Consider the following 55,278-nt stretch of genomic DNA (forward strand, 5'->3'; position numbering starts at 1 on the left):
GGCGCCTTACATTGGTTCGCCAAGGAACTTGTAGGTATCCAACAGCAGCGCGGCGGTCCTCTGCGCGTTGCCCACCGGGTCTTCGCGTTCCCAACGCGAGATTTGGAACGACGCCTCCCATACGCGTTTGACGCGCGGGATGCGGCGGTTGCTATAGGCCTCGAGCGCCTGCGCGGCTGTGCCGGGGGCGGCCAGGCACTCAGCCAGCACCACAGCATCCTCAATAGCCATGCCGCCGCCAGAGGTCAGCTGAGGCGTCGGTGCGTGCGCGGCGTCGCCCATTAGGACCACACGGCCCTTATGCCACCAGGGGCCAGGCATCAGGCGGGCGTCGAAGGGGCGGAACAGCACCTGCTTGGGATTGGTCAGCTGCTCGACCGCTCGGCGGATGAGCGGCGCGGTGTAGGCGGCCAGGCGTTCCTTCAGCAACACGTCCAGCTTGTCGGACGGCATGTTCAGCGGCTTGTCGCTGTTTTCCAGGATGAACAGGTAGCAACCGTCCTTTGAGGTAGGAATCGCACCGACGCCAGCGCCCTTGTGACGGAACAGCCAGAAGCCGTCGTGCTCGGGCAGGCGGGGCGCCGAGAAGCGCCAGCAGCTCTGGCCGACGAACTCAGCGTCGTACTCAACGCCGAACACCTTGTGGCGGATCTTGGAATAGACGCCATCGGCGCCCACGACGACGTCGTATTCAGCGACGTTGCCGTTGCTGAAGGAGACCCTGACTCGGTCGCCCAGGTCTTCCAGTTCGGTGACGGTGGTGTTGTATTCGATTTTCGCGCCGGCTTCGACGGCGGCGGTTTCAAGCACGTGTGCCAAGTCGGGCCGCTTAATGCCGATGCCGGGCGGGGTAGGGTTCTCACTGATCTGGTTGCCCACGGCGTCAAACTGGCGGAAATGATCGATCTGCTGCCCGTACTCCAGGCAGGGCTCCGCCAGTTCAACCTGGTGCATCGCCCGCATGGTGTTGTGGAGAAGGCAGATGCCGGTGCCGGCAGCCGAGCTTCTCGGCGCGATTTCCACGCAGTGTGTGCTGATCCCGGCGCGGGCTAGAGAATAGGCGGCCATGGCGCCGCCGATGCCGGCGCCCACGATCAGGACGCTTTTCACGTCTGACATGACTTTCGTCTCCTGTTGTTTGTTTTGTTTGGAAGGTGGCTTAGAAGGCGACTTCGTTCTTGCCTTTCAACTGCAAGAGCTCTCGCACTTCGTCAGGCTTGGCGATCTCCAACCCCAGTTCCGTGAGAATGGTGCGGATCTTGCGCACCTGCTCGGCGTTGGATTGCGCCAGCTCACCGCGGCCGATGTAGAGACTGTCCTCCAGGCCGACGCGCACGTTGCCGCCGAGAATTGCCGACATGGTGGCCAGCGGCATCTGATTCTTGCCGGCGGCCAGGATGGACCAGTGGTAGTCGTTGCCAAACAGGCGGTCAGCTGTGCGCTTCTGGTGCATCAGGTCTTCGGGGTGGGCGCCTTGCGCGCCGCGCAGGCCGAACACGCTCTGCACGAACAGCGGCGGTTTCACCAGACCGCGCTCCAGGAAATAGGCCAGTGTGTACAGATGGCTGATGTCGTAGCACTCGAACTCGAAGCGGGTGCCGCCGGCACGACCCACGTTTTCGAGGATCCATTCGATGTCTTCGTAGGTGTTGCGGAAGATCATCCCGTTGGTGGATTGCAGGAAGGGCTTCTCCCAATCGTGTTTCCATGCGCGGTCCTTCTGCGCCATTTCGGAAAGGACCAGGTTGATTGAGCCCATGTTCAGCGAGCACATCTCGGGTTTGAGCGCGCGGCCAGCCTCGGCGCGTTCAGCAATGGGCATGCTTGGGCCGCCGCCGCCGGTGGAAATGTTGATGACTGCGTCGGTGGAATCCTTAATCGTGCCGACGAACTGGCGGAAGACATCGGGGCTGCCAGTGGGCTTGCCGGTGAGGGGGTCGCGTGCATGCAGGTGCACGATGGCGGCGCCGGCCTCGACGGCTTCGACGGAGTGCCGGGCGATTTCCTCGGGCGTCACCGGCAGGTGCGGGGACATCGACGGCGTATGTGCGCCCCCCGTGACTGCGCACGTGATGATGACTTTCTTCATCGTTGTCTCCTGTACGTTATTAACGGATCGAGCCGTATCGTTTCACAAACAAGTGAGTTGGTCAATCGGATTTCAAGCTACTGCTTGTAGGGGATTTCTCGGGTAGGTGTCAGCGCTGGCCGAATAGCCGGGTGCGCACCGAGCGCAGATGCTCACGCATGGCTTGCTCGGCGCGGTCGGGATTGTGTGCTCGGATGGCGTCCACCAACTGGTGATGCTCGTCGTCAGTGTCCTTGCGTGGCCCGATCATCGGCGAGTAGACCGCCTCAATACGCGAGTCCAGGTTGACGCGTACATGGGTGCGCATGGTGTCGTACATCAACAGCAGCAGGGCGTTGTGCGTGGCTTCTGCGACGGTGCGGTGCAGGCGCTCGTCCAAGCGCTTCCAGTGCATGAATGGTCCAGAGGCTTCCATCTCGGACAGGCATTGCTCCAGGGCAGCGATGTCTGCAGGGGTGGCGTGGATGGCTGCTTGGGCAGCTAGTTGGGGTTCCAACACTAGGCGCGCGTCCAGTAGGTCGTCCATGCTGATTGCGGCAGAGAGGCTGGCGTCATCGGCTTGAATCTGGCGCGGGCCGATGAATGTGCCCTTGCCGACGTGGCGCCAGATCAAGCCTTCGCTTTCCAATCGCTTGAGCACCGTGCGCAGGCGTCCGCGGGACATGCCTAGCGTTTCGCACAGCTTGGGTTCCGGCGGCAGACGCAGGTTGGCCTCTGTGCCTGCGCGGGCTTGGATGTAGTCACGGAGGTGGGTGACATCATCATCAATCAAGTTCATGTTTGTAAATCAATTTGGTAATTGGTGTGCATCATATGTGTCATATGATACGTCCTTTACCTCAGTAGTTTACCCGCCATAGGAGCAATCAAATGATGAATTCCACCGACTGGGTAGTCGATCAAGCACATGCGCATATCGGATTTTCGGTCCGTCACCTCGGGCTGACCAGCACGCCTGGAGTGTTCAAGCGGTTTTCCGCGCACTTGCAGTTCGATGATCAACGCATCGAGGCATCCAGCGTGTCGCTCGAAATCGATGTGGCCTCCATCGACACTGCGCTTGAAATGCGCGACGAGCACCTGCGCGGCGCGGACTGGTTCAACACTCAAGTGCACCCAAGGGCTGTATTCGTCTCCCGCGCGGTACGACGAGGCGAGCGCGCGAACTATGTAATTGAAGGTGACTTGACCCTGCGCGGCGTCACTCTGCCGGTCGCTTTCGACGCCGCGCTGACGGGGCGCGCGGTCAATCCCTGGACCCAGGCGCCGGTGGTCGGATTCGAGGCGGTCGCTACCATCAGTCGTGGGGGCATATGGCATGGGCGCCTTTCCCGGGGCATTGTCGGATGAGGTGCGCTTGAAGGTTGAGATCGAGCTAACGTCACAAAATGATGCGCATCAATAAAACTAATTGACACGTTATTTGTTGCAAATTAAGCTGTCCTGACTTACCCCGGCGATGACCATCATGAGCATATCCCATTCCCCCGTTTTCGTCTCTAGTGATACGGCACGGACCGTATTTAATTGGAGGGAAGCTATCCAGGCCCTGCAGGCCGCCTACTCACAGCCCATTCCGCCCCAGTCGACGCCGGCCCGCAGCGTGGCCGCCGTCGGCAAGACGTGGTTGCGCACGCTGTCGGCCGTGCCGGTGGGCGGACGCTACTACGGTGCCAAGGTCATGGGCGCGGCGATGGGTAGCGCCAAGCCTGGCGTGGAATACGCGATTGTTCTGTTTGACCGTGAAACTAGCCGCATCGCGGGTCTGGTCGATGGCGCGCTGGTGACCGGCTTTCGTACCGCGGCCACCTCGGCCGCCGCGCTCGATCGTCTGGCGCCACCGACTCCGGCGCGCCTGGCCGTGTTGGGCAGCGGGCTTGAGGCCTCGATGCACGTGCGCGCTATCGCCAGCGTGCGTGAACTGACCGAGGTGGTCGTGTTCAGCCCGACGCCCGAGAAACGCGCCGCGTTCGCCGAAGCGGTGACGCGCGACTTGGGCGTGTCAGGCGCGCGGCGTCGCCTCCGGCCAGGAGGCAGTGGACGGCGCGGACATCGTGCTGTGCGCGGCCCGTTCGCGCGGAGAGCTTCCCATCTTATACAGCGACTGGCTGACGCCCGAGGCGACCATTGTTTCCATCGGTTCAACCGTGCCCTCGCAGCGCGAGATTGACGCCTCGGTCGTGGCCCGCAGCGACATCATCGTGTGCGACATGCTGGAAGAAGTGCTGGAGGAAACCGGCGACATGCTCGCCGCCAAAGAGGCGGCCATCAGCTTTCACGATAAGTCTTTCAGCATGGTCGAGCTGATGAGCGGCAAGCTCGAAGACAAACTGGCGCGCGCGCGGACGCGCATGTTCAAGTCGGTTGGCGGCGGTCTGCAGGACATCGTGGTGGCCGAACTGATCCTGACTCGCGCGCTGGAGAGGGGCCTGGTGACGCTACCTGCCCATCGAATTCGAAAACAAGAGCATCTGAACAACAATCACGGAGAACACGCATCATGGCCAGTTACACCAAGAAGGAAGCCCGTGAGTGGGCAAAGCAAGCCCTTGTCGGCGTCGCCAACGTCACGATCCCGACGATGACCAATGACTTCACGCGCATCAACGAAAAGGCGATCCGCCACGACGTGCGCCTGACTATCGAGCACGGCTTCATCGGCTCCCTGGCGGTGTCCGAAGTGCCGCTGTCGCTGGAAGAGCACGATCAGTTCCAACAAATCATGGTCGACGAAGCCAAGGGCAAGCTCCTCGTCGTGCACCACGCCATCTTCAACACGCTGGAAGACAACATCGCGGCGGTAAAGCGCGCCGAAGCCAATGGTGCTGACCTGGTGCTGCTCGGCTACCCGCCGCACTTCTATCCGAAATCGCTGGACGACGTGTATGAGTACACGCAAGGCAGTTTGCGATGCGACCAATCTCGGCGTAATCGTTTTCCCGGTGCCGACTTGGGGATTTGGTCGCCTACATCCGGCCGACATTCCGGTGGCCGTGCTGCGCAAGCTGGTCGACAACTGCCCGAACGTCGTGGCAATCAAGGCCGAGGGCGGCATGCCGTACTTCATGTCTGCCATTGAGGTGCATCGCCATTTCCACAAGGAGGTAGTGATTGCCTCGCCGCTGGAATACGAATACATCCCGCTGGCGCAAGTTGTCGACATCCCGTTCTGCGGCACCAATTACAGTGCCTTCTTCGGTCCATGGATTCCCCGTGCGCACAAGCTGATCCGCGAAGGCAAATACGATGAGGCTACCGACCTGTACTACAAGCTCGAGCCAATGCGCCGCGCGGTGTCCACACTTGGCTTCGGTGGTCAGGGCCTGTCCAACCGCCTTCTGTGGAAGTACCAAAGCTGGCTGCAGGGCTACAACGGCGGCCCGGTCCGCCATCCGACCGCGCGCGTGCACGGCAAGGACATGGCGCTGCTGCGAAACGCTACTCAAGCGGCCGGCCTGAACCCGACCAGTTCGCCGGACGAAGAATTCTTCATCGGTCGCAACCCGGTCTGAGGTATAGCCATGAGTGACGTGAAGAAACTACCGCTGAAGGATCCGGACCTGCTGCGCCAGGCCATGCTTATCGACGGCAAGTGGGTGCAAGCCGACAGTGGCCAGACCATTGATGTCGTCAACCCAGCTACCGGCGAACTGGTGGCGTGCGTGCCCTAATGGCGGCGCGGCAGAGACCAGGCGTGCCATCGAGGCGGCTGAGCGCGCCATGAGCGGCTGGCGCAAGACTTTGCCCAAGGAACGTGCCAAGGTGCTGCGCAAGCTGTACGACCTGATGCTCGAGAACATCGAGGACCTGGCCGTCATCATGACCGCTGAGCAGGGTAAGCCGCTGGTCGAGTCGCGCGGCGAAATCCTCTACGCTGCCGGCTTCATCGAGTGGTTCTCGGAAGAGGCACGCCGCATTTACGGCGACATTATTCCGCAGAACGTGCACGGCCGCCGCATCTTGGCACAGAAGGCGCCCATCGGCGTGTTTGCGGCAATCACGCCGTGGAACTTCCCCTCGGCGATGATCACCCGCAAGGCTGGCCCGGGCTGGGCCGTGGGCTGCGCTGGCGTCATTAAGCCGGCCAGCCAGACGCCGCTGTCGGCTCTGGCGTTGGCCGTTCTGGCTGAGAGAGCGGGCCTGCCACCGGGCGTGTGCAATGTAGTCACCGGCTCGGCCCGAGCCATCGGCGGCGAGCTGACGGCCAATTCCATCGTGCGCAAGCTGTCGTTCACCGGCTCTACTGAAGTGGGAGCGCAGTTGTTGGCCCAATGTGCGCCGACCATCAAAAAGACCAGTATGGAGTTGGGCGGCAACGCACCCTTCATCGTGTTTGACGATGCGGACGTGGACGCCGCGGTGAAGGGCGCGCTGGCGGCCAAATACCGTAACACTGGCCAGGCCTGTGTTGCGGCCAACCGCTTGTTGGTGCAATCCGGCATCTACGACGCGTTCGCGAAGAAGCTGGCCGAAGCCACGGCCGCACTGAAGGTTGGCAACGGTATGGAAGAGGGCGTGGTGCAGGGGCCGCTGATCAACGAGGACGCGGTGCTCAAAGTCGAGGAACACATCACCGACGCCGTGTCTAAGGGCGCTCGCGTGGTCGCCGGCGGCAAGCGGCACAAGCTGGGTGGATTCTTCTTCGAGCCCACCGTGCTGGCCGACGTGCCGCACGACGCGCTCATCTTCAACGAAGAGACCTTCGGCCCGGTAGCGCCGCTGTTCCGTTTCGAGACCGAGGCGGAAGCAATCTCCTTGGCCAACGACACGCCGTTTGGCCTGGCTGCGTACGTCTACGCACGCGACGTGGGTCGCATCTTCCGCATCGTGGAAGAGCTCGAATTCGGCATGGTCGGCGTCAACGAGGGCATGATCTCGACCGAGGTTGCGCCGTTCGGCGGCGTCAAGACTTCCGGTCTGGGACGCGAGGGCTCCAAGTATGGCGTCGACGACTACCTGGAGATCAAGTATGTGGCTCTTGGGGGTCTTTAATATACGATACGGATCGTATATTATCTGCGAAATAAAAAGCCAGTAAGCAGCTGGAGGAGACAGAACTATGTACAGGGCCTTAAGCCTAGAGGGCAAGGTCGCCATCGCGACGGGCGGGGCTGGCGGTATCGGCCAAGCCACCGTCGAACTGATGATAGGCCGTGGCGCGCGCGTCGCCATTGCCGACATCGCGCTGGATCGCGCGCAAGCGGTCGCTGCGAAGTACGGCGATGCCGCGATTGCTATTGGCGTGGATCTCTCCGACGAGGCCTCGATCAAGGCCATGGTCGCCCGTGCGGTCGAGCATTTCGGCCGCCTCGACATCTTGCACAACAATGCAACCGCCGTCGGCCAGCAACTGGTCGCCGCCGATAACGGCATCGGTGAGATGGCGACCGAAACCTGGGACACCTTCTTCAACACCAATTGCCGCGGCACCATGATCGTGACCCGTGAAGCGCTGCCGCACTTGGTCAAGAGCGGTGATGGAGCCATTGTCAACACCGTGTCCGGCATGGCGTTGCAGGGCAACATCCGTTTCCATGCCTACAGTGCGACCAAGGCCGCAATGATGCAGATGACGCGCGCCGTGGCCACGGCCTACGGGCGCAAGGGCGTACGTTGCAATGCGGTCGCGCCGGGTCTGGTACTGACCGAAACGGTGGCCAAGGATTTCCCCTCAGCGATGCTTAAGCTGGTGATGGATGAAACCCCACGTGATCGCGTCGGCGCACCGGAGGACATTGCCGAAGCCGTGGCGTTCCTGGCTTCGGACGCAGCACGAAACATCACTGGGCAGACGCTCGTTGCCGATGGTGGCGTGTCGATCCACATCCCGGGATTCTCTGCATACCGCGAATTTTTCGGAGACTGAGGATGGGTTTTGAAGACATCCGGATGAGCCGCCGCTCGTTGCTCATCGCCACCGGCAGCGCCGCGGCGTTGGCCGCGGTTGCGCATCCTTCGCTGTTTGCTGCTTCCGCTGCAATTTCCGCTTCGGTGGAAGTGCCGAGTCCTTCCGACATCCGCTACATCGTCATGGATCGTCGTTATCCGCAAAGCCTGGCGTATGCCAAGGCGCAGGCAGAGAAGAGCGGCAAGCCGCTTGAAGTTACCGACGGCCTGACCCGCCTGTGGCAGGAACACCTGCATCCGCTGTGGCAACAGGGCGAAGGCGCCGTTGCCGGCCTGACCACGCTCGCGGTGTGGCAGTGCCTCGCCGAGCAGGCGCGCAGTCACGCATTTCGCACCCGTGTGCTGACGCCGTTGGCTGACAACGACAGTCACCCCGACAACCTCGTTTCCTGGATCATCGCGTGACACCATGAGAACCCCACCGAACGTAGCTCCCAAAGTCTTCGCCAACGCCCTCCAGGAATTCGCCAAGGTCGTCGGCAAGGATTGGGTACTCACCACCGACGAAGAACTGTTCCCGTACAAGGACGCCTATGCGCCGACGCGCGACACGCCGGAAGACCGCAGCGCCGCTGCCGCCGTGGCGCCGGCATCGGTCGAGGACGTGCAGGCCGTGGTGCGCATCGCCAACAAGTACGCTATTCCGCTGTACACGATTTCCACCGGCAAAAACCTTGGCTACGGCGGCTCCGCGCCGAATCAATCCGGCAGCGTGGTACTCGACCTGAAGCGGATGAACCGCATCATCGAGGTCAGCGAGAGCAATGCCTACGCCATCGTCGAGCCGGGTGTCAGTTACTTCGACCTGTACAACTACATCCAGGAGAAGGGCCTGAAGCTGTGGATCGACACCGCCGATCCGGGCTGGGGCAGCGTGCTGGGCAATGCGGTCGACCACGGCGTGGGCCACACCCTGTCGCGCTTCCGCGATCACTTCGGTTCGCATTGCGGCATGGAAGTGGTGCTGGCCAATGGTGAAGTGGTGCGCACCGGCATGGGCGCGCTGCCCGGCGCGAAGACCTGGGGCCAGTACAAATACGGCATGGGCCCAAGCGTCGATGGCATTTTCTCGCAGTCCAACTTCGGCATCGTCACCAAAATGGGCATCTGGCTGATGCCGGCGCCGGAAGCCTTCCTCGAAGGCACGATCTACGTTCCGCGCTACGAAGACCTGCATCCCCTGGTCGAACTGCTCAAGTACGCCGAGAACACCGGTCTGGCGCCTGGCACGCCAGAACTGCTCAGCCCGCTACTGGGCGTGAGCAACAAGACCCAGCATCTGGTGGAAGCCTTCTACAAGGGCCCGCCGCAGTTGCCGAAGGGGCAGGCGGACCTGGTCGCCAAGGCCAAGGTCGGTTATTCGGCAGAACTGGCCAAGTACGGCGCCGACAACAAGATCCCGTACTGGGGCCTGAGCCTGAAATTCTACGGCCCGCGGAAGGTGGTCGCCGCGCAGTGGGAAGCAGTGCAGGAACTGGCAAGCAAGGCGATCAAGAACGCCGCCTTCCAGTCCGGCCCGATCCAGACCGACCCGCGCAAGGCCGCCGCCGAGTGGACTTTCTACCCGCAGGACGCAGGCGTGCCGAACATGGATTTCTTCGGCATGGGCACGCGCGCCGGCGGCAATCCGAACCCGATGCGCGGGCACATGTGGTTCTCGCCTGTCATTCCGCAGAGCGCCGAAGGCATCCTCGATGCCAACCGCGTGTTCGACGAGGCCGCGCGCACCGTTCCCGCCCTGCAGAACGTCCCGATCTGGAACCTGCGTCCGTTTGCGCTGCCGGCGCCGTTCTACGAACGTACCTTCCTGTTCATCGTCGGCTTTCCGATTACCGATGACCTGGCCCTGAACAAGTCGATCATCAGCGCCTACCGCACCTTGCTCGACATCGGTGCTAAGCATGGCTGGGGCGAATACCGCTGCCATACGGAATTCCAGGACCAGGCGATGGGCCTGTACTCGTACAACAACAACAGCCTGCTGCGCCTGCACGAAGCCATCAAGGACGCCGTTGATCCCAAGGGCATCCTGTCTCCGGGCCGTTATGGCATCTGGCCGAAAAACCAGCGGAAGAACGCCAAATGAAGAACATTAAAACGATATTGCTGGCGGCGATGGTGTGCTGGGCCAGCTCCGCCACGGCTGGCGGCAACGCTCCCAGTGGCGCGGTGAGTGGCCAGGGCAAGGCTATTTTCGACAAGTGGTGCGCGATGTGCCACGCGGTGGGCGAACATATGCCCGGCACGGCGTCGCTGCAGGCCAAGTACGGCGGCAGCATTCCCGCCGTGCTGGAAGAGCGCAAGGACATGAACCCGGACTTCATTCGCCATTTCGTGCGCAATGGCGTGCTGATCATGCCGGCTTTCCGCAAGACTGAAATCACCGACGCCGATCTCGACGCGCTGTCGACCTATCTGAGTTACAAAAAATGAAATACGCGGACAAAATCAGCCGTGATTTGCGTGTGGGCCGCCTGCATGACAAGGTGGTGCTTCTCACCGGCATCGGCAGCGGAATGGGTCGCGTGACGGCGCGGCTGTTCGCGAGCGAGGGCGCGATCGTCGTGGGCTGCGACATCAACCCAGAAACGACCGCTGAAACAGCGCGGCTGGTGGAGTCCGATGGCCATTCGATTGACGCTGTCGCCCCGGTCGATCTCAGCAGCCGCGATGCTGTGTCGCGTTGGGTGGACGCCGCCGTCGCTAAGCATGGCCGCATCGATGTGCTCTACAACAACGCCAGCATGCCCCGTTTCGCGCCGTTCGCGGCGCAGAGCGATGAGGACTATGTCTTCACGATCCAGAACGAGTTGGATCTGGTCTGGCGCGCCTGCCAGGTCGCATGGCCGCATCTGGTGAAGTCGCGCGGCGCGATCGTCAATATTGGCTCGGGCGCGGGTATCCAGGGCGCGCGTGCGCTTCCACAGGCGGCGCACGCCGCCGCGAAGGGAGCCGTGCTTGCGCTGACGCGCCAACTCGCGGCAGAGGGGATCGCGGTCGGCGTGCGCGTCAACTCGGTGAGTCCCGGCGTCATGAACACGCCGCCGGTCCAGGCGATGTTCCGTGACATGGGTGACAAGGCGCCGGTGGCCGAGATCGTGGAGCGCACGATCTCGGGGCAGCCCGGTGATCCGGTCGCCGTCGCCTACGCGGGCCTTTACCTTGCCTCCGACGAGGCGCAGTGGGTTACCGGAACCAATATCTTGGTGGACGGCGGCGCGAGCGCAATCATGTAGCGCGTGGGCGGAGTGCAGCGATTGCCAACTCCCAATCCTCATTCACAGACAAGATTTTCGATGACGACGACAACGACCGCGGTGCTCGCAAGCCCTCTCAAGATCAACAAGCTCGAAATCAAGAATCGCATCATCCTCGGGCCGATGGCGGTGCTGCGTCCGACCGATGACGGCCGGCCGAGCGAGCAGACCATCGCTTTCCTGACGCGGCGCGCCAAGGGCGGAGTGGGGCTCATCATCGTCGGCGGCTCGGTGGCGAGCGAGCGGGCGTGGAACGAGTCGCCGTTCTCCCCGAACGTGCGTTTCGACAAGGACGAGTTCGTTCCCGACCTCAAGCGGCTGACGGACGCTGTGCATGCATACGGCACGCCAGTCTTCGCGCAGTTGTTCCCGAGTTTCGGTCGGATGGGTGTGCCGCGCAACGGCAACTGGATATCGTCTGCCAGCCCGACACCGGTCGACTTGGGGGCGGGCAGCCTGCCAGAGAACCTCTACATTCCGGGCGGACGCGTCACGCCGGTACCCAAAGAGGCCACGATCGGTGAGATCAAGGAACTGGAAGCTGCAGTCGTCTCCGCGGCGCGGCGCGCCAAGGCGGCGGGCTTCGACGGTGTGGAGATCGGCGCGCATATGTGCTATTTCTACTCATCGTTCCTTTCGCCGCTCGCAAACCAACGCACGGACGAGTACGGTGGTTCGGCCGAGAACCGTGCCCGGGCGCTGCACGACGTGGTCGCCGCGGTGCGCGCCGAGGTAGGCTCCGATTACCCGGTCGGCATCCGCATGAGCGTCAACGACCACATGCCAAATGGTCAGGGGCCAGAAGGCTTCGCCGAGGTGGCCGCGCACATTGTCAAGGCCGGCGTGGATTTCATTTCGCTCAGCGAAGGCAACTACGAGTCCATGGGTGAGAACGTCACGAGCATCTCCGGCAACATGCTCGCGCACGGCGAGCCACAGGCTTTCCGCAAGGCGGTGGGCAGCGATGTTAGGCTGTTCCTTTCCAGCACGCCCGATCCGAAGCAGGCCGCCGAGGCTATCGAGGCCGGGCATGTCGACGCAAGCATGCTCGCCCGGCAGATGCTGGCTGACCCGGATTACGCCGCGAAAGTTACCGAGGGGCGCGAGCGGGAAATCGTGTGGTGCGACCATGCGAACTCCTGCCTACGCCGGCTGATCCTTAACGTGCCGGTGGCTTGCCATAAGAATCCTGAGATGGGCCGCGAGGATACGGGCGCCACGCAATCCAGCCTCGTCCAGAACGCCATCGTGTGGGCCACCGGCAATCGGACGCTGATGACATTGGCCGACAAGCTGGCTCGCATGAATCAAAAATAAGTCAATGCAGACGAAGTGGACCTGCAGATGTTCGCCAAGCGGGCCTGGGTGCTCGACGCTGCGCGGGGCGGCCGACAAGGCCGGCATCAGTACCGTGCTGCTTGCCGAGGAGCGCCGCTCGGTTTCACTGCGCTTGTGGCATAACACGGGGATCGACTAATGGCGAGGCGGACAGCGCTGGAGGCGGATCAGACCCGTCTGACGATTATGTGCGCCGCCGTGCAACTGTTCTGCTCCGCAGGTTATGCACGTACCACGCTGGAGGAGATCGCCCGCCTTGCAGGCGTTACCCGAGGCGCTGTGTACTGGCACTTCGAGAGCAAGCAAAGGTTGCTGGAGAGCGTGTGCCACGATGCCGTGGAGGCTTTAGAGGAAGCCTTTTCGACCGAGTCACCATCCTCGCCGCTCCAGGCCATGGTGGCTACTGCCGAGGCCCTCTTCCGCACCGTGGTCGGGCAGGGCGACGCGCTGAATATCAGCGCGCTGCTTTTCAAATGGGGCCGGCAGGGCGGTTCCGATATCATCCGCGACCAACGCATCGCGCTCAGCGTCCGGTTGCGCAGCCATGCCGGCGGATGCCTCGAGCACGCCGTGGCTGCGCGGCTGTTACCGGCGCGCACCAATATACTGACGGCGGCGTTCGCCTATGAGGCCTATGTGTTCGGTATTGTCGAAAGCTGGCTGTTCGAGCCGAGCTTCGACTTGGCCGCGCAAGCGGGCGAACTGGCGGGCAAGGCAGTTGGCTTGGTCGGGGCGTTACAGTGGCACGTAGCAAATCAGTAAGGCGACGCATGGCTAGCGCGTTCAATTGGGTGCTCTCCAGTTAATCCAGCCACTGCTGCTGCCACCTAAGCCTCCAGGTACGACCGGGTATACGACGGGTCGTGGAACAAGTCATAGACCACGTGGGCTTGCGGGCAATGCATGCGCACCTCCAGGTCGTGGGCGGTGTTCATGTCCATAACCGCCGCGCGCAGCCGAGCGCATCCGTCTGGGCCGAGCAGGACGAATGTCCTCGCGCGAACGCCCACGCCCTACCCACAGCACCCGCGCGCGCGACGGCTCGACGATGACCGTGGCATAGCGGTGGCCTTTCTGAATGGCAAACTCGTCCATGGCGATGACCGTGACCCCGCTCAGGTCCTCCGGCCCCAGTTCCTGCTCCAGGTGGTGCTGGTCGATTCGCTTGACCGCCGTCTAGGACGGCCGGTAGAACTTGGCAACATGGCGCAGTGACATTACCTTGCACAGCGGTGCCACGCTGGCGGCCAGCCGCGTCGTTACCCGTGCATAGGGAGTCAGCCAGTCGAGGCGCTCTAGCTTCCGCCACATCGCCGGCAGGCCAGGCGCAGCCTCGGGATGATCAGTTCGACCGGCAGCGCGAACACCGGCTGATCACGCACACGCTGCTCGCCCCGGTCATGCACGGCGCTGACGCCACGGCCACAGCCACTGCAGTACTGCCGCCGCGCTTTCGGCTCAAGCCGCATGGCGCACCAGCGCTATCCATTGGGGTTGATCGCAACACGCACCCATCGTGTCGGACCCCATCGCAGCAAACCTCGACCGCCTCGTCACAAGCCTCTATCCACATGCCGCCTACAAGGCTTGCTCAGGCCTAAATTGGGTTGGGGGGCTGGGGTTGGTCCAGCCAATCTCGAACACCATCTCGTCCAGGGATTGCCGTCTGGCCCAGCACGAATGACGTTCTTCAACATCAAGTGTAGAGGAACGAGGTTCGTGGGAGTGGAAAGAAATTGGGGGAGGGTGCCACGTTGCGACTAAGGTGATGATGTTTCCCAGATGAGTATCGGAGGCCACCATGTCACTACGCTGGACTCTTTGCCTACAATCCCATGCGGACGATGGGTGCGTCGAAACTATCCAACTCGGGACAGTAGAGCGACCAACGTGTAACGCGGAGCCTGCAGACTTCGGTCTTTCGCTGCGAGAACTGCGGCCGCTGGCTCTCGCCCTTCAACAGACTGTGGCACAGCAGCAGATCTACGCTTACGATCGTGCCAAGAGAAGGTGTCCGCATTGCGGAGCGTATCGCCGCATCAAAGATTGGCGACCACGCACGTTCGATACTGCACTAGGCACAATTCACGTTCGCGTTCCACGGGTTGTGGCTTGCACGTGCCTGCCGGAGCCGCTTGATGAGAGCGGCGATATAGAAGACTACAGGGAAACGTTGTGCCCCATCCAACGGCTTCTTCCCTCACGAACTACCCCCGAGCTGGCCTACCTGTGTGCGCGTCACGGAGTGGATTTGCCCCCGTGTCCCCGGACACGGTCACACCCTTAGGTTGATAAGACCATCGCACGTCTGAACTCCCGCGGCGAGCGGTAATTCAGGGCGCTATGGGGGTGCTGCTCGTTGTAATGCTCAAAGGCGATGGCCAGATTGCGAACCGCCGTCTCGGCATCAGGCTTGGGCATGAAGGCGACGTAGTCGCGCTTCATGGTCTTCACGAAGCTCTCGGCCATCCCGTTGCTCTGCGGGCTGCAGACCGGCGTGGTCAGCGGCTTCAAGCCGATGGCCGACGCAAACGCCCTGGTCTTGTCGGCCGTGTAGCCCGAGCCGTTATCGGTCAGCCATTCAATTTCCGTCGGCGTCTTCAGCGCGTTTCCAAAGCGATTCTCGACGGCGGCCAACATCACGTCGCGGACCACGTCACCGCTATGCCCGCCGGTGGTCGCCACCCAGCTCATCGCCTCGCGGTCGCAGCAGTCCAGGGCGAACGTCACGCGCAATGGCTCGCCGTTGTCGCAGCGGAACTCAAAGCCGTCAGAGCACCAGCGCTGATTGGTTTTCTCTACAGCAACCTTGCCGTCATGCCGGCGCTGAGGCCTCGGCGGAACCGCTCTGCGTTGCAACAGCAGGCCGTGCTCACGCATGACCCGGTAGATACTATGGAAGGGCTGGCCCAAGTAAGCCCCTGGAGTAAAACGAGGATTCGGATAACCCGCTTTTCGAAAGGAGCATGCAAATGAATGCGCCTGAAACAGCCCTTCAAGGACAGGATACGGCAGTCATCGGTCGGCTGTACATAGCCTTTGAATTGGGCGAGAAGAGCTGGAAGCTGTCGTTGGGTGACGGCGTGCACGCGCCGAGCCGGTGCACGGTCGCGGCAAGTGATATGGCGTCGGTGCTAACAGCGATCTCGAAGGCCAAGGCACGTTGCGGCCTGGCCGGGCAAGCGCCGGTGCGCAGTTGCTACGAGGCCGGCCGTGACGGCTTCTGGTTGCACCGCTGGCTCACGGAGCAAGGTACCCATAACCTGGTGGTCGATTCGGCCAGTATTGAAGTCAACCGCCGTGCACGGCGCGCCAAGACGGACCGACTCGACGGTGACAAGCTGCTGTCGATGTTGATGCGTTACCACGCTGGCGAGCGGCGGGTCTGGGCAGTCGCGCGGGTCCCAACACCAGAGCAGGAAGATGAGCGGCGTTTGCACCGCGAGCTCGGGCGGCTCAAACAGGAACGCACGGCCCACAGCAACCGGGTTCGTTCGCTGCTGATATTGCATAACCTGCGGGTCGCCCACATCGGTGACCGCCTTTGGAAGCCATGGTGGAACGAACATGGCCCGCAACTGCCCCCTGGCTTGCGTGCCGAGATCGAGCGCGAAGTCGTGCGACTGGCGCTGGTGAAAACGCAGATCAAGACAATCGAAGCCCAGCAGCGCGAGGCGGTGAAGCTCAGCGCGCAGCCAGCCATCGCGCTGCTCGCGCGGCTCAGCGGGATCGGCGTGGGCAGCTCCTGGCTCCTGGTCAAGGAGCTGTTTGGCTGGCGGCGCTTTCACAACCGGCGCGAAGTCGCAGGTTGCCTCGGACTGGCGCCGACGCCCTACAGCAGCGGCGAAAGCCAGGTCGAGCAAGGCATCAGCAAGGCGGGCAACAAACGAGCGCGCTGGCTGATGATTGAACTGGCCTGGAGCTGGTTACGCTACCAGCCAACGAGTCATCTCACGCAATGGTTCAATGAGCGCTTTGCGCCAGGCGGCAAGCGCACGCGGCGCGTCGGTATCGTTGCACTCGCCCGCCGACTGGCGATTGCCCTGTGGCGCTATCTCGAGTACGGCGAGATTCCCTCCGGGGCAAGCCTCAAACCAGTAGCGAAGGGATGCCGGCCTTGAGCGTGTCAGGGCTAAGCGGGTAACGATAGCAGGTCAGCGCGCCCGTAAACGGGTCGGGCTACCTCTGCCGGGTAGCCGTCGTTTTAGATGGGGCGCGCAGGTAACAGGGGCAGTTCCAGCGCTTTGCGCATGTGGTATGTGGTGCCCGGCCCTGCGCCGGCACGGATAGAAGATAGTCCGGGCAGTAGCCCGGCCATTGAGCACCCCGACCTCCGGCTTCGTGCCGCGTCAGTTCGCGAACGAAAATTAATGGCTTGCAAGGAGGAAGAGTATCGCGCCCCCAGATATGCCTGCGACTGAAATCCAATACTGAAGGGGCTTGACAACCTCGCCCCCATAGAAGACCCGTTTCACGTTGACTGGCGGGGCACTTTGGCGCTCGCGCTCCCTACGCAGTACACCCCAGACCCGGCGATAGCCGTAGCTGGGCAGATGCGCGACCGCATTGCGAATCTCCTCGACCAACCCTGCATCGTCGGTTTGCCTGGCGCCGCGCCCATCCTGCCAATCTGCAGGACGAGTCAGCTTCTCTGCCACATTCGAGCGCGCTACACCGAGAACTTCGCAGACCCGCTTCACAGGTCGTCCCCCGGCAATGAGGGTGAGCGCGCAATCCATTTTCGCGACTTCATCACCTCCACTGCCTCGCGCAGAATCTCATTCTCCATGGTCTTCTTACCCAGCAGGCGTTGCAGCTCACGAACTTGCTTGAGCGCATCGCTCAACTCGGAGGCGGGCACCACCTCCTCCCCAGCACTGACGGCAGACAGGCTGCCGTCCTGGTACAGCTTGCGCCAATGAAAGAGCTGGTTCGGATTTACGCCATGCTGGCGCGCCACCATCGACACTGTCTTACCCGGCTCGCAGCTCTCGCGCACCATCGCGAGCTTCTCTTCCGGCGACCACCGCCGCCGGCGCTCCGGTCCCGTCAACACTTCCACCAATTCCTGCTTCGTTTTAGTCATAAACACAGTCGTATGCCTACCCGCTATTGTAAGTGGGGGACTGTGTCCGGCGATTCAGGGGGCCGCTCCACGGAGCAACAGAATCATACAGGTCTGCTGCGGCCGTCGTTTCTGCGCTGACATCGGTCTCTTGCCTGTCTCATATGCGCGTCCGACGCGAGACGATCAAGATCGGTGAGTACATTGAAGACCGCCAGTTCGCATTGGGTTGGGGCTCGGATCCTCAGTGCGAGGAACGGGCGAAATCGCTTTCGATGGCTATTGACAGTACTGTGGTTACAGCCTATCCATTCGAGGAGATCTCTAAGTTTGAGGTGCTCGCAGGCCGAATTGAACGAGAGGGTAGGATGACAAGGCGATTCGCCTGCGCAATTCCTCGTCGAACCCTGGCGCGTGTTTTAGTGAGCGCAGCCTTGAAGCAGTGCGGTTGGTCTCCGTCGACGTTCGTGGACGTCGTTAACGACGGTGCAAGCGGGATGCGAAGCCTGGTGACCCAAATCGCGCCTCGAGTAGCGTCGCCAATGCTCGACTGGTTCCACCTTGCGATGAAACTTCACGCGATACGATCACCGCTGTTCTCGCGCCACTACTTTCTACCGCGCCCAGAAATCTTCTCACGGTGCGAAAAGATATGGCGCAAAATACGTGATGCACTGTGGAGAGGCCGAGCGGCAATAGGTATAGAGTTGACCAGGACGTTGGCTGCCTCCATGAAAGAGGAGGCGTTGAAGCGTGAAAGCTTCTATGGCCCTGCCGCAGCGACTACCTTCGGTGCTGCCAATCGGCTCCTCAGTTTTCTCCAGCACAACGCAGCCATCCTTGTTGACTATGCGCGCGCAAGGCGGGCGGGGAGGCGAATCTCTACCGCTCCGGCAGAATCAGTGATGAATCATTTGATCAACCGCCGCCTGTCCAAACGACAGCAGATGCGGTGGTCTATCAACGGTGCCCACTACCTTCTCCAGGCGCGAGTCGAACTGCTGGATGGCAAGCTGGAGGAGCAATTCATCTGTAAGTACCCACACTTTCGGTCGCCGTAGATCCAACTGAGCACGTAGACGGGCGCATCCCCCAACTTCGTTCCACTCCCACGAATCACGATCTTCAACACTTCAACATGAGCGTTGCCCTATACGCCAAAATTAAAATGCAATTAATCGCCAAGCTTCGCCTGCAACCGTCAATCGCCGGCGGGGTCATGAGGAAAACGGCGATCAGCTACCGGAGGGCACTGCACGCGCCAATGCGCCTGGGCCTCCTGGATGGGCGGAACGACGCCAAGCTTCTCCGCCAACATCCGCTCATACACGCCAAAGTGCCTGTCCACTTCCGCCTGACTGACCACCACCACCTCCATGTTGACCTGCTCGACCCTCAGTCCAAATATCGTGGCCAAAGCCAATTCAAGATGAGGTGCCGCTTCCCTGTCTTTTTCGAAAGTCGTACCGACGCTGATCGTATAGGCTTTCTCGCCTTGTCCAGTGACCTCGACAAGGCGGGCGCCCGCGCTCAAGTTATTCTCGATGGCAATCCTGGCCAGTTCCGCCACACTCCGCGTTCTCTCGGTCGGGAATCCGCGCGCGCATCTGAGCCGCACCCGATGGGTGCCCAGCGTCAGCCATTCAGAATCGAACTCCATCGAAATCTCCCTTTGGAAGCAAATGTAAGGATTCATACCAGTGTGGGAGCGTCAAGCAATCGCTTTGTTCCTTCCTTCGCCGCTACGCTAGTTCACCCATCGTTGCAGGCTGGCGCCGCGCAAGCGGACCGCCCCACTAGATTGCCGGCCAGCTCACTTGACTTCGATCTTCCTGACGGCTGACGGCGGCGAACCCGACTTGGGTAGATGCAATGTCAATAGGCCTCGTTCAAATTTCGCATCGACGTGATCCAGGTCGAGACCATCCGGCAGGGGAATACTACGCATGAACGCGCCATACGCTCGCTCCAAGCGGTAACAGCCGTTTTCCTCGCTCCGAATATCCTGCTTCTTCTCACCTCGCGGCACCAGCGCTCCGTCCTCGATGGAAGTCTGCACGTCTTAGCGGTCCATACCCGGCAACTCGGCGGTGATCCTCAGCGCCGCGCCATCGTCGACCACGTCGATCCGGGGCTGGAAGCGAGAGGAACTGAAGTCTCCGAACCATCGATCCAGGCCACTGAAGCCCGCGAACGGTTCATGCAGGAATTCGCTCATCGCTCGCCAGGGGTCGCCGGAAAAAAACCGCGAAACGTCCGACCAGTCCGGAGACCCGTGCCTGGGCACTGGGACGTTAGATGACTCGTCCCCGGATGCTCTGGACGGCTTTTCGGCGGTCGTCCTGCGCAGGAACTTGAACGGTTTCCACTTGCCCAGTTCCGTTTTCATCTTGTCCTCCTATCGACGCAAGATATTGATCCGTCCGCACACGCCCTGCCGCGCCGGCTGGCCGGCGCGGCAGGATGTGGCGATGGACTGTCCAACACAATCCGCCAGGGCACGGCGGCGCCCACGCAGGCGCCACCGTTGGCGGCCCGCAGACGTGCTAAGCCACGGTGACTGCAATGCGGCGCGGACGGGCCTCATCGCGACGCGGGATCGTCAGCTTCAGCACGCCGTCCTGCAAATTGGCCTCGATCTTCGACGCGTCAAGATCGGGGCTCAGCGAGAAGGCGCGCGCAAAGTGGGGCTGGCGAATTTCAGCGTGTTGCACCCGCAGCCCGGGAGGTGTGGGCACGACCGCTTCCGCTTCGATATGGAGGTTGCCGTCGTGGACATTCACCTCGAGCTTGTCCTTGGTCACACCCGGAAGGTCAGCCCAGAGGGTGACGCCATCGCTGTCCTCGACAATGTCGACCGCGGGGAGCAGGGTCATCGTCGGCGTCGACCTGTCCTCCTGGCTTCTTGTCACCGCGTTCTGGTCCCGCTCAACCACTTGGGTAGTCTCGTTCATGGCATTCTCCTGGCGTTATTGGACCGTGATCGCCCGAGGCTTTGAGGCTTCCCGCTTGCCAACACTGACGGACAGACAGCCGTTGGCATAGCGCGCCTGGACTTTGTCGGGGTCGGCGCTCTGCGGCAACTCGACGACGCGCCGGAACGTGCCGACAAATCGCTCTTGCGCATACACCCGAACCTCCGGATCGTCCTCCGAGTGCGCCGCTTCACGCTCGCCGCTGATGGACAGCAAGCCCTTGTCGATCGACACCTCGAACTTGTCCTGCTTGATGCCCGGTGCGAAGGCGACGATTTCTATGGAGTCGTCCGTGGTACCGATATTGACGGGCGGAAATGCCCCGAAGCGGCCGGAGCGGATGCTGGATGGGAAGCCGCCGAACAAACTCGCAATCTGCCCTTGCATGCGATCGAGTTCGTTGAAGAGGTCGGTTCCAAAGAAGAGATTACTCATGGTCGTATCCTCCTTAGGCACAGCAAGGAGGCGAAGGGGCATACGCGCTCCCACCCGCCTGCCAAGCTGCTGGCAAACAAACAGAAACACGCAGCGCGCAACGTCGCGACTGCCTGAGCGAAAATAAAATAGTAAGTGCGCAGCCAAATTTCAAGGGGAAGACCTGCGAATTTCCTCTGAAAGATGCCGGCCGAGCCTACGTGGCATGCACGGCCTTTTGGCCTGTTTCGGTGCAGGGGCTCTGCGGGGGGCTTCGTTGCTCGTCGAAGTCTTGAAGTGCAGTTTTGGGCCAGCACATGGAGAGCAAAGAGTTGTGCGGATTTCGGATTGACGGCCATGTCTGACCACGATGCAACCCTTCGGAACGGCGCTTCGCAATTGGTGCCGGAGTCATTGCCCCGGGCCCCGAGCCGTGCAAGGCAGCGGTGCCCGTATTGCGTCCCTCCGGGCACACTTGTCCCACTTCCTGTCCGGTCCAATTCACCTGGGATGCGCCTTGGACCAGGCAAATCCTGCCTAGATTGCACGTATGTCAGGCCGCATCGCGGCTATAGGGGGCTGCTTTGACTCGAGCACAGCCTGCGGCGCGGCTGTCACGGCAGCGGTCCTACTCTCGGAATGCTCATTGCAGTGAAATAGCGCAGGAAACAAGCGGTCTACGCCCGTCGTCGACGTTCTCTGTCGCCGTTGCAGGCCGGGCCGATGCTCAACGAGAGGGAAGGATGCAAGCGATATTCGCCAGAGGCTAAACACAGCGGCCAGTGATGGTCGTAGCCCGTCAATACGTCGTTGACGGTACCCAAGTTGAAGTGGGAGACCTGGTAACCGTTTCGCGTACCGGGTCAGGATGTGACGTTTGGTACCCGCCTATCCGGTCCTGGGGAAGGGCTGGGCAGCTCGCCCCATCGCCTGGCACACGCTGGCGGGCGACAGCGGCCCGGCAAACGGGCGCCAGTCCGGGTGGGTGCGCGCGAGCTTCTTGCTCCCGGCCAGGACCCAGCGTGCGGCCGGTTGCGGATCGGCCAGGAAGCGCTCATAGGGCAGCAGGTCCTAGTGCGTGAGGGAGGACTGCAGCTTGCCGAGCTGCAGCACGAGGAGCGACCGGTCGAATCGGTCGGGAGCAAGACATGTCCGGATGTCGGCCGAGGACGTCGAGGGGTGCTGATCAGATGGTCGCATTCGCAAATCTGAATGTGTGCCCCGGTAGCGGACCGAGGTTTCATCGAGTCGAAGTAGAATCCCCGGATGTTCATGAGCGTGATCGGACCGCGCAATTTCGCGGCGCAATTCTGGCCCGATCCACCAGCCATCCCCCCAAAGCCATGCGGATTCCACCTGTGAAGGCAATCATCGCCTTCGAGAGCGTTGCCAGAACAAAGAGCGTCAGCCGGGCATCGGAGGAGTTGGGCTTGACGGCATCCGCCGTCAGCCACCAGATCAGCAATCTCGAGGAGGCGCTCGGCCAGGCTCTCTTCTTCCGACAGGGACGTGGACTGGTCCTGACGCCTGTGGGTGAGCAGTACCTGCGGGACATCACGGGTGTGCTTGCTGACCTGAATCGCGCGACCGAGCGCGCTTCCAGCCCGGCGAACGTCGAGATCCTCCGGGTCCATTCGAGTCCCAGCTTCGGCCTGATGTGGCTGTTACCGCGGCTGGAATCATTCCAGGCAGACAATGATGACATCCAGTTGAATCTGTCCTGCTCCTATGAGGACGTTTCTTTCACGAGCGGGTACTACGACGTGGACATCCGCCACGGTTATGCACATTGGCGCGATATCCAGGTCAAGACCCTGCGCCGCGAAGCCATCGCTCCGCTCGCCTCGCCGGCCTACCTTGAAAAGCATCCGATATCGTCACCGGCCGATTTACTCCCGCAGCGTCTTATCTATTCGGAGACTCCGCTGGTCCAATGGCAGCAATGGTTTGCGAGGTTCGGCGTCCCGGCCGCCCAAAAGAGTTTCGATTTCACCTTCGATCGCTCGTATATGTCGCTCGAGACAGCGGCGCTGGGGCTTGGGGTGGCGCTGGAAAGCACGCTGTTGGCGTCGGTTCTGATCGATAAGGGTGCGCTGGTGCCAGTGTTCGACGACTCCCATGCGATCGAGGTTGGCAGCCACCACCTCGTCTATCCCGCGCAGAACGCCGACCTGCCGCGCGTGGCGCGCTTCCTGGCCTGGATAGAGCGCCAGTTGCCGGCGCCGCGCTGAGCGCCACAGGCGGCAGTCCGGGTCAGGGAAGTGCCGCCAGCGGCGCCCGCCCTGAAGCCCTCCCGCCATTACCTGAAAATTTCTCAGCAATAGCTGAGTCAGACCGCGTTGATCGGAAGGCGGCCAGCGACAACACTCGACCCATCAAATCCAATGTCAAAGGAGACAAAGATGCTGGTCGAGAATAACGTAGTCATCATCACGGGCGCGGCCTCCCCACGCGGTATCGGCAAAGCCACCGCCAAGGCATTTGCAGCCCAGGGCGCCGCCGTGGTCATCCTGGACCTGCGCCTGGAAGACGCCCAGGCCGCCGCCGGCGAGCTGGGTGACCAGCACCTCGGGCTGGCTTGCGATGTGACGGACAAGGCCGCCTGCGAGCGCGTGGTCCAGGTCGTGCTGCTGCGCTATGGGCGCATTGACGCGCTCGTCAACAATGCCGGCATTACCCAGCCGGTGCGCACGCTCGATATCCAGGCCGCCAACTACGACGCCGTGCTGGACGTGAACCTGCGCGGCACCCTGTACATGTCGCAGGCCGTGCTGCCGCAGATGTGCAAGCAACAGCGCGGCAGCATCGTCTGCATGTCGTCAGTCTCCGCGCAGCGCGGCGGCGGGATCTTCGGCGGTCCACACTACAGCGCAGCCAAGGCCGGCGTGCTGGGGCTGGCGCGCGCCATGGCGCGCGAGTTCGGGCCGGACGGGATCCGCGTCAACGCGATCACGCCGGGCCTGATCCAGACCGATATCACCGGCGACAAGCTCACCCCCGAGATGCGCGCCGACATCATCAAGGGCATCCCGCTGGGCCGCCTGGGCAATGCCGCCGACGTGGCCAATGCCTGCGTGTTCCTGGCCAGCGACATGTCGGCATACCTGACCGGCATCACGCTCGACGTCAACGGCGGCATGCTGATCCATTAAATTCAAGTCCAGCCGCCCGCAGAGGCGGAACATCTGACAGCCGGTGCGCCGCGGCGCGGCGCAACCAGGCAGGAGACAACCGATGAAGACCAAATACGCGGCTTCGCCCATCGGCGGCGAAGCGACGCTGCACGCCGATTCTGCCACCTTCGAGACCCGCACCTACGCCAAGGTGGTGAAGCGGCTGATCCCGTTCCTGATGCTGTGCTACCTGGGCGCCTACCTGGACCGGGTCAATGTCGGCTTTGCCAAGCTGCAGATGCTGAGCGATCTGCAGTTCAGCGAGACCATCTACGGCCTGGGCGCCGGCATCTTCTTCCTCGGCTACTTCATCTTTGAAGTGCCGAGCAATGTGATCCTGCACAAGGTCGGCGCCAAGCGCTGGCTGGCGCGGATCATGCTGACCTGGGCCGTGATCTCCGCCTGCTTCGCCTTTGTCAGTACGCCAACCCAGTTCTACATCCTGCGCTTCCTGCTGGGCGCGGCCGAGGCCGGTTTCGCGCCCGGCGTGATCCTGTACATGACTTACTGGTTCCCGTCGGAGCGCCGCGCCAAGGCCTTGTCCCTGTTCTTCATGGCGATCCCGCTGGCGGGCATCGTGGGCGGGCCGCTGTCCGGCTACATCCTGCATGCCTTCCACGGCGTGGGCGACCTGGCCGGCTGGAAGTGGCTGTTCCTGATTGAGGCCCTGCCGTCGCTGTTCCTGGGCGTGGCCATCCTGTTCTACTTGGACAACGGCATCGACCAGGCGCACTGGCTCACCGACGCCGAGAAGGCGCTGCTCAAGCGCAATATCGAAGGCGACAATGCGCAGAAGACGCAACACATGTCGATCCGCGCCTTCATGGGCGACCGCCGGCTGTGGCTGATGGCCGGGATCTACTTCTGCGTGGTGCTGGGCCAGTACGGCCTGACCTTCTGGCTGCCCACGATCATCCGCAAGGCCGGCGTGGCCGATCCGCTGTGGGTGGGCATCTACACCGCGCTGCCGTATCTCTGTGCCATCGTGGCCCTGCCGCTGGTCGGCATGAGCGCGGACCGCCACCGCGAGCGCCGATTCCACCTGATCGTGCCAATGGTGGTCGCCGCCGCCGGGTTTGCCGCCTTGCCCATGCTGGGGAGTGTCAGCGCATCGCTGGTGTGCCTGTGCATCGCCGCGGCCGGCATCCTGGCCTCGTCCTCGCAGTTCTGGGCGCTGCCCACCGCGCTGCTGGGCGGCATGTCAGCCGCAGCGGGGATTGCCGCAGTCAACTGCGTGGCCAACCTGGCCGGCTTCTTTTCGCCCGCCATCGTGGGCTGGCTCAACGACCTGACCGGCAAGTCCACCGCCGGGCTGGTGTTTATCTCGGCCACCGTCGTCTTCGGTGCGATGCTGGTCTTCCTGGTACCGGCCCGGTCCGTGAACCGCTGATGCCCCTTTCTTTGAAACTCCAATCGTTTGCAGGAGACACCATGCAACAAACTACCACCGACAAGGCCGTGTCCTTGCGGGAACGCGCCTACCGCATCCGCCGCAACGCCTTGCTGATGGGCGAAGTCCAGGGCCAGGGCTATATTGGCCAGGCGCTCGATATCGCCGACGTGCTCGCCGTGGCCTACTTCGACGCCATGCGCTACCGCCCGCAAGACCCCGAATGGGAAGGGCGCGACCGCTTCCTGCTGTCCAACGGCCACTACGCCATCGCGCTGTACGCAGCCCTGCTGGAAGCCGGCATCCTTCCTGCGGAAGAGCTGGAGACTTATGGCAGCGACGACAGCCGCCTGCCGATGTCGGGCATGGCCAGCTATACGCCCGGCATGGAAATGTCCGGCGGCTCGCTGGGACAGGGCCTGACCATCGCCGTGGGCCGCTGCCTTGGGCTCAAGCGCAAGGGCTCGGACAACTTCGTCTATACGCTGTTCTCCGACGGCGAGCTGGACGAGGGCGCGATCTGGGAAGGCATCCTCTCCGCCGCGCACTGGAAGCTGGACAACCTGATCGCCGTGGTCGACGTCAACAACCAGCAGGCCGACGGTCCCTCCACCCAGATCATGGCGTTCGAGCCGCTGGTGCCCAAGCTGGAAGCGTTCGGCTGGTTCACGCAGCGCGTGGACGGCAACGACATCGACGCCGTGGCCGCCGCCTTCCGCGCGGCGCGCGAGCACCGCGGCGCGCAGCCGCGCATGATCATCTGCGATACGCGCATGGGGTGCGGCGTGCCGTTTCTCGAACAGCGCGAGAAGAACCACTTTATCCGCGTGGATGCCCACGAATGGCAACTCGCATTGCAGGCCCTGGAAGCCGGGAGACAAGCATGAGCAAGACCAACCCAACCAACGCCAACGCCACCGGCGCCAGGCCCAAGCTGAAGACTTCGGCGATGATCGCCTCTATCGCAGGGGAAGGGCAGGCGACAAGATCGGCCCCGTTCGGCCACGCCCTGGTAGAACTGGGCCGGCACAAGCCTAACGTGATCGGCATGACGGCCGACCTGGGCAAGTACACCGACCTGCATCTCTTTGCCCAGGCCTTCCCGGAGCGCTATTACCAGATGGGCATGGCCGAGCAGCTCCTGATGGGCGCCGCCGCCGGCTTCGCCCATGAGGGCGCGCAGCCCTTCGTCACCACCTATGCGGTCTTCGCGACGCGGCGCGCCTATGATTTCATGCACCAGACCATCGCTGAAGACAACCTCGACGTGAAGATCGTCTGCGCACTGCCAGGGCTTACCACCGGCTACGGCCCCAGCCACCAGGCCGCCGAAGACCTGGCGCTGATGCGCGCCATGCCGAACATGACCGTGATCGACCCGTGCGACGCCATCGACATCGAGCAGATGGTGCCGGCCATTGCCGCCCACAACGGGCCCGTGTACGCGCGCCTGCTGCGCGGCAATGTCCCGGTGGTGCTGAACGAGTACGACTACAAATTCGAGCTGGGCAAGGCCAAGCTGCTGCGCGACGGCGCTGAAGTGCTGGTGATCTCGTCGGGCATCATGACGATGCGCGCGCTGGAGGTGGCCAAGGTGCTGGAGAAGGATCGCATCGGGGTGGCGGTGCTGCACGTGCCGACCATCAAGCCACTGGACACCGAGACCATCCTGCGCGAGGCCAGGCGAAAAGGGCGCTTGGTGGTGGTCGCCGAGAACCACACCGTAATCGGCGGCCTCGGGGAAGCGGTCGCGACGACGCTGATGCAAGCTGGCATCTCTGTGCCGTTTCGGCAGGTGGGGTTGCCGGACGCGTTCCTGGATGCCGGGGCGCTGCCCACATTGCACGATCGCTATGGCATTTCGGCGAACGTGATGGGTGACGCCATCAAGCGGTGGATTGAGTAGCGATTAGTGTCGGACCGAGACGCGATATCTGCCGGGACAATGCCCGCAGGTGGTGATTGCTTTCGGTCCGTTTTTGCTGCGCTCGCGTGGGCCGCTTGCCAAGCTTGCAGGCGCCGCTGCTCAAGCTTTCCCGCCCGCGCTCGAAGATAACGTAGGTGTCCGCTGTTGGGATTGGTCATGGAAGCGTCGCTCAGGTCGAGGGCCGCCAGGGTCTGGCGTAGCCAGAGGACCTGCGGATGGCAATGGATGCGTACCTTGGGAAAATTCTGCGCCGGACGGGTATCGGACCGAGTCTGATGCGTAGTGGCGATGGCTGACCGGGGCGCGAGGACACGGCGCCGTGTGCGATGGCCCGCCATCGTTTCTCCACGGCGATGGTAAGCGAAGCTGCCGCCTCGCAGCGATAGCAGCTATCGAGCACTATGCTCTGATCCGGGCCGGTGTGGCGCGGTAGCTAACTCAACATCAGCCGTTCGCGAGCTATTCAGCGGAAATGGAGGCGCGCTTGATCAGGACGAGACTTTTGCTGATCTCGCTTTTGATTGCTTGCGAAGCAACCGCAGGTGTGCTGCCTACCGGTACGAAGCCCTGTGCACTAAATACTTCCCGGGCGGAGGGTGTCGCGAGCACTTTGCCGACTTCGCCTTGTAGCCTTTCGGTGACTGCAGGAGGCAGACCGGCTGGCCCGATCAAGGCCACCCAAGCTTCATAGTTGTAGTCTTTGACGCCGGCCTCTGCCAGCGTCGGCACGTTTGGTAAGCTCTCGGCGCGGTGCGTGGTGGTGATGCCCAGCGCCACCAGCTTACCCGCCTTGATCTGCGGCAGTGCTGACGGAATACCTAGGAACGCCATCTGGATCTGCCCGCCCATCAGGTCAGTCATCATGGTGTTGACGCCACGATACGGCACATGAAGCATCTTTACCCCGGTCTTGTCGAGGAACATCTCCGCGGCCAGATGCAATATGGTGCCCTTACCGGAAGAACCGAAGCTGATACCGCCAGGCTTGGCTTTAGCCGCGGCCACGAGATCCTGCGCGGTTTTGTAGGAGGAATCGCCACTTACCACCATGACCATTGGGGAGGTACCTATGATGGATATTGGGGTGATGTCCTTGATCGAGTCATAGGGAAGATGCTTGTAGAGGCCAGGGTTCGTGGCGTGGTTCGAGGATACGATGGCAATGGTGTATCCGTCCGGGGCGGCAGTGGTTAGCTGACGCGTGCCGGGAATACCGGCCGCGCCCGCGTTGTTCTCCACATAGACGGATTGGCCCATCCGGTTGCCCAGCCCCTCTGCAACGGTACGGGCCACCATGTCTGCGGTCGAGCCCGGCGAATGCGGCACGATCATTTTGATTGGCTTGCTTGGGTACTTGTCAGCGGCGTGAGATGACAAGGTGCAGCAAGCCAACGCGAAGGCCGCGGCAATGCGAGCAGCGGCTCGCGGTACGGTGGGATGCATGGTTGTCTCCATTTGCACTTATTGTAGGCGGATGAGGGTCTGCTGCCCTTGCCGTGCCTGCGCTAGGGAAGCGCTGGCTGACTGTTTGAAACGCGTTATCCGATAACTTAGCCGATACGCGCAAGGCTGGTCTTGTGCTGTCGGGCGCGCTGCACGTAGTCGAGGGCATTCGCGCGCAGCCCTGCGATATCGGCTTCACTAAGCTTTCTCACGGCCTTGGCCGGGGCGCCCAGTATTAGCGAGTTGTCCGGAAAGACCTTCCCCTCGGTGACTACCGCGCCTGCGCCGACTAGGCAGTTGCGGCCGAAAACCACTCCGTTCAGCACTACGGCCTGAATGCCGATCAAGGTGCCGTCACCCACCGTGCAGCCGTGGAGCATAGCCTGATGCCCCACTGTCACATGGCTTCCTAGTGTGAGGGGAAAGCCGGCGTCGGTGTGCAGCACTGCGCCTTCCTGTACATTGCTGCCCGGGCCAATATCGATGATTTCGTTGTCGCCGCGTAGCACGGCTTGCGGCCAAATGCTGCTGTCTTCACGCAGAGTAACCTTGCCGAGGACTGTAGCGGCGTCAGCCACGTAGCAACTTTCGTGAATGGTCGGCGTGTGGTCGCCGTAACGGTAGATTGTCATGCTCGTCTCCTTGCCTTCAGCGGGATGGTGAACTCAGGCAGCATCGGCAGGGCAAGCCGACGCATCGCCCAGCTTTGCCACGCCGGACGCAACAAGTTCGCGTAGTTGCGCTTCGCTATAGCCGAGGCCGAGTAGAACCTCGCCGGTGTCCTCACCAATCCTCGGGATTGACCGGCGTGGCAGCAAACGACTGCCATCCAGGGAAAACGGCAGTAGCGGCATCGGCGTACTGGAGCCATCGTCGAGCTTCAGGTCTGCGAGACCGCCGCTGGCGAGTAGATGCGGATCGTCAAATAGTTCCTCGGGCCGGCGGATGGCAGCAAAGGGTATCTTGGCGGCCTCGAGTCGCGAGGCCAGCGTGGTGGCATCGGTCTCACGTAGGGCTCCTGCCAGGATGGGCAAGATGCGTTCACGGGCCAGGACACGCTGATTGTTCGTCGCCAGGGTCTCGTCGGCCAGCAAAGGCTCTAGTCCGAGCAAGTCGCATAGCGACTTCCACTGGCCATCGCCAGTCGCCGCCAAGAACATTTGCTCGCCGCCGGCCAACTGGAAGACGTCGTACACGGCCCAGGCGTTGATACGCTCCGGCATCGGCGCTGCGGGCCGGCCAGTTACGGCGTACTGCTGCATATGCTGGGCGCATAGCAAGACGCAGTTCTCGAACAGTGCGCTCTGGACTTCCTTGCCCACACCGCTATGCGCGCGCTCGTACAGCGCGGCTAGGGCACCAATGGCGCCGAACATGCCACCCATGATGTCATTGACCGAGCTGCCTGCACGCAACGGCCGGCCTACTGGCCCAGTCATATAGGCCAGGCCGGCCATCATCTGCACCACCTCGTCAAGCGCCAGCCGATCCTCGTAAGGGCCGCTAAGGAATCCCTTGTGCGAGACATGGATCAAGCGCGGGTTCTTTTGGCGTAGTGTGTAGTAGTCAAGGCCCAGATCGGCCATGCGACCGGGTTTAAAGTTCTCGATAAAGACGTCGGCGGTAGCCACAAGTTGCTGCAGCGCCTCGCGGCCGGCAGGCTGATCGACATCGAGTGACACGCTTTTCTTGTTGCGATTGAAGGTACGGAAGAAGCCCGCGCCCGCGCCAAGCAGGCGGCGCGTACCGTCGCCCCGCGGCGGCTCGATCTTGATGACCTCGGCACCGAGGTCACCCAGGATCATCCCGCAAGTGGGCCCCATCACCATGTGCGACATCTCTACCACACGGATTCCCTCAAGCGGCAGCCTGGCGCGAGCCGCCGCAGTGTCTGGCACCGGTTTCGGCGCGGGCTCCCTGGCCAGCCCGTCGTGCAACACGTCTGGAAAATTCTTTGGAAGGCCGCTGCGCGCGAGGTAGCCATGCAACGGCTCGCCTGGCAGGTACTCCTCCAGAAGAGCGCGCAAAGCGACCAGCCGGCCAATGTCGATCCCAGTGGAATACCCCATACTTTCCAACATGAAGACCAGATCTTCGGTCGTGACATTGCCCGATGCGCCTGGCGCAGCCGGGCAGCCGCCAAGCCCGGCGAGCGAGGCGTCAAACTCGCGGATGCCGTGCTGTAGCGCAACAATGGTGTTGGCCAGGCCCATGCCGCGGGTGTCGTGAAAATGCAGGGCCATGGGCATCTCGCCCACCAGTGCCCGCACGGCGTCGATGAGCCTCCCCACGTGGCCTGGCGTAGCGTAGCCGGTGGTGTCGCCGAGAGAGAGCATGTCGCATCCAGCCGAGACCGACAGCCGCGCGATCTCGCACACGTCGGCAGGCGGAACGTGACCCTGGCGCGTACAGCCAAATGCGGTCGACAAGCCGGCGATCAAAGTCGTTGTAGCGCCGCGAGGATCGCTGTCCAGCAACTCACGTATGCCGTGGAATTCGTCAATCATTTGCCGAGGCGTTTTGCGGACATTGGCTAGGCTGTGTTCGGTACTGACGGAGATGGGGACAACGATGCGGTGCGCCCCGGCCGTCACGGCCATTTCCGCGCCGCGCAAATTGGGCACCAGCGCCGTAATCAGCAGACCCGGCAGGGAGCGCGCGTGCGCGATCACCTCGGCTGCGTCGGCCATCTGCGGCAGATGCCTGGGCGATACGAAGGACGCCACTTCCATGTGCCGCACGCCTGCGTCGTAGGCGGCGTCAATCCACTTTCGCTTGCCAATCGTGGGCATGGTCCGCGCGACAGCCTGCAGGCCGTCTCGCAGACCAACTTCATTCACGACAACGGTGCTTCCATGGTTGGCCATGCCTAGTCTCCTGATGCATTTTTTGAGACTCAAGGCTAGCCGAGGGGGCGTACTAGGGGAAAGACGTGGTTGGCGAGCGAGTCCATCGCGGTTCGCGATGGTGCCAATCCTGCATGGAACGCGGTTGCCGCCGGTCAGGGCAAGGAGGGGGTGGGGGAGGAAGGCGTGGGGACGCGTGCCAGCAAATGGTCAAGCAGCTTACGCGCTGCCAGCGAGAGTGAATTTGCATTGCGCACGCAAATCACAAATTGCCCAGTTGCCCAAGCGTCCCTAAGGGGAATAACGCGCAGGCCATACATCTCGGCATAACGCCCTACGGCTTCAATCGGCAAGATGGCGAGTCCCAGCCCGGCTTGGATCAGGCGGTAGGCGCCGTCTATCGTCGATACATGGGTACGGATACGAAGGCTGCGGCCCTTCTCGGCGGCGAGGCGGGTCATCAACGTGTGCAGCGAGGCAGTCGATGAGAGACCAAGCTGATCGTAATCAAGGGTGTCCTCAAAGCACAATTTGTGACTGGCCGCCAGTGGGTGATCCGCATTGACCACTACGGCCAGATGGTCTGCGCGATAAGGGATAGTCTCGAGATCACCGGTTGCCACATAGCTGCGGCAGATCCCCAGGTCGGCATTACCCTCCGATACGCTGCGAACGACATCAGGGCTGATGCGCTCTTCGAGGTCCACCTGGATGCCCGGGTTCTGCTGAAGGAAGCTGGTCAATTCCTCGGGCAGGAATTCAACCATGGAAGAGACGTTGGCGAGCATGCGGACATGACCGCGCACACCGTCGGCGTACTCGCCCAGTTCGGCATGCAGGCGTTCAATGTCGCGCATAATCTGGCGTGCATGGCGCAGCAATGCTTCTCCCGCCGGCGTTGGCGTTACGCCGCGTTGACTGCGGATTAGCAAAGGGGTGTGGAAGCCGTCTTCAATATCGGCGATGCGTTTGCTGACCGCCGAGGGAGCTATAAATTCTCGCTCGCTCGCGCGGGCGATGGTGCCCTCCTCGCAAACCGCGATAAAAAGGCGAAGAGAGGTAGGATCAACTTGCCACATGTATGAACGGCTCGGAATTGGGTGGAGTTCGGCATCTACGATATGTTACTTTGCCACACCCGAGCGAAGCGCCTGGCTTCACCCGATGGCGTCAGGCCCGCGCGCGGTTCGCCGGCCCGCGAGCAGATAGCGACCGGCGGCTTCGGCCGATGAACTCGTCCTTGTTGCAGTCCAGGCTTGTTGGCCCGGCAGCGCGCCGCGTGACAGCGGTTTCTCGCTGCCCGCTCTTCCAATCACCGGCAGCACCAGCGGACGCGTCTCCCCTGGCTGCGGGGTAGGCGCCAGGCCGTGGGCGCGGCGGTAGCGCGCCAGTTCGGCGATCAGCTCATCGGAGGCCGGCACCAGCCGGGTCTTGTTCCCCTTGCCGGTCACTTCCAGCCAGCAGCGCTCGGTACCCTGGGCGTCACGCCGGCAGAAGAATGCACCCATGGCCGTGCCAGTGACTTCCGACCTTCGTAGCCGGGCCAATTGACCAGGCGGCGAAGCATTGCGGCGTCTCCATTGGCATGCTTTCCCAGCTGGAGAACGGCAAGGGCGCCAACTGGCTCGGTAGCCATTCTGGTTCTCCGGATAAAGCGTCATGAAGCTACGAAAAAAACTCCGGGTCGCGGCACTTCAGTCAGCCGTCCAATTGCGACCCCGGCACGATCATTATCGCCTCTCCTTGCCTGGAACTGCATGCGCTTCATCACTGGGTGCTGGTCATGGGTAAAAGAGTAGGCTTCGTCCGGCCAGTCCCACCACAGACTGACTATCCCGAACGCTGGCGCGTCCGGCAGGCTGGGGCTAGTCGCGCCCAGGCGCAGCAATGCGGAACACAGCCAGCTCATCCGGCGCGCACTGCGCGATCAGCCCGGTTTCCCAAGCCAGATAGGCGCGGGCCGCGTCCCGGTTGCCCTCGTGGCGGTCGTGCACAAAGAACAGGTAATCGATGCGCGCTTTTGCAGGCAGCGGCTCGGGCGCAACCGCTTGCGGCAGCCCGGCTGACTGCCAGGTGGCATAGCCATTGTCGGTGCGGTACACTTGCCGATAGCCTGCCTCAAGCAGATCCCCGCCCGCAAGTATTGCCACGTCTGGCTCGCTGGCGATCAGAACCACAGGATCGGCATGCGCTACGCCAAGCGCCCGAAGTTGTTGCAGCAGCCGCGGCCGGATCGACCAGACCGCGCCAGAGGCATGACCGCGCTCAAATGCCGAGCTCTCGCGCAGGTCGATGATAGCTAGGCGCTGGGCTGCGATGTGCAGCGCTTGCAGCAGGTCGGCGTTGAGCACGGGCAGGGCGGTAGTGACCTCCACCTTTGGTCGCGCGCGAACCTGCAGCGAGGCCTCCACGCCATCGGCAAGCACGGCGGTCTCATAGCCAAGCTGGTGCAACCAGCTGGCAACCACCGGCGCGCGCACGCCGTCGTCGTCGAACACAATGACGCGGCTGCCGCGCACCCCGATATAGCGATCCGTTGCCTGCACCAGCTGTCCGCCGGGCGCATGCACCGCGCCATCGATCGTACGCCGGGCAAATTCGTCGGCGGAACGGATATCGAAGAGGTAGGTGGTGCGGTGCGCATCATGCAGCCATTGCTGTGCCTGCGCGGTCGACAGCGAGGGCAGGCCAAAGCGCTGCAGCAGCCTGACGGAGCGCTCGCGCGCCGCGGCGAGCACCGGGGCCGAAGGCACGGCGACAGTGAAGCGGTCGCTGCCATGCTCCAGCGCATGGCCTGCCAGATACCAGCCCTGCGTGCCGTTCTCCAGCGCCAGTACCGGATTGGGCAGGCCCAGGTTCAGCAGCGTCTGGGCGCCGATGATGCTGCGCGTGCGCCCGGCGCAATGCACCACCACGGGCGTGTTCGGATTGGGCAGCAGCGCGGGCAGCCGCAGCGCAAGGTCGCCGTTGGGGCAGCTCAGCGCGCCCGGGACAGTCATCTTGCGGTGTTCTTCCTCGGTGCGGCCATCCACCAGCACGAAGCTCTCTCCGGCGGCACGGCGGGCAACGAGGTCGTCGGCGCTCAGGCGGGGTGTGTGCTGGATGTGTTCGACCAGCTCGCCAAACGTCTTGGAGGGTACGTTGACTCCCTTGAACAAGGTGTAGCCGGCGGCAGCCCAGGCGGGTGCGCCGCCATCGAGCACTGTCACTTTCAGGTAGCCAAGATCGGCGAGGCGCCGCGCTGCGTGCCACGCCACGGGATTTTCCACGTCGCCATCGTCGAACAGCACGATGCGTTCCGCACGGCGCGGTGCCAGCTGGCCGACTTCAAGCTCAAGGCGGCTGTAGGGCAGGGGCACGGCGAAGAACGGGTGGCCTTCGCCGTACTGGCCATGCTCGCGAACGTCGAACAGGGCTAGCGGCTGCCCGTCGTTGAGCCAGCCGCGCAGCATGGCGGCGTCGATGGCATGGGTCATGTCAGTCATTTGGGTTCCAGCGGTTATCAGCGCAGCGTGATGCCCGATGCGGCGATCACCGAGGCGTAACGGGGCAGGTCGCGCGCCAGCGTTGCATCCAGCTCCTGCGCCGAAGAGGCGACCACGACATAGCCAGCGTCTTCCAGCTGGCTTCGAGTGGCTGATGCGTGCAGCACCGCCGCGACATCGCGGTTGATGCGCTCGACCACAGCAGCCGGAGTTGCCGCAGGCGCGAGCAGTCCTTGCCAACTCTCGACGGCAAAGCCCGTGGCCCCGGCTTCGGCAAGCGTGGGAACCTGCGGCAGTGCTTTGGAGCGATAAGGTGTCGTGACCGCGAGCGCGGTTAGCTTGCCGGCGCGTACATAGTCGGTCACCGCTGCCAGCGTGATCAGCGTGGCGTCGATATGGCCGCCGAGCAGGTCCACGGTAGCCGGCGCACCGCCGGCATACGGGATGTAGTTGACCTTTAAGCCAAGCTGGCGCGACAGCATTTCATGCGCGATGTGGGCGATGCCGCCATTGCCGGGCAGCCCGAGTGCCAGTTCTCCGGGCTTGCGGCGTGCCAGCGCCACGTAGTCCTGGAAGGTGCGCACGCCCAGGTCGGGCCTGACCACCAGCACCTGGGGATTTACCACCGCCTTGGTGACGCCGCGGAAGGCGTAGCTGGTGTCATAGGGCAGGTTCTTGAACAGCGAGGCGTTGAGCGTCACGCCTTCGCCGCCAAGCAACAGCACATGGCCGTCGGGCCTGGCCTTGGCGACCTGCGCGGCGCCAATGGTACCGCTGGCGCCGACGACGTTGTCCACCACCACCGGCTGATGCCAGGTCTCGCTGAGCCTGGTGGCCAGCGTGCGTGCAAGCTTGTCGGCGCTGCCGCCAGGCGCGACCGGTACCACGATGCGCACAGGGCGAGTGGGAAAGGTCGCGTCGGCGGCGCCGGCAGACACGGGCGCAGCGGCCAGCATGGTTGGCGAAAGACTCAGAATGGCGCGAAGAAAGTTGCGGCGGAGCATGATAACGACCTGGATGGGAGCTTGCAGGCCGTCCTGGGCGGGAAAGCGCTTGGGCCTGATCGGGTCACTAAGCATACGAAGCCGGCCGCAGCCCACCAACGAATGATTGAGCCTATGCATATGCGGGACGCGCCAGGCCATGGCCGGCGCCGATCGAAGCCGGCCGCATGTCGATACTCGAAAGCCTTCTTTTTCACCGCTCGGTGGCCGCGTTACAGTCGGCGCATGACCCAACAGAACCTTTCCCCATCAGCGGTGCCGGGCAACGACGTTGCCAGCCGGCGCCACGCGGCCGTGGCCGCCTTCATCGCCGAAGCACGACAGTTGCTGGAGCGCGCGCAACATGCCGACCGCGAGACGCTGCAGACGGTGGCGCGCGCGCTGGAGCGGCTGGGCGCCAGGCGCGATCTGTTCCCGCCTGCGCACTTTCCGGTCTCCACCGACAATCCTGCGCAGGTCTTTCGCTTGTCCGAAGACCACGACGGCCGCTACGCGCTTTACGTGTCGGCCGGGCTGCCAGGCAGGGCGCAGCCGCCGCATGACCACACCACATGGGCCATCATTGCCGGCATCGCCGGCAATGAGCGCAACGTGTTCTACCGACGCGAGGCAACGGACGATCCCGCACGCGACCGCCTGGCCGAGACCGGCCGCAGCGATGTCGTTGCCGGAAGCTCGGTCACGCTGTTGCCCGACGATGTCCATACCATCGAACTGGTCGACGATGAGCCCGGCCTGCACCTGCACTTCTATGGGCTGGCGCTGGACAGACTGAGCCGGCGCGTGGTGTTCGAAAGCGCCACGGGCGGCAGCTACCGGCATTTCGGGCCGCCCAGGCACATCGCACATGCCGCCATCGATGCGCCAGCGCTGAAGGCGGCGCTGGCCGACGGCGACGAGATCGCGCTGCTGGACGTGCGCGAGACCGGCGTCTTTGTGCGCGGCCACCTGCTGCTTGCGGCTTCTGCGCCGCTGTGGCGGCTGGAACTGTTGATCGACCGGCTGGTGCCGCGCCGCGATACGCGCATCGTCCTGACCGAGGGTGGCGACGACGGCGATCGCCTGGCGCATCAGGCCGCCGCCAAGCTGCTGCGCCTGGGTTGGCGCAACGTGTCGGTACTTACCGGCGGCACGGCGGTGTGGGCGACGGCGGGGTTCGAGATTTTCAGCGGCAGCAACGTGCCCAGCAAGGCCTTCGGCGAAGTCATCGAGCACCAGAAGCACACGCCATGGATCAGCACCGACGAACTGCAGCAGCGCATCGAGCGCGGTGACGACCTGGTGGTGGTCGACAGCCGCACCACCGAGGAGTTTGCAGACTTCAGCCTGCCGTTCGCGCACAGCCTGCCCGGCGCAGAGCTGGTCTATCGCATCGGCGAGCTCGCGCCGCGGCCGGAGACGCTGGTCGTCGTCAACTGCGCGGGCCGCACCCGCAGCATCGTCGGCGCGCAGACGCTGATCGACGCCGGGCTGCCTAACCCCGTGGTCTCGCTCAAGGACGGCACCATGGCGTGGCTGCTGAATGGCCGCACCCTGGCCCACGGGCGCCATACGCCGCTGCCTGAGCCAGCCGAAGCGGCACGCGAAACCGCCCGTGCCCGCGCCGAGGCCGTCGCGGCCCGTGCCGGTGTGCGCCGCGTCGATGATGCCGCGTTGGCGCGGCTCGAGCGCGAAGCCGGGCAGCACACCTTGTATCGCTTCGACGTGCGCACGCGCGCCGAGTACGAGGCCGGCCACCTGCCGGGCTGGCGCTGGGCCCCGGGCGGCCAGCTGGTGCAAGCCACCGACGAATACGCTGCAACGCGCCACGCGCGGATTGTGCTGGCCGACTGGGACGGCGTGCGGGCGCTGACCACCGGTGCGTGGCTGGCGCAACTGGGCGCGCACGAGGTGTTCGTGTACGCGCCGCCGCCCGACACCGCTGTCGACACCGGTCCGGAGCCGCTGCGCGTGCTGTCCTCGCGGCCTGCGGGGGCGCCGGTGTCGGCGCTGCAAGCCGATGCGCTGTTGCAGTCAGGGCGCGCACGCGTCTTCGATGTCGAGCGCCGCGCCGCCTACGAGAGGCGCCATGTTGCCGGGGCGCAGTTCGCGGTACCGGACCGGCTGGAGGCGCTGGTCGCGGAGATACCTGCCGGCGAAGCGGTGCTGATCACGTCGTCGGATGGCGTGCTTGCACGCATTGTCGCGGCGGAGCTGGCGGCGCGCAGCGGCCGTGACGTGCGTTTCCTGGCCGGGGGCACGCAGGCGTGGGCGGCGGCGGGGCTGCCCACCGGCAGCGGCGCGCAGGGCGTGCTGACCGGTGAGGACGACTACTGGTACAGCCCCTACCACCACGCCGATGTGGCGCGGCGCGATGCGGGTTTCCAGGCCTATCTAAACTGGGAGATCGGGCTGGTTGCGCAGCTCGAGCGGGAAGGGGACATCGGCATCCGATTGCTGGCGGACTGAGCGATGGGCTCCGACCGCCAACAACCGATCGCCTCTCCGATCCATAGCGAAGTCGATTTCGAACGCCCCGGCAGGCAGGTCGGCTGCCTGCGCCTGCCGCACTCGGTCCATCGCTCGGCCTACGGCTGGCTGCCCATCCCCATTGCCTCGATCGGCAATGGCGACGGCCCGGCCGTGCTGGTGATGGCCGGCAATCACGGCGACGAGTACGAGGGCCAGATCCTGGTCTCGCGCCTGGTCCGCGAAGTCGCACCGGGGCAGGTGCGGGGCCGGCTGATCCTGCTGCCGATGGCGAACTACCCGGCCGCGCAAGCCGGCCTGCGCACTTCGCCGCTGGATGGCGGCAACCTGAACCGCAGCTTTCCCGGCGATCCGCGCGGCACGCCAACGCAGGTGATTGCGGACTATATCGAGCGCAGCCTGCTGCCACGCGTGGACGTGGTGGTCGACCTGCACTCGGGTGGCAGCTCGCTCCAGTACCATGGCGCGACGCTGTTTGCCCAGGCCGATCCCGATCCCGCGCGCCAGCAGCGCCTGCTGGCCGCGGTGGCCGCATCCGGCCTGCCATACAGCCTGATCAACGAAAGCCCCAATCCGGTTGGCCTGCTTGCCGCGGCACGTCGCAACGGCGTGCTGGGGTTGTTGACCGAACTGGGCGGTGCGGGCACCGTGGACGCCGCCGTGCTCGGCAGCGCCTGGCAGGGCCTGCTGCATCTGCTCGGGCACGTAGGGGTGTTGGAAGGGCCGCTGGTGCCGCCCGGGCCGCCGCATGACACGCGGCTGCTGCGGGTGGACCGCGCACGGCATTACGTATACGCCTACGACGACGGCATCTTTGAGCCACTCGTGCAACTTGGGGAGCGTGTCGATGCGGGGCAACCTGCGGCAAGGCTGCACACGCCAGAGCGGCCCGAGCGCGAGCCGGTGACCGTGCATTTTCCGGCGGCAGGGCTGGTTATCTGCAAGCGCGTGCCCGCGCTGACACAACGCGGCGACTGCCTGTACCAGCTCGCCGACGATCTCGCGCCTCATCGTTCCTGAACCGGCTTCTTGATGAAAGAGACTCCCCGATTTCTGCGCCGCATGGCGCTCGCCGTGCTGCCGCTCGCACTCTGCGGCTTGATGCCGGCCGCCAGGGCAGACGCCACACTCGATCGGATCCGCGAGCGCGGCAAGATCACCATCGGTGTGATCGTCAATGGCAACAGCGCTTTTGGCTCCGTCGACCCGGCCACCGGCAAGCCCGTCGGCTTCAACCCCGAACTCGCGCGCAAGATCGCCAGTGAACTGGCGGTACAGGTTGAGCTGGTGCCGGTGCTGCCCACCAACCGCGTGCAGTTCCTCCAGCAGGGCAAGGTCGACCTGCTGGTTGCCAGCATGCTGCTGACGCCGGAACGCACCGCGCTGCTGGACTATGTGCCGACCCCTTACTACCGCAATGGCGGCACCGCCATCTTCCTGAAGCGCACCGGTATTCGCCGCTGGGAAGACCTGCGCGGTAAATCCGTATGCCTGTCGCAGGGCAGCAGCTATGCCAAGCCGTTGGCGGGCACCTACGGCGCCGAGCTCAAGGGCTTCAAGGGCATGGCCGAATCTTTGCTGGCGCTGCGCGGCGGTGCGTCGTGCGTGGCCGCGGTCCATGAGAGCCTGACCCTGAACCAGCTGGTGGCCAGGGATCCGGAGTGGCGCGACTATGCCGTGCTGTCCGAAGAAGTCGATCCGGCGCCGCAGGTGGCATGGGTGCGCAAGGGCGAGAAGGACACGGCAGCGGCGGTCGACCGTGTGCTGCAGCGCCTGCACGGCTCGGGCTGGCTGGTCGGGCTTGAGGCCCGGCTCGACCTGGTGCCGCGCTCGCCGCTGTTGGTGCAGTTGCAGCAGCAGTATGGCGGCAAGCCGTAACGCGTAGCCGCCGGGGCAACCACTGTTGGCACGCCCCGGCAGCACCGTGCTCACCCGCGCCAGACTGCTCCCGCATACAGCTCGGGACCGAAGTCCGGCTCCACGTCGACTCGCGCACGGGCCTCATGCAGGTCGAGGTCGGCCAGGAACAGGTCCTCGCTGATGCGCCGCACCGCGGCCGGGATATCGCGCCGCATGCTCGGCACGTCGCCCAGCGGCGCGCCGACGGTGGCATATCCCGCCGGGTTGTACACATGGATCGCGCCCAGCCACGGCGCGGTGCCGGGGGTCTTCTCGCCGTACTGCAGGCCGTCGCCGAGATAGGGCGATGCTCCGAGTGCGTCGTCGCGCTCGTCGGCAGGCGGTGTGTAGCGGTCACGCCAGCGTGCCACCAGCGGTGCGATGCGTGCAAGCTCGGGGCGCTGTGCGGGATCGACGCTGTAGCCGGTACCGGCGATCACGAAGTCGAAGGCAAAGTCACGCCCGTTGACGTCCGCCACCACGCGGCCGTCGGCCACGCGGGCGGTTTCCCATGGTGACGCCAGGTGCAGGTGGAAGTTGTCATGGGCCAGCACGCGCCTGACCGCGTCCGGCGGCGGGGTCGAGCCCGCGCGCCGGTAGCGCACGGCGTGGTGCCAGCGATGGGCATCGGGCAAGCAGGGAAAATGATCATAGAAGCCGGCATAGCCGCGCGGCTTGGCGACCGCGCGCGCGGCGATGTGCTCGCGGCGCGCGAACAGGTGCACCGCGGCGGCACCGGCTTCGAGAGCGACCGCGGCCGCGTCGAAGGCCGAGGCGGCCGCGCCGATCACGGCGACGGTCTTGCCGGCCAGCGCCGCGAAGTCGATCGCATCGGCGGTGTGCGCCGCCAGTCCGGCCACAACCGCTGGCCGCAGGCTGGCGGGCAGCGCCGGCGCGCCATTGCCGGCCACGCCGTTGGCGAGGATCAGCTTGCGGGTGATTTCCGTGCGCGCCTGTCCGTTCACGACGAGTTGCACCGCCAGTCCCGGCACGGCAGCGCCCTCGCGCGGCGCGATCTCCGTGAGCCGGATACCGTAGCGGACCTCGATGTCAAGGAAGCGGCGGAACCAGTCCAGATAGTCCGCCCAGTCGGTGCGCGGGATGCGGTCCAGCGCTTCGTATGCCTCGCTGCCGTGGCGGGCCTCGTACCAGGCCTGGAACCCCAGTGCGGTGACGCCCAGCTCGGGGCCGACAAGATTCTTGGCGGTACGCAGCTTGTGCATGCGCGCCCGCGTCAGCCAGACGCCGGCCTGTGTGGCGTCTGGCGCGGCGTCGATGACCGAGACGCCGCCGATGCCGGCGCGGCGCAGGGCAAACGCAAAGGCGCTGCCGCCCTGGCCGCCGCCGACGATCAGGACGTTGTGGTCGAAGCCGTCGCGTGACGGCACCCAGTTCTCGGGCGCCGGCCCGAGCAGGCGCAGCGCTTCGCGGGCGAATTGATCGGGATCGCTCATATCAGGTCAGGGTCCGGTGAAAGGCCTGGTCGAGATCGGCCAGCAGGTCCTGTGGGTCTTCGAGTCCGACGTGCAGCCGCACCACTGGCGCATGGCTCTGCCAGGAGCGGTGTTCGCGCAGCCGTTCCGGCGGGGCGACCAGCGCGAGGCTTTCGTACCCGCCCCAGGAGGCGCCGATCGCGAACCACCGCAACGCGTCGACGAACGCGCCGGCCGCGCTGGCGCCGGCATCGCGGAAAGCGAACGACACCAGCCCGCTCGCGCCGCTGAAGTCACGCTGCCACAGCGCGTGGCCGGGGTCGTCCGGCAGCGCCGGGTAAAACACGCGATCCACCTGCGGATGACGCTGCAGCCATTGCGCGACCTCGGTGGCATTGCGCTGGTGCTGGGCAAGGCGCAGCGGCAGCGTACGCAGACCGCGCAGCGACAGGTAGGCGTCGTCAGCGCCGATGGCGAGGCCCAGGGCCTCGTGCGTGGCGGCGATGCGCTCCGCCAGCGCGGGGCTGTCCACGACGACCGCGCCCTGCATCACGTCGGAATGCCCGGCGATGTACTTGGTCGCGGCCTGGATCGAGATATTGGCGCCCAGGCGCAGCGGCTGCAGGAACCACCCGCCGCTCCAGGTGTTGTCCACGGCCACCGGCACGCCGCGTTCGCGCGCCGCCGCCGCCAGCCTTGGCAGGTCCAGCACCTCGAACAGCAGCGAGCTCGGCGATTCCAGGTAGACGAGCTTCGTCTCGGGCCGGATCAGCGCGGTGAGGTCGTCATGCGCTGGCGAAAAGTACTCGACGGTGATGCCCAGCCGCCGCAGCAGCGTCTTGTCCACGCGCCGCACGGGCGCATAGACACTGTCGGATATCAGTGCATGGTCGCCGGGGCTGAGCAGGGCGAGCAGCACCAGCGTGATCGCCGACAGCCCGGATGGCGCCAGAAAGGCCCGATGGCCGCCTTCGAGCGTGCTCAGCGCGTCTTCCAGCGCCTCGTGCGTGTCCAGCCCGTGGCGGCCATAGGAGGCAACGCGTTCGCCGGCGGCGCGGCGGTGCTGGCGCGATTCCAGATCCTGCTGGGTGGCGAAGCGCACCGTGCTGGTCCTTACCACCGGTACATTGACCGGCCCGGCACCGTCGCGCAGCGTCGGCGCCCCGGCATGCAGCAGTTGCGTATGTCTGCCTGCGCCGCTCATGTCGCCACCTTGCTCGGTTGCATCTGCGTGGCGTTGTAGTTGACGATCTCGCCAGTCTCCGGGCGCACGCCGTACCGGCCCGTCAGCGTCTCGAGCGGCCGGCCATAACAGTGGAAATGCAGCGTCGGCGCGTCGCCGACCACGTGGATGCTGTGGATGTCGTCAGGCAGGAAGGCGATGGGCGTGCCCGGCTCGACCGTCAGCTCGCGCGCGACTTCGAGCTGCGCGAAATTCGGGTCGCTGCGGTCGTCGGTGCGGTGGTATACCCGGTTGAACTCGCGGCCTTCCACCGCGACGATCACGGCCCAGGTATCGTGGTTGTGCGGGATGGTCGTCTTGCCCGGATTAATGGAGTTCAGGTACAGCGCGGCCGCGTCGTCGCCGTCATCGGGATTGAGGCGGTAGCGCGTCGAGGCGCCGCTGGCCGGATCCGCCGGGGGCGGGAAATCCTTGCGGGTGAACAGATCGCGTTGGGCGGCCAGCGCCTGCAGGCGCACGGCAACCGCGTCGAGCGCGGCGCGGTCGGGCTGGCCCGCGGTCAGGCGCCGGATGTCGGACAGGGCGGTGGCCACTGCCTGACGGCGGGCGGCCAGGCGTTCGGCGTGAGAAGAATGGCTCATGATGCGGAAACTCCGTCTGCAGGAAAGGGGGAAGGCGCGGGCGCGAACGCGGCATCGAAACCGGCCGGCAGTCGCGGGATCGCACCCAGGGCGCGGCGCAGGAACGCGCGCGTGCGTTCGTGCTGCGGGTGGCCGAAGATCTGCGCCGGCGGGCCGTGCTCGACGATCCGGCCGGCCTCGGTAAAGTAGATCTGGTCGCTGATCTCGGCCGCGAAGCGCATCTCATGCGTCACCAGTACGCAGGTCATGCCGTCCTCGACCAGATCGCGGATAACGGTCAGCACTTCGCCGACGGTCTCGGGGTCGAGCGCCGAGGTCACCTCGTCGAAGAGGATCAGCTCCGGCTGCATCGCCAGCGCGCGCGCGATCGCGACGCGCTGTTGCTGGCCGCCGGACAGCTCGCCCGGGTAGGCGTTGGCCTTTTCCGACAGCCGTACCTTTGCGAGCAGCGCATGTGCGTCGCGCTCGGCCTCGCCGCGCACGCGCCCAAATACACGGGTCGGTGCAAGCACCAGGTTCTCCAGCACCGTCAGGTGCGGAAACAGGTTGTACTGCTGGAACACAAAACCCACGCGCTTGCGCAGCGCGATGAGCGCGTCCTCGCCGCGCAAGGTCTCGACGGCGGTATCGCCCACACGGATCTGCCCGCGCTGCGGACGCAGCAGCCCGGTGATGCAGCGCAGGATCGTGCTCTTGCCCGAACCGGACGGGCCGATGATGGTGACGGCCTCGCCGCGGCGCACGTCGACGTCGATGCCGTTGAGCACCGCATTGGCACCGAAGCTCAGGTGGACGTCGCGCAGCTGTACCAGCGGCGATGTGACAGTGCGGCCGGTGTCCCGGCGCAGAAAGGACTCAGTGGCGTTCATGGCGGCGTTCCAGCGCGCGGGTAGCGCGCGCAATCGGGTAGCAATAGGCAAAAAACAGGGCCAGCAGCGTGAAGTAGACGAGGATCGTGAAGTCGGTGCGTGCCACCGTGTTGCTGGCAACCTGCGCGGTGTCGACCACGTCATGGACGCCAACGAGCGAAGCGAGCGACGTGCTCATCGTGATGCTGGCGTACAGGTTCATCCATGGCGGCAGCATGCGGCGCAGGCACTGTGGCAACACGATCAGGCGGAAGATCTGGCGGCGGCGCAAGGCGAGCGACTGCGCCGCCTCCCATTGCGCGCTCGGAATCGACTGGATCGCGCCGCGAAAGATCTCGGCGACGTTGGCACTTGCCGGCAACGCAAGGCCCAGCACGACCTTGACCCAGTCCGGGAACGGAAAGGTCCAGTTCACCAGGTGCAGCTCAAACGGGAACACGTAGGTGGTGAAATAGACCAGAACCAGCAACGGCGCGTTGCGGAAAGCCTGTACCCAGGTGCGCGTGAAGACGCGCAGCGGCGGATGCGACGACAATGACAGCGCGCCGATCACCAGGCCGACGACGGTCCCGAGCGCCATCGCCAGCACGCTGATCTCGATATTGGCCAACAGCCCGCGCAGTAGCGCAGGGGTCCAGACCCAGAGGCTGCGCACGGCGGCTGGGGTGCTGCCGGTGGCGCTCCAGAACAGCAGCAGTGCCGCCACTGCGGCGAGGGTGAGTACCCACGGATCGCGCAGCGCGCGCGCCAGGGGTGGCGTGGGGCCGACCGCGGCGGGGAGAATCGTGTCACTGGCCATAGCCTGGCATCCTCAGGTGATTTTCCAGCCAGCGACCGGCACGGCCGACCAGCCAGGTCAGCAGGCCGAACCAGGCCAGGATCAGCAACAGCAGTTCGAGCACGTTGTCGCGCTGCGTCCAGATCATGATGGATTCATAGGTCACGTCGCCGACCGCGATGGCCGAGGCCACCGCAGTCATCTTGACGAGGTCGACTAGGTTGTTGACGAGCGCCGGCAACGCGAAGCGCACCGCCAGCGGCAGTTCGACCTGGAGCAGCAACTGGCGCTTGGAAAAGGCCAGCGAGCGCGCTGCTTCCAGCGTGATGCGCGGCACCGCTTCGATACCGGCGCGCAGCGCCTCGGCATGAAACACCGCCTTGTGCAGCGAGACCACGATCACCACCCAGACAAAAGGCGTGAGCGGATTGCCCGTGCCGCGGCTGGCGAGCTGCTGGGTGATCAGCATGTTCAGCACCAGGAAGGCGCAGTAGAGTTGCACGAGCGTGGGCGTGTTGCGCGTGAGCTCGACGAAGGCGCGGGCGGGTGCGGCGAGCGCGCGCCGGCCCGACGTCAGCATCGCCGCCAGCACGATGCCGGCGGCGAGGCTGCAAGGAATGGTCAGCAGGCAAAGCTCCAGTGTCACAACCAGACCATGCAGAAATGCCGAGCGTTCGCCGGCATCGAGTATGAAGGCATAGTTCAGCCCCAGTGGCTTGAGCGCCGCGATAACGGGGGCCAGGAAATCGGTCATGCCACCACCTCCTGCTGTGCGGGTTGCAGCGCGGCGACGGCACGTGCGATGCGCTGCAGCGCGTCTTCCAGCACCGTATCGGCCACGGCAAAGGAGAGGCGGAAATAGGGCGACAGGCCGTAGGCGGCGCCGTCGACGACTGCCACGCCCTCGGCCTCGAGCAGCCAGTCGACCACATCGGCGTCGCTTTCGATGGGCCGCCCGTCGGGGCGCAGGCTTCCGATCAGGCCACCGCAGTTGACGTAGGCAAAGAACGCGCCCTGCGGCGGCAGCAGCCGCAGCCCCGGAATCGACGGGATGATTTCGGTCACGAGCGCGGCCCGGCGTGCGTAGGCCCCTCGCGCCTTTTGTACGAACGTCTGGTCGGCGGCATCGAGCGCCGCCGCCACCGCGGCCTGGCCGATCGCGCTGGCGCCCGAGGACACCTGCGACTGGATCGCCGTCATCGCCTGCACCAGTTCCGTCGGCGCGATGCCCCAGCCGATACGCCAGCCCGTCATCGCGTAGGTCTTCGAGGCGCCATTGACCAGTAGCGTGCGCGCGCGCAGGTCCGGCGCCACGTGTAGCCAGTGGGGTGGTGCGGCACCGAAGCGGATCTGCTCGTAGATTTCGTCGACCAGCACGAGTACGTGCGGGTGGCGGCGCAGCACGTCGGCAAGGGCAGCGAGTTCATCTGCGCTGTAGACCGCGCCGGTCGGGTTGGCGGGCGTGTTCAGCACCAACCAGCGCGTGCGCGGCGTAATCGCGGCTTCGAATCGGGCGGCGTCGAGCTTGAAGCCGCTGCGCTCGTCGCAGGGCAGGACCACCGGCGTGCCGTCGTTGACGCGCACGATGTCCGGAAAGGAAGGCCAGTACGGCGCCGGCACCAGCACCTCGTCGCCGCTGTCGAGCGTGGCCGCGAACGCCTCGAAGATGACCTGCTTGCCGCCGTTGGCGACGAAGACTTCGGCGGGCGTGATCGCGAGCGAGTGGTCGCGTTGGTACCTGGCGGCGATCGCCCGGCGCAGTGCGACCGTGCCCGGGGTAGGCGTGTACTTTGTCTCGCCGCGGGCCAGCGCTGCGACGGCGGCCTCCTTGATTGCATCGGGCGTATCGAACTCGGGCTCGCCCGCGGTCAGGGCCAGGATGTCGCGGCCCTGGCCGGCCAGCGCGGTGGCACGCTGGCCGGCGGCGGCGATTGGTGAGAGGCGCACCCGGCGGGCGCGCTGTGACAGGGAAATGCTCATGGTGAAATCTCGGTAGGGGAATCCGGCAGCACCTTGCCGGGGTTGAGCAGGCCGAGCGGATCGAAGGCCTGCTTCAGGCGCCGCATCAGCGCGAGTTCAACCGGGCTCTTGTAGCGCGGCAGCGCTTCGCGCTTGCGCTGCCCGATGCCATGCTCGGCGCTGATCGAGCCACCATGCGCATGGACGCTGTCATGGACCAATTCGTTGATGGCGGCCTCGGTGGCGAACAGCGCTGCCGGCGTGGATTCGGGCGCGTGCGAGACGTTGTAGTGCAGGTTCCCGTCGCCGAGGTGGCCGAAGGCCACCGGCCGAACGCCCGGGAAATGCCGCTGCAGCGCCGCCGCGGTGGCGGCGAGGAAGTCGGGGATGCGCGAAACCGGCAGCGAGATGTCGTGCTTAAGGTTGCCGCCGTCGCGCTGCTGCGCCACCCCCAACGCCTGGTCGCGCAGGGCCCACAAGGCCTGGCTCTGTGCCAGACTTTCGGCGACGGCGGCATCGGCGACCAGGCCATCTTCAATGGCCTGCCCGACAACCGCCTCGAAGCGCGCACGCGCATGCGTCTCGCCCTCGCTGTCCGACAGTTCGATCAGCGCATACCAGGCGCGGCCGTGAGCAAGCGGGACAGCCTGCTCGGGCACGTGCCTGGTGACAAGGCCCAGCGCGGTGTCGGAGATCACCTCGAACGCGGTCAGCGCCGCGCCGAAACCGGCGCGCGCCTGCGACAGGAACGCGATCGCGTCGCGGATGCAGTCGAAAGCGAGCAGTGCGGAGTATTGGATCGCAGGCTGCGGATAGAGCTTCAGCGTGGCCGCCGTGATGATGCCGAGCGTGCCTTCGCTGCCAATGAACAGGTCGCGCAGCGCGTAGCCGGTATTGTCCTTGCGCAGGCCACGCAGGCCGTCCCAGATCTCGCCGTCGGCAGTGACCACCTCCAGGCCAAGCGCCAGGTCGCGCATATTGCCGTAGCGCAGTACCTGCGTGCCGCCAGCGTTGGTGCCGAGGTTACCGCCGATGGTGCAGCTGCCCTCCGCGCCGAGGCTGAGCGGGAATAAGCGCCCGGCCTCGTGTGCTGCGTCCTGCAGTTGCGCTAGTACAACGCCGGCCTCGGCGGTAATGGTGTCGTTGTCGGGGTCGACGTCGCGGATGCGGTTCAGCCGCCCCAGCGACAACAACACCGCGCGGCCGCTGGTGTCCGGCGTGGCGCCGCCCATCAACCCGGTGTTTCCGCCCTGTGGCACGATCGGCGTGCGATGGGCCCGGCACAGCCGCACCACGGCTGCCACTTGCGCCGTGTCGGCCGGACGCACGACGGCTAGCGCGTGACCGTGCAGCCGGCCATGGCGGTCGGTCAGGTAGGCGGCGGTGTCGCCCGGCGTGGTCAGTACATAGTCATCGCCCAGCGTGTGTCGCAAGTCTGGGAGCAGGTCTTCCATGGTCAGTCCGGTTGCAGCAGGTCCGGCACGCCGGCGTCCGCGGCCAGCTCGCCGAGTTGGCGCAGCAGTGCCGCCGGCAGCGCCACGCCGGCACGCAGCCGTTCGGCGCGCGCCGCGGCTTCGGGATCGCCGGGCACCAGTACCGGCTGCGCGGGGTCGGCAGGACGGGTGGCATGCAGCACGTCGATAATGGCGTCGAGCTGACGCCTGAAGTCGATGGCGTCGCCGAAGAAACCCGGATCGATGGCGATGAAGCTGTGGCCGACATTGGCCGGCGCGTTCGTGCCGTGGCTGCGACGGTGCAGCGGCGAGAAGGCGCCGCCGTTGAGCGTGCCGCCGAGCACCTGGGCTAGCAGAGACAGGCCATACCCCTTATGGCTCGCGCCGTCGGAGCTGCCGCCAAGCGGCGTGAGGCCCCCGTCGGCATGATCGAAGACCTGTTCGCGTGCTGCCTGCGGGTCTGTCACGGGCTCGCCCCTGCCGTCGACGACCCAGCCCGCCGGCACCGGCTCGCCGCGCAGGGCCTTGACCTTCACTCGGTTGGCGGCTGCCGTCGTCGTCGCGATGTCCAGCACCAGGTCTTGGTTGGGCGAGTCCTCGGGTACCGGCGCGGCAAACGCGATCGGATTGGTGCCGAGCACCGGCTCGGCTGCGCGTGTCGGCACCAGCAGTACGCCTTGCGCGGAACTGGTGACAAGGCCAAGCAGGCCCTGACGCGAGGCAATGCGCGCGTACACGCCGGCGGCGCCGAAGTGATGCGAGTTGCGTACCCCAACCAGCGCGATACCGGCAGTGCGCGCCTTCACCACCGCCAGTTGCATCGCCTGCTCCGACGCCGCGTGGCCAAGGCCGGCGCCCGCGTCAAACAGCCCGGCCGCGACGCCGTCACGCACGAGCCGTGGCCGCGCGTCCGGGCGAAGCTGGCCGCGGCGCCACATCGCTTCGTACTGCGGCAGCATCGATACGCCGTGCGATTCGATGCCCAGCAGGTCGCTTTCGACGATCAGTGCGGCGGTTGCGGCGGCGAGGTCGGCCGGCATGCCCCAGGCCTGCAGCAGGCTCCGTGCCAGGACGCGCAGGCGCTCTGCAGGGAAACGTGTATCTTCGGAAGGCATCTGGTCAGGCCGGCGACGTTTTGAACTTTTCGTGAAACTGGTACAGCAGCGGTGTCGGCGGCAGGCCGTTGTGCTTGCCTACATCGATCAGCCAGCCGGTGCGGTGCCAGCTCCGCACGATCTTGTCGATTGCCGCCTGAGTGTCGGCCTCACCCTTGCGCAGCCAGATTACCGAGGGGGAGGGAATCAGGTCCGACGGCGAGACGATTTGATAGTCGTTCCAGTCCGGATTGCCGGACACCAGTTCGCGCAAGGTCGGGCTGACATGGACCGCGGCCGAGCACTGGCCGCCGCGCAGTGCCAGCAGCGATTCCGGCTGGCCGCGGAACGCGCGGATTTGCGCGCCGTATTGCTCGGCCAGCGGTCGGGTGAAGTTACTGCCCTGCGAGACGCACACCGGCTTGCCCTTGAGGTCTTCCCACTTCGCAATGCCACTGCCCTTGGGTGCGATCGCCGCGCCACCGACTTCCTCGAACGGCGTCGGCACGAAGGACAGTATCTCGCTGCGTTCCTGGGTCCATTGCATGTTGGCGATCAGGATGTCGACCTTGCCTTGCTGCAGGAATTGCACGCGGTTCGAGGGCTGTACCTGTATCGTCTCGAGCGCAACGCCGAGCCCCTTCGCCACGCCTTCGGATAGCTGAACGTTGTAGCCGATATGCTTGCGTGTCGCTGGGTCGATGGTGCCGAACGGCGGGCCCGAGAGCACCACGCCAACGACCAGCGTGCCGCGCTGGCGAATCTTGTCGAGGGTAGCGTCGGCGTAGGCAGAAATAGACGTCATGGCCAGCAGGGCCGTGAGCCAGGAAAGCAGGCGCAAGCTCATGGTTTCCTGCCCTCCGCAAAGACGGTGAAGTCGTTAGGCGCCACGTCGAACTTCCCCTGTTGCGCGCGGGCGTTCGCCGCCTTTATGTAGGCGCCGTCGGGCACGCCGTACCTGCGCGCGGTGGCCAGCAGCAGGCCGGAGCGGTGCCAGTCACGGATGGTCTTGTCGACGAAGGCGAGCGTATCCTTCTCGCCGCGGCGCGTCCACACGACGGTGGGCGACGGAATCAGCTGGTCCTCGGTCGCAAGCGTGAACTCCTTCCACTCGCCGGCGCTCGGCCCGTTCAGCGTGTGGTAAAGCGCGGGCTGGATATGTACCGATGCCACGCACGTACCGCCCTTGAGCGCCAGCAGCGATTCGGGAATGCCGCGCAAGCCCTTGACGATGGCGCCGTAGTTCTCTGCCAGCGGGCGCGCAAAGTTGCTGCCCTGCGAGACGCAGGCGACCTTGCCGCGCAGGTCTTCCCAGCGCTTGATGCCGCTCGCCTTCGACACGATGGCCGCGCCGCCGACCAAGTCATACGGCGTTGGCGCAAAGCTCAGGATCTCACTACGCTCCTGTGTCCACTGGATGTTGGCAACCAGGAGGTCGACCTTGCCCGCCTGCAGGAACTGCACGCGTGTGGCGGCTGTGACCGGCACGGTTTCGAGTTCGACGCCAAGACGCTTCGCTAGGTCTGCCGCAAGCTCGGTCTGGTAGCCGCCAGCCTTGCCGGTCGTGGTATCAAGGAAGCCGAATGGCGGGCTCGGACCGTCGATGCCGACGGCGAGCTTGCCGCGCTGCTTGATCTTGTCGAGCGTGGCATCGGCCCGCGCATGGCCGGAAACGGCCAGCGCGGCGCAGACGAAGGGTAATAGCAGGAAGACTCTCTTCATGTCAGGATGGCGCCGTAACGCAGGTGGGGAGGGCTCGGCTCAGGACGCGTTCTTGAAGCGTGCTTGCAGTTTTGGCAGCAGCGGCTGCGGCGGCGTGATGCCGAGCCGCTTTTCCGTGGCGATCAGCCAGCCCGAGCGGTGCCATTCCTGGACGATCTTGTCTACTGCGGCGATGGTGTCCGTTTCGCCCTTGCGGGTCCAGACCACTGATGGCGCGGGCAGGATCTCGGTGGAGATTGGGGCGGCATAGTCGGCCCAGTCGGCGTTGCTGCGAACCAGCGGGTGGATCAGCGTCGCGTCATGAACTGCGGCGACGCACTGGCCGCCCCTCAGTGCCAGCAACGATTCGGCGGAGGTTTTGAAGCCGCGCACCTGGGCACCGTACTGTTCCTGCAGGGGCTTGACGTAGCTGCTGCCCTGCGATGCGCAGACCGTCTTCCCGCGCAGGTCCTCCCATTTGGCGATGCCGCTGCGCTTGAGCACAGCAGCCGTGCCGCCGACGCGGTAGAACGGCGTTGGCGCATAGCCGAGCAGCTCGCCGCGCTCGGGGTTGTATTCCATCGACGCGATCAGCAGGTCAACCTTGCCTTGTTGCAGGAACTGCACGCGATTGGAAGGCTGTACAGGTACCAGTTCGGCTTCCACGCCCAGCCGCTTTGCCAGGTCGCGCGCCAGATCGGGATTCCAGCCGACGAGCTGCTGCGTGGCGGGGTCGATCGAGCCAAACAGGCTGCCACCGACGAGCACGCCGATGGAGACTTTACCGCGCTGCTTGATGCGGTCCAGCGTGGCATCCGCCCAAGCGGCGTTCAGAGTAAGGCAGGACAGGGTCGCGGCAGCCGCGATGCGAAGGAACGGAAGTGGGAGCGCGGGCATGTCTGGTCATAAGAACAAAGAGGAGACGATGCTATCGCCCGGCGCCGCGGTGAACAAAGAAGGCTTTCGGATATGGATATACAGCGTGCCAGCCGGAAGAAATCCGAGGTTGCATATTCAGCGCCCGCGCTCCCCGCCGCCCGCCAGTCACTCCGTCTCGAAGGTGAAGCGTCCTTGCCTCACCAGCTGGCGGAGCGGGTGGCGCTGGTTGGGATACTCGCGCGCCTGCAATGCTTCGGGGAGCTGCGCCTTGTCGCCCTGCTTGCCGATGGCGGCCACGGCCTCGATGGCATAGTCCTGCGGCACGTCGAGCGCGGCGCGCAACGCGTCCTTGTCGAAACCGCCGATGCCGTGGGCGTGCCAGCCCGATAGCGTGACCTGCAAGGCCAGGTTGGCCCAGGCCGCGCCGGCGTCAAAGGAATGCGTGGTGATGGCCTGCGGCTCGGTCTTGCCCGGGGGCGTCCAGACCTTGCGCGACAGGATCACCACCAACGCGGACGCCCGCGTCGCCCAGCCCTGGTTGTATTCGGAAAGCGCCGCGAAGACCGGCTGCCATTCCGGCGTGTCGCGCCGTGCGTAGAGGAAGCGCCAGGGCTGCGCGTTGTAGCCGGACGGTGCCCAGCGCGCGGCTTCGAAGAAGCGCAGCAGCGTTGCCTCGTCGATGGCTTCACCGGTGAAGGCACGCGGGGACCAGCGCTGGAGAAAGAGAGGATGGATGTCGTGTTCGCTAATGCGTGGCTGAGACATGGGAGCTCCTGGGAATCTGGGCAGGCGATCGGAAGTGTCGAAGTCGCGGGTGGCTGTCGCGAGCCGCCCGCGCAGGCCAAGCGTGCCATATCGCATCGGCAAGGCGAACTGTGAATTTCGCATGTTCCGGACCGGCGGCTTCCGTCCATCGATATGCAGGCAGCCCGCCTATGGATAGAAGAACGTCTACCTTCGCAAGACCGGTGGCGAACCCTACGATGTCACCCTCGCCGCGGCGGTCGACGCCGCAGGACCGCATGGCATGACAGGAGAAGCAGGCATGGCAAGACGCGAAGGATTGATGAGCCTGGGCGCATTTCTCTATCCCAGCGGGCACCATATCGCCGCCTGGCGACATCCCGATTCCAAGGCCGACGCCGGTATCGACTTCCGGCACTACGTGGCTCTGGCGCAGGCCGCCGAGGCTGCCAAGTTCGACCTGATCTTCCTGGCCGACGGTGTGGGCACGCGCGGCGACAATGTCGAATTCCTCAGCCGCACCGCGCACAGCTACCAGGCTCAATTCGAACCGATCACCTTGTTGTCGGCGCTGGCGGCCGTTACCGGGCGCATTGGACTGGTGGGCACCGCTTCAACCAGCTTCAACGAGCCTTACCACGTGGCGCGCAAGTTCGCATCGCTCGACCATATCTCGGGCGGCCGGGCCGGCTGGAACCTGGTCACCACATCGAACGAGCACGAGGCCCGCAATTTCAACCGGGACGAGCACTTCGCGCACGCCGATCGCTACCAGCGCGCAGAGGAATTCGCCGATGTGGTGACCGGGTTGTGGGACAGCTGGGAGGATGACGCCTTCCTGCGCGACAAGGCGAGCGGCCACTACTTCGATCCGGCCAAGCGCCATGTGCTGCGGCACAAGGGCGAGCACTTCTCGGTGCAGGGACCGCTCAATGTGTCGCGCCCGCCCCAGGGACATCCGGTGGTGGTGCAGGCGGGTTCCTCGGAGGCAGGCAAGGAACTGGCGGCCCGCAGCGGCGAAGCGGTATTCACGGCCCAGCAGACGCTGGAGGAGGCGGTCGCGTTCTACACCGACCTGAAGGGCCGCCTGCCGCGCTACGGGCGTTCGCCGGACGACCTCAAGATCCTGCCGGGCGTGTTCCCGGTGGTCGGCCACAGCGAGAGCGAGGCGAAGGAGAAGTTCGAGCAACTGCAATCGCTGATCGACCCGGTAGTGGGCCTGGCGCTGGTCGCCGGCCTGACGGGCGGCTTCGACCTGTCCGGCTATCCGCTCGACGGTCCCATTCCGGAGCTTGCGCCGACCAATGCCAGCAAGAGCCGCCAGCGCCTGGTGCTGGACCTGGCCCGGCGCGAGAACCTTACCATCCGCCAGCTGTACCAGCGCGTGGCCGGCGCGCGCGGTCACTGGCAGCTGGTTGGCACGCCGGAACAGATCGTGGATCAGCTCGAGGAGCGTTTCCTCAACTACGGCGCCGACGGCTTCAATGTCATGTCGCCGGTCCTGCCCGGCGGGCTGACCGATTTCATCGCACTGGCGTTGCCCGAGCTGCGGCGGCGCGGGCTGTTCCGCAGCGAGTATACGGGGACCACGCTACGCGAGCATCTCGGCCTCAGGCGTCCGGAGCATCCGTCGGTCAAGGGAAAGCGCGCCAGCGTTGCTGCGGCGTGATTGTGGGGCGTCCAGGATCTAGGGATGGGGGCGGCCGCGCCGTTCCCAGACCGGCACCGGAAGACCCGGGTGGCCGCGCAATGTGCCGACGTCGTACGCCCTGCGGAAATGGCCGCAATCCCGCAGGATTGGCACTATCGTCGATGCTGGCGAGAATTGCGGCCGGGGGCGCGGGCGTCCTTGGGCTGTGCCT

General features: G+C 64.6%; 47 protein-coding genes and 11 pseudogenes. 24 read left to right on the forward strand and 34 right to left on the reverse strand.

The genetic code is table 11. From position 1 onward, the window contains the following. Positions 1-6: 6 nt before the first annotated feature. From ACZ5MJ_RS36025 to ACZ5MJ_RS36035, 3 genes are all read right to left on the reverse strand, one after another. A complete protein-coding gene (locus ACZ5MJ_RS36025; protein WP_464227152.1) occupies positions 7-1,119 on the reverse strand; it encodes an FAD-dependent oxidoreductase in 1,113 nt (370 codons plus the stop codon). A gap of 40 nt (positions 1,120-1,159) precedes the next feature. Further along, positions 1,160-2,089, reverse strand: coding sequence for a 3,5-dioxohexanoate:acetyl-CoA acetone transferase (gene kce, locus ACZ5MJ_RS36030; protein ID WP_464227153.1), 930 nt, complete (start codon positions 2,087-2,089; stop codon positions 1,160-1,162). Between the two features lie 109 nt (positions 2,090-2,198). After that, positions 2,199-2,867 (reverse strand): FadR/GntR family transcriptional regulator, encoded by a 669-nt coding sequence (locus ACZ5MJ_RS36035; RefSeq protein WP_464227154.1) that lies wholly within the window; start codon positions 2,865-2,867, stop codon positions 2,199-2,201. Positions 2,868-2,959: 92 nt separating this feature from the next. Here ACZ5MJ_RS36035 and ACZ5MJ_RS36040 point away from each other — a divergent pair, with 92 nt between their 5' ends. The 12 genes and pseudogenes from ACZ5MJ_RS36040 to ACZ5MJ_RS36095 all read left to right on the forward strand — a co-directional run bounded on the left by ACZ5MJ_RS36040 (position 2,960) and on the right by ACZ5MJ_RS36095 (position 13,353). Then, complete coding sequence (locus ACZ5MJ_RS36040) at positions 2,960-3,439, forward strand: YceI family protein (protein ID WP_464227155.1); 480 nt, start codon at positions 2,960-2,962, stop codon at positions 3,437-3,439. 118 nt (positions 3,440-3,557) lie between these two features. Continuing rightward, positions 3,558-4,259: a hypothetical protein gene (locus ACZ5MJ_RS36045; RefSeq protein WP_464227156.1), complete on the forward strand. Its 702-nt coding sequence runs from the start codon at positions 3,558-3,560 to the stop codon at positions 4,257-4,259. Next, on the forward strand, positions 4,144-4,674 hold the full coding sequence (locus ACZ5MJ_RS36050) for a hypothetical protein (protein WP_464227537.1): 531 nt from the start codon (positions 4,144-4,146) through the stop codon (positions 4,672-4,674). Before ACZ5MJ_RS36045 ends, ACZ5MJ_RS36050 begins: the two co-directional genes overlap by 116 nt. Continuing rightward, positions 4,590-5,601, forward strand: a pseudogene (locus tag ACZ5MJ_RS36055) (dihydrodipicolinate synthase family protein). Before ACZ5MJ_RS36050 ends, ACZ5MJ_RS36055 begins: the two are co-directional and overlap by 85 nt. Positions 5,602-5,610: 9 nt before the next feature. Further along, positions 5,611-7,081: pseudogene (locus ACZ5MJ_RS36060) on the forward strand (NAD-dependent succinate-semialdehyde dehydrogenase). Positions 7,082-7,148: 67 nt separating this feature from the next. After that, positions 7,149-7,955 carry an SDR family NAD(P)-dependent oxidoreductase gene (locus tag ACZ5MJ_RS36065; RefSeq protein ID WP_464226789.1) on the forward strand — a complete coding sequence of 269 codons (807 nt, stop codon included), beginning with the start codon at positions 7,149-7,151 and terminating at the stop codon, positions 7,953-7,955. A gap of 2 nt (positions 7,956-7,957) precedes the next feature. Then, positions 7,958-8,401 (forward strand): hypothetical protein, encoded by a 444-nt coding sequence (locus ACZ5MJ_RS36070; RefSeq protein WP_464227157.1) that lies wholly within the window; start codon positions 7,958-7,960, stop codon positions 8,399-8,401. 4 nt (positions 8,402-8,405) lie between these two features. Beyond that, entirely contained in the window at positions 8,406-10,082 is a 1,677-nt protein-coding gene (locus ACZ5MJ_RS36075) for an FAD-binding oxidoreductase (RefSeq protein WP_464227158.1), read from the forward strand. Then, the gene (locus ACZ5MJ_RS36080) at positions 10,079-10,429 is read left to right on the forward strand and encodes a c-type cytochrome (RefSeq protein ID WP_464226786.1); all 351 of its coding nucleotides are present in this window, start codon (positions 10,079-10,081) and stop codon (positions 10,427-10,429) included. The genes ACZ5MJ_RS36075 and ACZ5MJ_RS36080 overlap by 4 nt, the downstream gene beginning before the upstream one ends. Continuing rightward, positions 10,426-11,232: an SDR family NAD(P)-dependent oxidoreductase gene (locus ACZ5MJ_RS36085; RefSeq protein ID WP_464226785.1), complete on the forward strand. Its 807-nt coding sequence runs from the start codon at positions 10,426-10,428 to the stop codon at positions 11,230-11,232. The genes ACZ5MJ_RS36080 and ACZ5MJ_RS36085 overlap by 4 nt, the downstream gene beginning before the upstream one ends. A 60-nt stretch (positions 11,233-11,292) precedes the next feature. Then, positions 11,293-12,570: an oxidoreductase gene (locus tag ACZ5MJ_RS36090; RefSeq protein ID WP_464226783.1), complete on the forward strand. Its 1,278-nt coding sequence runs from the start codon at positions 11,293-11,295 to the stop codon at positions 12,568-12,570. A 207-nt stretch (positions 12,571-12,777) separates the two neighbouring features. Beyond that, positions 12,778-13,353, forward strand: a complete 576-nt coding sequence (locus ACZ5MJ_RS36095) for a TetR family transcriptional regulator (RefSeq protein WP_464227538.1) — start codon at positions 12,778-12,780, stop codon at positions 13,351-13,353. A gap of 65 nt (positions 13,354-13,418) precedes the next feature. On the opposite strand, the pseudogene ACZ5MJ_RS36100 reads toward ACZ5MJ_RS36095, so the two are convergent. The 3 genes and pseudogenes from ACZ5MJ_RS36100 to ACZ5MJ_RS36110 form a co-directional block, all read right to left on the reverse strand. Beyond that, positions 13,419-13,686: pseudogene (locus tag ACZ5MJ_RS36100) on the reverse strand (transposase). An 81-nt stretch (positions 13,687-13,767) separates the two neighbouring features. Continuing rightward, entirely contained in the window at positions 13,768-13,902 is a 135-nt protein-coding gene (locus ACZ5MJ_RS36105) for a transposase family protein (protein WP_464226781.1), read from the reverse strand. Beyond that, entirely contained in the window at positions 13,887-14,060 is a 174-nt protein-coding gene (locus ACZ5MJ_RS36110; RefSeq protein ID WP_464226780.1) for a transposase family protein, read from the reverse strand. Before ACZ5MJ_RS36110 ends, ACZ5MJ_RS36105 begins: the two co-directional genes overlap by 16 nt. Before the next feature lie 434 nt (positions 14,061-14,494). Between ACZ5MJ_RS36110 and ACZ5MJ_RS36115 the strand changes: the two are divergent. Further along, positions 14,495-14,848: pseudogene (locus ACZ5MJ_RS36115) on the forward strand (ISKra4-like element ISBugl3 family transposase); the annotation flags it as partial. A gap of 26 nt (positions 14,849-14,874) precedes the next feature. Here ACZ5MJ_RS36115 and ACZ5MJ_RS36120 read toward each other — a convergent pair. Next, positions 14,875-15,483 (reverse strand): annotated as a pseudogene (locus tag ACZ5MJ_RS36120) (integrase core domain-containing protein); the annotation flags it as partial. A gap of 80 nt (positions 15,484-15,563) precedes the next feature. Between ACZ5MJ_RS36120 and ACZ5MJ_RS36125 the strand changes: the two are divergent. Continuing rightward, positions 15,564-16,712: an IS110 family RNA-guided transposase gene (locus ACZ5MJ_RS36125; protein ID WP_010811964.1), complete on the forward strand. Its 1,149-nt coding sequence runs from the start codon at positions 15,564-15,566 to the stop codon at positions 16,710-16,712. 339 nt (positions 16,713-17,051) lie between these two features. On the opposite strand, the pseudogene ACZ5MJ_RS36130 reads toward ACZ5MJ_RS36125, so the two are convergent. Then, positions 17,052-17,653: pseudogene (locus ACZ5MJ_RS36130) on the reverse strand (transposase); the annotation flags it as partial. 95 nt (positions 17,654-17,748) lie between these two features. On the opposite strand from ACZ5MJ_RS36130, the pseudogene ACZ5MJ_RS36135 reads away from it, so the two are divergent. After that, positions 17,749-18,717, forward strand: a pseudogene (locus ACZ5MJ_RS36135) (ISKra4-like element ISBugl3 family transposase); the annotation flags it as partial. Positions 18,718-18,857: 140 nt separating this feature from the next. Here ACZ5MJ_RS36135 and ACZ5MJ_RS36140 read toward each other — a convergent pair. The 5 genes and pseudogenes from ACZ5MJ_RS36140 to ACZ5MJ_RS36160 all read right to left on the reverse strand — a co-directional run. Then, the gene (locus ACZ5MJ_RS36140; protein WP_464227159.1) at positions 18,858-19,316 is read right to left on the reverse strand and encodes a hypothetical protein; all 459 of its coding nucleotides are present in this window, start codon (positions 19,314-19,316) and stop codon (positions 18,858-18,860) included. A 153-nt stretch (positions 19,317-19,469) separates the two neighbouring features. Then, positions 19,470-20,045, reverse strand: a pseudogene (locus tag ACZ5MJ_RS36145) (Hsp20/alpha crystallin family protein). Between the two features lie 157 nt (positions 20,046-20,202). After that, on the reverse strand, positions 20,203-20,610 hold the full coding sequence (locus ACZ5MJ_RS36150) for an Hsp20/alpha crystallin family protein (protein WP_464227160.1): 408 nt from the start codon (positions 20,608-20,610) through the stop codon (positions 20,203-20,205). A gap of 15 nt (positions 20,611-20,625) precedes the next feature. Then, positions 20,626-21,066 carry an Hsp20/alpha crystallin family protein gene (locus tag ACZ5MJ_RS36155; RefSeq protein WP_114130220.1) on the reverse strand — a complete coding sequence of 147 codons (441 nt, stop codon included), beginning with the start codon at positions 21,064-21,066 and terminating at the stop codon, positions 20,626-20,628. A gap of 903 nt (positions 21,067-21,969) precedes the next feature. After that, positions 21,970-22,158 (reverse strand): annotated as a pseudogene (locus tag ACZ5MJ_RS36160) (tyrosine-type recombinase/integrase); the annotation flags it as partial. A 230-nt stretch (positions 22,159-22,388) separates the two neighbouring features. Here ACZ5MJ_RS36160 and ACZ5MJ_RS36165 point away from each other — a divergent pair. From ACZ5MJ_RS36165 to ACZ5MJ_RS36185, 5 genes are all read left to right on the forward strand, one after another. Next, positions 22,389-23,276 carry a LysR substrate-binding domain-containing protein gene (locus ACZ5MJ_RS36165; protein ID WP_114130147.1) on the forward strand — a complete coding sequence of 296 codons (888 nt, stop codon included), beginning with the start codon at positions 22,389-22,391 and terminating at the stop codon, positions 23,274-23,276. Positions 23,277-23,447: 171 nt separating this feature from the next. Next, positions 23,448-24,197: an SDR family NAD(P)-dependent oxidoreductase gene (locus ACZ5MJ_RS36170; protein WP_464227162.1), complete on the forward strand. Its 750-nt coding sequence runs from the start codon at positions 23,448-23,450 to the stop codon at positions 24,195-24,197. Between the two features lie 82 nt (positions 24,198-24,279). Beyond that, on the forward strand, positions 24,280-25,608 hold the full coding sequence (locus ACZ5MJ_RS36175) for an MFS transporter (RefSeq protein WP_464227163.1): 1,329 nt from the start codon (positions 24,280-24,282) through the stop codon (positions 25,606-25,608). A gap of 41 nt (positions 25,609-25,649) precedes the next feature. Further along, a complete protein-coding gene (locus ACZ5MJ_RS36180; protein ID WP_464227164.1) occupies positions 25,650-26,495 on the forward strand; it encodes a transketolase in 846 nt (281 codons plus the stop codon). Next, positions 26,492-27,514, forward strand: a complete 1,023-nt coding sequence (locus ACZ5MJ_RS36185) for a transketolase family protein (RefSeq protein ID WP_464227165.1) — start codon at positions 26,492-26,494, stop codon at positions 27,512-27,514. Before ACZ5MJ_RS36180 ends, ACZ5MJ_RS36185 begins: the two co-directional genes overlap by 4 nt. Before the next feature lie 480 nt (positions 27,515-27,994). On the opposite strand, the gene ACZ5MJ_RS36190 is transcribed toward ACZ5MJ_RS36185, so the two are convergent. The 8 genes and pseudogenes from ACZ5MJ_RS36190 to ACZ5MJ_RS36225 all read right to left on the reverse strand — a co-directional run bounded on the left by ACZ5MJ_RS36190 (position 27,995) and on the right by ACZ5MJ_RS36225 (position 36,313). Further along, positions 27,995-28,978 carry a Bug family tripartite tricarboxylate transporter substrate binding protein gene (locus ACZ5MJ_RS36190; RefSeq protein ID WP_464227166.1) on the reverse strand — a complete coding sequence of 328 codons (984 nt, stop codon included), beginning with the start codon at positions 28,976-28,978 and terminating at the stop codon, positions 27,995-27,997. Positions 28,979-29,085: 107 nt separating this feature from the next. Further along, positions 29,086-29,610, reverse strand: coding sequence for a gamma carbonic anhydrase family protein (locus ACZ5MJ_RS36195; RefSeq protein ID WP_114130153.1), 525 nt, complete (start codon positions 29,608-29,610; stop codon positions 29,086-29,088). 33 nt (positions 29,611-29,643) lie between these two features. Next, entirely contained in the window at positions 29,644-30,816 is a 1,173-nt protein-coding gene (locus ACZ5MJ_RS36200) for a CaiB/BaiF CoA transferase family protein (RefSeq protein ID WP_464227539.1), read from the reverse strand. Positions 30,817-30,999: 183 nt separating this feature from the next. After that, positions 31,000-31,845 (reverse strand): annotated as a pseudogene (locus ACZ5MJ_RS36205) (hydroxymethylglutaryl-CoA lyase); the annotation flags it as partial. A 134-nt stretch (positions 31,846-31,979) separates the two neighbouring features. After that, entirely contained in the window at positions 31,980-32,903 is a 924-nt protein-coding gene (locus tag ACZ5MJ_RS36210; RefSeq protein WP_114130155.1) for a LysR family transcriptional regulator, read from the reverse strand. 189 nt (positions 32,904-33,092) lie between these two features. Then, positions 33,093-33,371, reverse strand: a pseudogene (locus tag ACZ5MJ_RS36215) (tyrosine-type recombinase/integrase); the annotation flags it as partial. Positions 33,372-33,689: 318 nt separating this feature from the next. After that, on the reverse strand, positions 33,690-35,309 hold the full coding sequence (locus tag ACZ5MJ_RS36220) for a rhodanese-like domain-containing protein (protein ID WP_464227167.1): 1,620 nt from the start codon (positions 35,307-35,309) through the stop codon (positions 33,690-33,692). Between the two features lie 17 nt (positions 35,310-35,326). Next, entirely contained in the window at positions 35,327-36,313 is a 987-nt protein-coding gene (locus ACZ5MJ_RS36225) for a tripartite tricarboxylate transporter substrate-binding protein (protein WP_114130222.1), read from the reverse strand. Between the two features lie 225 nt (positions 36,314-36,538). Between ACZ5MJ_RS36225 and ACZ5MJ_RS36230 the strand changes: the two genes are divergently transcribed. From ACZ5MJ_RS36230 to ACZ5MJ_RS36240, 3 genes are read left to right on the forward strand one after another with little or no spacing between them, the layout of a single operon-like run. Next, the gene (locus ACZ5MJ_RS36230; RefSeq protein ID WP_464227168.1) at positions 36,539-38,761 is read left to right on the forward strand and encodes a rhodanese-like domain-containing protein; all 2,223 of its coding nucleotides are present in this window, start codon (positions 36,539-36,541) and stop codon (positions 38,759-38,761) included. A 3-nt stretch (positions 38,762-38,764) separates the two neighbouring features. Continuing rightward, positions 38,765-39,802, forward strand: coding sequence for a succinylglutamate desuccinylase/aspartoacylase family protein (locus tag ACZ5MJ_RS36235; protein WP_464227169.1), 1,038 nt, complete (start codon positions 38,765-38,767; stop codon positions 39,800-39,802). A gap of 12 nt (positions 39,803-39,814) precedes the next feature. Beyond that, positions 39,815-40,660 (forward strand): transporter substrate-binding domain-containing protein, encoded by an 846-nt coding sequence (locus tag ACZ5MJ_RS36240; protein WP_226797440.1) that lies wholly within the window; start codon positions 39,815-39,817, stop codon positions 40,658-40,660. A 50-nt stretch (positions 40,661-40,710) separates the two neighbouring features. On the opposite strand, the gene ACZ5MJ_RS36245 is transcribed toward ACZ5MJ_RS36240, so the two are convergent. The 13 genes from ACZ5MJ_RS36245 to ACZ5MJ_RS36305 all read right to left on the reverse strand — a co-directional run bounded on the left by ACZ5MJ_RS36245 (position 40,711) and on the right by ACZ5MJ_RS36305 (position 53,437). Next, positions 40,711-42,135 carry a SidA/IucD/PvdA family monooxygenase gene (locus tag ACZ5MJ_RS36245; protein WP_464227170.1) on the reverse strand — a complete coding sequence of 475 codons (1,425 nt, stop codon included), beginning with the start codon at positions 42,133-42,135 and terminating at the stop codon, positions 40,711-40,713. Position 42,136: 1 nt separating this feature from the next. Then, positions 42,137-43,318, reverse strand: a complete 1,182-nt coding sequence (metC, locus tag ACZ5MJ_RS36250; RefSeq protein ID WP_114130160.1) for a cystathionine beta-lyase — start codon at positions 43,316-43,318, stop codon at positions 42,137-42,139. Next, on the reverse strand, positions 43,315-43,938 hold the full coding sequence (locus ACZ5MJ_RS36255) for a cysteine dioxygenase family protein (protein WP_436225408.1): 624 nt from the start codon (positions 43,936-43,938) through the stop codon (positions 43,315-43,317). Before ACZ5MJ_RS36255 ends, metC begins: the two co-directional genes overlap by 4 nt. Then, the gene (locus tag ACZ5MJ_RS36260) at positions 43,935-44,807 is read right to left on the reverse strand and encodes an amino acid ABC transporter ATP-binding protein (protein ID WP_464227171.1); all 873 of its coding nucleotides are present in this window, start codon (positions 44,805-44,807) and stop codon (positions 43,935-43,937) included. Before ACZ5MJ_RS36260 ends, ACZ5MJ_RS36255 begins: the two co-directional genes overlap by 4 nt. After that, positions 44,794-45,606 (reverse strand): amino acid ABC transporter permease, encoded by an 813-nt coding sequence (locus ACZ5MJ_RS36265; RefSeq protein ID WP_114130163.1) that lies wholly within the window; start codon positions 45,604-45,606, stop codon positions 44,794-44,796. The genes ACZ5MJ_RS36260 and ACZ5MJ_RS36265 overlap by 14 nt, the downstream gene beginning before the upstream one ends. Next, positions 45,596-46,339 (reverse strand): amino acid ABC transporter permease, encoded by a 744-nt coding sequence (locus ACZ5MJ_RS36270; RefSeq protein ID WP_464227172.1) that lies wholly within the window; start codon positions 46,337-46,339, stop codon positions 45,596-45,598. The genes ACZ5MJ_RS36265 and ACZ5MJ_RS36270 overlap by 11 nt, the downstream gene beginning before the upstream one ends. After that, positions 46,336-47,565 carry an aminotransferase class I/II-fold pyridoxal phosphate-dependent enzyme gene (locus ACZ5MJ_RS36275; protein WP_464227173.1) on the reverse strand — a complete coding sequence of 410 codons (1,230 nt, stop codon included), beginning with the start codon at positions 47,563-47,565 and terminating at the stop codon, positions 46,336-46,338. The genes ACZ5MJ_RS36270 and ACZ5MJ_RS36275 overlap by 4 nt, the downstream gene beginning before the upstream one ends. After that, positions 47,562-48,998 carry an FAD-binding oxidoreductase gene (locus tag ACZ5MJ_RS36280; protein ID WP_464227175.1) on the reverse strand — a complete coding sequence of 479 codons (1,437 nt, stop codon included), beginning with the start codon at positions 48,996-48,998 and terminating at the stop codon, positions 47,562-47,564. Before ACZ5MJ_RS36280 ends, ACZ5MJ_RS36275 begins: the two co-directional genes overlap by 4 nt. A 2-nt stretch (positions 48,999-49,000) precedes the next feature. Then, positions 49,001-50,113, reverse strand: coding sequence for an Ldh family oxidoreductase (locus ACZ5MJ_RS36285; RefSeq protein ID WP_436225413.1), 1,113 nt, complete (start codon positions 50,111-50,113; stop codon positions 49,001-49,003). 4 nt (positions 50,114-50,117) lie between these two features. Further along, positions 50,118-50,939, reverse strand: a complete 822-nt coding sequence (locus ACZ5MJ_RS36290; RefSeq protein ID WP_464227176.1) for a transporter substrate-binding domain-containing protein — start codon at positions 50,937-50,939, stop codon at positions 50,118-50,120. Further along, positions 50,936-51,814 carry a transporter substrate-binding domain-containing protein gene (locus tag ACZ5MJ_RS36295; protein ID WP_436225415.1) on the reverse strand — a complete coding sequence of 293 codons (879 nt, stop codon included), beginning with the start codon at positions 51,812-51,814 and terminating at the stop codon, positions 50,936-50,938. The genes ACZ5MJ_RS36290 and ACZ5MJ_RS36295 overlap by 4 nt, the downstream gene beginning before the upstream one ends. Before the next feature lie 39 nt (positions 51,815-51,853). Beyond that, entirely contained in the window at positions 51,854-52,690 is an 837-nt protein-coding gene (locus tag ACZ5MJ_RS36300; protein WP_464227178.1) for a transporter substrate-binding domain-containing protein, read from the reverse strand. A 147-nt stretch (positions 52,691-52,837) separates the two neighbouring features. Next, a complete protein-coding gene (locus ACZ5MJ_RS36305) occupies positions 52,838-53,437 on the reverse strand; it encodes a nitroreductase family protein (RefSeq protein WP_114130170.1) in 600 nt (199 codons plus the stop codon). A gap of 280 nt (positions 53,438-53,717) precedes the next feature. Here ACZ5MJ_RS36305 and ACZ5MJ_RS36310 point away from each other — a divergent pair, with 280 nt between their 5' ends. After that, a complete protein-coding gene (locus tag ACZ5MJ_RS36310; RefSeq protein WP_464227179.1) occupies positions 53,718-55,085 on the forward strand; it encodes an LLM class flavin-dependent oxidoreductase in 1,368 nt (455 codons plus the stop codon). The last annotated feature ends 193 nt before the right edge of the window (positions 55,086-55,278 follow it).

The organism is Cupriavidus sp. LA-1 (assembly GCF_055385985.1).

Bases quoted from the DNA above. Each gene is read 5' to 3' on its own strand.
- ACZ5MJ_RS36025 (WP_464227152.1), bottom strand. From the start codon at position 1,119: ATGTCAGACGTGAAAAGCGTCCTGATCGTGGGCGCCGGCATCGGCGGC.
- kce (WP_464227153.1), bottom strand. From the start codon at position 2,089: ATGAAGAAAGTCATCATCACGTGCGCAGTCACGGGGGGCGCACATACG.
- ACZ5MJ_RS36035 (WP_464227154.1), bottom strand. From the start codon at position 2,867: ATGAACTTGATTGATGATGATGTCACCCACCTCCGTGACTACATCCAA.
- ACZ5MJ_RS36040 (WP_464227155.1), top strand. From the start codon at position 2,960: ATGATGAATTCCACCGACTGGGTAGTCGATCAAGCACATGCGCATATC.
- ACZ5MJ_RS36045 (WP_464227156.1), top strand. From the start codon at position 3,558: ATGAGCATATCCCATTCCCCCGTTTTCGTCTCTAGTGATACGGCACGG.
- ACZ5MJ_RS36065 (WP_464226789.1), top strand. From the start codon at position 7,149: ATGTACAGGGCCTTAAGCCTAGAGGGCAAGGTCGCCATCGCGACGGGC.
- ACZ5MJ_RS36070 (WP_464227157.1), top strand. From the start codon at position 7,958: ATGGGTTTTGAAGACATCCGGATGAGCCGCCGCTCGTTGCTCATCGCC.
- ACZ5MJ_RS36075 (WP_464227158.1), top strand. From the start codon at position 8,406: ATGAGAACCCCACCGAACGTAGCTCCCAAAGTCTTCGCCAACGCCCTC.
- ACZ5MJ_RS36080 (WP_464226786.1), top strand. From the start codon at position 10,079: ATGAAGAACATTAAAACGATATTGCTGGCGGCGATGGTGTGCTGGGCC.
- ACZ5MJ_RS36085 (WP_464226785.1), top strand. From the start codon at position 10,426: ATGAAATACGCGGACAAAATCAGCCGTGATTTGCGTGTGGGCCGCCTG.
- ACZ5MJ_RS36090 (WP_464226783.1), top strand. From the start codon at position 11,293: ATGACGACGACAACGACCGCGGTGCTCGCAAGCCCTCTCAAGATCAAC.
- ACZ5MJ_RS36095 (WP_464227538.1), top strand. From the start codon at position 12,778: ATGTGCGCCGCCGTGCAACTGTTCTGCTCCGCAGGTTATGCACGTACC.
- ACZ5MJ_RS36105 (WP_464226781.1), bottom strand. From the start codon at position 13,902: ATGTGGCGGAAGCTAGAGCGCCTCGACTGGCTGACTCCCTATGCACGG.
- ACZ5MJ_RS36110 (WP_464226780.1), bottom strand. From the start codon at position 14,060: ATGCGGCTTGAGCCGAAAGCGCGGCGGCAGTACTGCAGTGGCTGTGGC.
- ACZ5MJ_RS36125 (WP_010811964.1), top strand. From the start codon at position 15,564: ATGAATGCGCCTGAAACAGCCCTTCAAGGACAGGATACGGCAGTCATC.
- ACZ5MJ_RS36140 (WP_464227159.1), bottom strand. From the start codon at position 19,316: ATGGAGTTCGATTCTGAATGGCTGACGCTGGGCACCCATCGGGTGCGG.
- ACZ5MJ_RS36150 (WP_464227160.1), bottom strand. From the start codon at position 20,610: ATGAACGAGACTACCCAAGTGGTTGAGCGGGACCAGAACGCGGTGACA.
- ACZ5MJ_RS36155 (WP_114130220.1), bottom strand. From the start codon at position 21,066: ATGAGTAATCTCTTCTTTGGAACCGACCTCTTCAACGAACTCGATCGC.
- ACZ5MJ_RS36165 (WP_114130147.1), top strand. From the start codon at position 22,389: ATGCGGATTCCACCTGTGAAGGCAATCATCGCCTTCGAGAGCGTTGCC.
- ACZ5MJ_RS36170 (WP_464227162.1), top strand. From the start codon at position 23,448: ATGCTGGTCGAGAATAACGTAGTCATCATCACGGGCGCGGCCTCCCCA.
- ACZ5MJ_RS36175 (WP_464227163.1), top strand. From the start codon at position 24,280: ATGAAGACCAAATACGCGGCTTCGCCCATCGGCGGCGAAGCGACGCTG.
- ACZ5MJ_RS36180 (WP_464227164.1), top strand. From the start codon at position 25,650: ATGCAACAAACTACCACCGACAAGGCCGTGTCCTTGCGGGAACGCGCC.
- ACZ5MJ_RS36185 (WP_464227165.1), top strand. From the start codon at position 26,492: ATGAGCAAGACCAACCCAACCAACGCCAACGCCACCGGCGCCAGGCCC.
- ACZ5MJ_RS36190 (WP_464227166.1), bottom strand. From the start codon at position 28,978: ATGCATCCCACCGTACCGCGAGCCGCTGCTCGCATTGCCGCGGCCTTC.
- ACZ5MJ_RS36195 (WP_114130153.1), bottom strand. From the start codon at position 29,610: ATGACAATCTACCGTTACGGCGACCACACGCCGACCATTCACGAAAGT.
- ACZ5MJ_RS36200 (WP_464227539.1), bottom strand. From the start codon at position 30,816: ATGTCGCACATGGTGATGGGGCCCACTTGCGGGATGATCCTGGGTGAC.
- ACZ5MJ_RS36210 (WP_114130155.1), bottom strand. From the start codon at position 32,903: ATGTGGCAAGTTGATCCTACCTCTCTTCGCCTTTTTATCGCGGTTTGC.
- ACZ5MJ_RS36220 (WP_464227167.1), bottom strand. From the start codon at position 35,309: ATGACTGACATGACCCATGCCATCGACGCCGCCATGCTGCGCGGCTGG.
- ACZ5MJ_RS36225 (WP_114130222.1), bottom strand. From the start codon at position 36,313: ATGCTCCGCCGCAACTTTCTTCGCGCCATTCTGAGTCTTTCGCCAACC.
- ACZ5MJ_RS36230 (WP_464227168.1), top strand. From the start codon at position 36,539: ATGACCCAACAGAACCTTTCCCCATCAGCGGTGCCGGGCAACGACGTT.
- ACZ5MJ_RS36235 (WP_464227169.1), top strand. From the start codon at position 38,765: ATGGGCTCCGACCGCCAACAACCGATCGCCTCTCCGATCCATAGCGAA.
- ACZ5MJ_RS36240 (WP_226797440.1), top strand. From the start codon at position 39,815: ATGAAAGAGACTCCCCGATTTCTGCGCCGCATGGCGCTCGCCGTGCTG.
- ACZ5MJ_RS36245 (WP_464227170.1), bottom strand. From the start codon at position 42,135: ATGAGCGATCCCGATCAATTCGCCCGCGAAGCGCTGCGCCTGCTCGGG.
- metC (WP_114130160.1), bottom strand. From the start codon at position 43,318: ATGAGCGGCGCAGGCAGACATACGCAACTGCTGCATGCCGGGGCGCCG.
- ACZ5MJ_RS36255 (WP_436225408.1), bottom strand. From the start codon at position 43,938: ATGAGCCATTCTTCTCACGCCGAACGCCTGGCCGCCCGCCGTCAGGCA.
- ACZ5MJ_RS36260 (WP_464227171.1), bottom strand. From the start codon at position 44,807: ATGAACGCCACTGAGTCCTTTCTGCGCCGGGACACCGGCCGCACTGTC.
- ACZ5MJ_RS36265 (WP_114130163.1), bottom strand. From the start codon at position 45,606: ATGGCCAGTGACACGATTCTCCCCGCCGCGGTCGGCCCCACGCCACCC.
- ACZ5MJ_RS36270 (WP_464227172.1), bottom strand. From the start codon at position 46,339: ATGACCGATTTCCTGGCCCCCGTTATCGCGGCGCTCAAGCCACTGGGG.
- ACZ5MJ_RS36275 (WP_464227173.1), bottom strand. From the start codon at position 47,565: ATGAGCATTTCCCTGTCACAGCGCGCCCGCCGGGTGCGCCTCTCACCA.
- ACZ5MJ_RS36280 (WP_464227175.1), bottom strand. From the start codon at position 48,998: ATGGAAGACCTGCTCCCAGACTTGCGACACACGCTGGGCGATGACTAT.
- ACZ5MJ_RS36285 (WP_436225413.1), bottom strand. From the start codon at position 50,113: ATGCCTTCCGAAGATACACGTTTCCCTGCAGAGCGCCTGCGCGTCCTG.
- ACZ5MJ_RS36290 (WP_464227176.1), bottom strand. From the start codon at position 50,939: ATGAGCTTGCGCCTGCTTTCCTGGCTCACGGCCCTGCTGGCCATGACG.
- ACZ5MJ_RS36295 (WP_436225415.1), bottom strand. From the start codon at position 51,814: ATGAAGAGAGTCTTCCTGCTATTACCCTTCGTCTGCGCCGCGCTGGCC.
- ACZ5MJ_RS36300 (WP_464227178.1), bottom strand. From the start codon at position 52,690: ATGCCCGCGCTCCCACTTCCGTTCCTTCGCATCGCGGCTGCCGCGACC.
- ACZ5MJ_RS36305 (WP_114130170.1), bottom strand. From the start codon at position 53,437: ATGTCTCAGCCACGCATTAGCGAACACGACATCCATCCTCTCTTTCTC.
- ACZ5MJ_RS36310 (WP_464227179.1), top strand. From the start codon at position 53,718: ATGGCAAGACGCGAAGGATTGATGAGCCTGGGCGCATTTCTCTATCCC.